Here is a 42,326-nt window from a genome sequence, read left to right as displayed (position 1 = left end):
GTCCGCAAAGCTTCATCGAGCTTGCGATACTGGCTATCTGTTCCTTCCAACTTGGTTTCGTATACTATCATCAGACAATCTTACCACGACTTATATATGGTAAGACAGCGAGAAGAACTCGCTTGTTCCGCATTTGTCCCCTAAAAAATTGGCAGCCTTCAAACAACGAGTACCCGTGTGCACCGACAGATCAACAATAATAAGGCTGCCAATTTTTTTCGTGTAAGACCCCGTGACCACGAAGACAGAGATTGTCAAAACCTCGACTGCACCCCGCCCTGTTTCTGTCACACAGAAAATTGGTTAAGGTGCGTCTCGGTTTTCACCGTCGTCCGCAACTACCGCCAACTGGGTACAGTATGGCGGGAGCCTTCTCTCCGAACTAGGTAAAGAGAGTCCAAAGTTGTAGACAAATCTAGCAAATCCTGCACATCCATGAAGCTTAGTCTTTTCTTTGTTATTGAGTTTTAACTCTAGCTTTAGGGAGTACATTTGCTTTGCTTTTTTGCTACACTATCTAGTATACTAGAAATCAAAATCAAAATACAAAACATGACTATAAAGTTTAGACCACAGGGAAATGAAGCTTTAGACAAGATTCCTTTTCAGGTGAAAGTAAGACCTGGACTGAGGGAAAGGATAAAAGCAATACCAGGGTGGCAACCTTTATTAAGAGAAAAATTAGAACAATGGGTAGAAGAGTGGGAGCGAAATATACAAAAATGAGCGAATTGTTAAATGATTTGACTACTTAGTAACACGTCTCGGTTAGGGACAAGCCGCATCTGCTCGTGGATGGAGTTGTTGAGCTATCATTTGATGGAGTTGAAATCCTATCTTACAGGAAACTACTACAAAAGCGAGCGTCAAGCGTACACGAGTGTAACTATAATTGTCAGCATGAAGTTCCAACTGTTCCTAGCATCTTTATTTTCCCATATCAAAGGACGCCATTGGTGGCTTGGTATCGTTATCTGGATAGCTCTGGTTGCCCCAGCTCAAGCATCTGTCATCCTCCGCGTGGCAATTGAAAGAGACGTTAAACAGGTAAAAGTCGGTAGTTCTACAACTGCAGTTGTCAAGGATAGCAGCGGTCGTACTCTGGGACAGTTGCCAGGAATGAGTGCTTATTATGCCCAAGCGGTTCCTGGTGGAGTTGCTTTGGATAAGTGGCAATCTAATCTATTTTGGGTTGAGCCATCAGGAAAGGGATTCGTTTATATAGGCGATCGCTGGTATCGGGGCAGAACTCTTGTTGTTCCGTCAGAAAAAGGCTTATCTGTCGTTAACTGGGTTGATTTGGAAGAATATCTCTACAGTGTAATCGGTGGCGAAATGGACTCCAGGTGGCCCTTAGAAGCCTTAAAAGCTCAAGCGATCGCTGCCCGTACATATGCTCTTTACGAGCGCGAAAAACAACGCAATAATCCCATTTACGATTTGGGTGATACACCGGATCGTTGGCAAATTTACAAAGGCGTCAGCAGTGAATCTCGTACCACCTTAGCCGCAGTGGATGCTACAGCCGGGAAAGTACTGACTTATAGAAATAGGGTTATTCTTTCTGTGTTCCACGCGTGTTCTGGCGGACACACCGAAAACTCAGAAGATGTTTGGGGAAGTCGCGAACCATACCTGCGTGCTGTTCCAGACTTTGACCAAAATATCAGCGAATGCAACTGGATCAGAACTTTTTCTCCTACGGAAATCAGCGCCCAAATTCCGGAAATCGGCAATGTGAAGCAAATGATTCCTGAGAGTACATCACCTTTCGGAAGCGTCACATCTCTGAAAATTGTCGGCGATAAAGGCGAGAAAGTCCTCAGGGGCGAGGATGTGCGTACAGCTCTAAAGCTAAAAAGTACCCGTTTTAACGTCAGCAACGGGAATGGAGGCTTTACACTCAGAGGACTTGGCTATGGTCACGCTTTGGGCATGAGCCAGTGGGGAGCCTACAATCTAGCAAAGCGGGGATACAATCACCTACAAATTTTGAATTACTACTACAAAGGCGTTGCTTTAGCGCCTATTCAGGTTAAGAAATAGCCGAAGATGAGGGGATGAGGAGGATGAGGAGGATGAGGAGGATAAGGGGGATGAGGAGGAAGTTATTTCTTTGCTCTTCCTTGTCTCACTCCCTCACTCCCTCACTCCCTCACTCCCTCATTCCCTCCGTCCCTCACTCCCTCGCTGCAGGCGTTTTTGCCATTCAGCGTCAATTTGTTCAGAACGTTCTACTTCCTGTTCTAATAAGTCAGTTTCGGTAGAGTAGACCAAATCTTCATCACCAAGGACTTTTTCTTTTGCAAACTGCTGAGCATAAGCTATTTTTTGCTGCAAAACAGAGTCTGCGCTTGCAAGTTGTCTTGCACGGGATAGGCGATCGCGGTTGCGTTCAGCAATTTTGCTATTGCGCCACTGGATCCAAAAATACCGTATTAACGGGACAACTAAGAAACCTGTTCCGTAAGCTAATAATACCCAATAAATGCCGTGGACAAAAGCGACAAGTCCACCTACTTGGGCGGCGATCGTACCATCTCTCAACAAACTTAAGAGCACTAATGCGCCGACAAAATTTGCTACACCCAACCCTGCACTTAGCAGAATTTGTCCTGAAGTTGCCGCACTAAATCGCCAAGGAAATTCCTCCAAATAAGCTGAAAGAGGCTGACGGTACTTTTTGGTAGCACTCACCTGCAACTCTGGGAAGTAATAAACAATCTGCCCATCAGGACTCACCTTGGGTTGCCCGTTAAACCGAGTCAGAACGGGCAGCATATAATCTTCGTACTCTTTTGCTGAACCTTCTCCAATATTATCTAGATATGGTGCAATTTGTTCCGCGACTACGGCACCTCGGTTGTTACGAATTACCGTAGCAATTTCTTGCCAACGGCGTTCTTCTAACTTGGTATTGGGATTGCCATCGCCAAACAAAAACGAAAATACAGCTTCAAAGAAATTCAGATTGCTTTTCTCCCGCCGTCTTTCTCTCTGACGGGTGTCATAATCTGGGCTAAGATACCAAAATAAATCTGGGAAAAAGAAAAAACCACCAGTAAAATTGTCACCCCTATCGTTGCTATCGCGGTCTGAGTTGGCAGCAGTGATGATTAAGATAATGGTGATAGTTATCAGGGCGATGGAAACAATTAAGAAAATTCCAAAGGAAATCCTAATTAGGTAAAACAGAATGCCCCAAAGCTTTTTCCACCATTCCTGCAACCGTAATTGCAAATACTTGTTACGTAAAATTGCTCGAAAGTTTTTTGGAAATAAGTAAACAATATCACCTGTATCAGAGACTTGTAAATGTCCGCCAGCTTCAGTTGCAAGGGCTAATAACCCTTGATTTGCCAGCGCAACATTTAATCCAGCCTGAGTTGCCACGTCTCCAACAGTGACGCGGTAACCTAATTGTTCCACAGCTTGCATGATGGTGGGATTGGGAGCCATCGCTCTTCCCTCGCAGCGAAAAATAATCCTACTTCTTCCAGTATAAAGTTTGATTTTTCAGAACAAAGATAGTTAATTCTGCACTCCTGATCAGAGTGGAGCGCTCTAGTTAATTTCCTCAAAAAAGAAAAACTCTCCCGCTCCTGTTTAACAAACGGTTATTCTTGCATTGTTCATCATTTGCTGGTTTTACAGCTTGATTTCGCGTTAAGATTATTACCCTGGCTTGGTTTACTAGCAAATTTTCTGCTTAATTATGGTTCAGTACACTCTTGCTCAAAGCCCAGAAATCATCCTCTCTGTTCCTGGTAAAGATTCAGCCAAAGCCCGTGAAAAAGCAATGGATCAGTTGATGAAACTGATGGATGAAGGTCAGTTACCTACGGAACTGGAAGATGGATTTGGTCCTCAACAACTTATTGAAGTCAAAGAAACGTCAAGCGAGACCGCTAGCGATGAGGACGCCATTACACAGGCTGTCCAGATTTTGAGCAACCTAGCCACCCTCAAGTTGAAAGTGCAGGAGTCACGCACTGAAGCGATGGAAGTTCGCAAGGCGGTTGACGTTTTATTTTCAGATAAATCTGTGACTGAGGAGGAAATTACTCGCCTGAAGGAAGGTTTTAAAGTTCTCAAAAATTATGCCCAAGCTAATCTGCGTTATCAAGAAGCAAGAGCAAAAGCAGAACAGGCTCGACAGGTGCTAGATCAGGCTTTGAAATCTCCTGAGAAATAGCTTGATCATTTGACCGAGGTTAATCGCGGATCGCTTCCCGGTGCATACATCTGTGTGCTTAAGGTGTGGTCAAAACCTGTTGATGGAATGGACAAGGGAGACAAGGAAGACAGGGTGTATTTTTGTGCTAGCCAACTACTTACAACGCTTTTCACATGATTAGACCACAAATCGTAGGGGAGCCAGTGCTCGACTAGGGTTTCCCGGCAGCCACGCATCTGGCGTTGGGCATTGCCCCTAAAAGCCCATGTGATGCACATTTAAGGTATTGGTGAGCAATGCCACCTTAGCTGAAAACCGGTGTATGACCACACCTGTGTGCTTATCTACAGACGATGATTATCACCAAGCCTGTCGCTAAGTTGTGCTTGGTTAAACATTGAGCCTGGCACAAGATAAAGAACAAAGTTTGCTGCTACGAACCCTCAGCTAAGATACATTAGCTGGTAAAATTTAAAACACGTTTTGTCAACTTTTTCAATAGGTAAGTTCTACAATATTATTTACTTAACAAGACACCTGCGGAATGTAGAATCTACTTAAGTGATTTTTTATTACCGCAGGAAGTCATGGTCATCAAGTTTTCGCAGTTCAAATCTTTATTTTTCTTTGGGATAACCTTTTGCATAGTGCTGGTTTGCGGACTCGCATTCGGGCAAGTCAGCTTGGCTCAAAGTTCGCTTGGAGCAAGAGCCGATTTTGTAGGTACAGACATTACCGGCACCTTAACTCTGACGCAGCAAGAGAATGGGTTAGTGAGGATTCGAGGTAGGATTCAAGGCAACCCGGCAACACTGACTCCCGGTTTGCACGGACTGCATATTCATAGTGTGGGTGTGTGCGAACCCGATGCCCAACCTGCTTTTAGCACCAGTGGTGGACACTTTGACCCTGGTCCTTTTGGTTCGGAAGTTCCTGTGGAGGCAAACCATCCGTACCATCTCGGTGACTTGCCAAATTTGGTGGTGGATGAACACGGATACGCAACGTACAATGCATTGACCAGTCGAGTCACCCTAAGTGAAAGTCCCACTACCTTGTTTGACAACAATGGTAGTGCAATCATCATTCACCAGTTAACTGATCAACAGAAAGCTGGCGGGACGGCAGCAGAAGCTGGCGGGGGACGAATAGCCTGTGGAGTTGTGACTCGCGACGATAGCGCTAGATCATCAGAGAATAGGTCATCTTGATGTTGCAAAAAGTTGGGTTATTTGACTGTTTACGCCTAGGTGCATAGTTACGTTTTTGACTGAATTTTCACGCAACGCAGCGCTCAATTGTTGCTAACACTGATTTGGCAAGTGCGTCAAAATCGTAACCCCCTTCCAAGCCAAACAAAATTTTACGAGTTATTTCCAGACAATAATCTGTGAATAAACCATAATCTTGCGGTTGCAAATTTATACTAGCTAAGGGGTCATCGGCGTTGGCGTCGTAACCTGCACTCACAATCAGTAAATCCGGCTGAAAGTTCGATAGAAAAGGCACAACCTTGGTTTCAAACACTGGTTGGTATATTCCGATATCGCTGCCAGGAGGAAAAGGCAAATTTAGGACATTGTTATGAAACCCTCGCTCTGTATAATGTCCAGTACCTGGATAGCAGGGGTACTGATGCAAAGAACAGTAGGCGATTTGTGGGTGATTTTCTACGATCGCCTGCGTACCATTTCCGTGATGCACGTCCCAGTCAAGAATGGCGACACGGTGAATTCCTGGTTGTTGCAAAGCATAAAGAGCAGCGATCGCCGCATTAGAAAATAAGCAAAACCCCATTCCTGCATCACTTTCGGCGTGATGTCCTGGTGGACGCGCCAGCACAAATGCTGGTTTGCCAGTTCCTAGCACAGTATCAACTCCATCCAACCAAGCACTCACCGCCAACAAAGCAACATCATAACTGCGCCGGGAAACAGGCGTATCTCCATCCAAAGAACCGCCGCCAGCAAGAGCAATTTCTTGGAGTTTTTTGATGTAGCGTTGCGTATGTGCTTGTGACAACACAGACATGAGAGGGCGCTTGTCGGGTGGAGTGGGTAAGCGCCATTCAATGTGTTGTGCAAACTTAGCACCTTTTAGGGCGGTGGCGATCGCCGTTAGCCGTTCTGGTTTCTCTGGATGAAAAGACCCAGTTTTATGATCCAGAAACTCTTCGGAATAAATGACGCTTAACATAGGGCGAGTAAATTGGGCAGCTAGATACTGAATGAAATTGTATCCTTACTACTCTTTGCTGAATCCAATCATTTCATCAGTTGGTTCATCAAGCATGTCCGGTACTACTGCTTGGTTTCCCCTAATTTCATCTGGTGATAAACCAAGCAATACATCATCCATTTTTGGCGGATGCTTAATTTTGTCAAGCATCTCCGGGCTTAATTGCGATTCATCGCTTGGTGGATTTGTCTTTTCGGCTTGATTAGGAGTTGTTTCGCTAGACATGATTATTTACCCAACCTTACACGCCTCAGCTTAAACTCTCCTGTTGCGTTGCCCACACTATCTTGGGGCTTAAATTGAGGATGCTCCCATCAGGGAGCAGTTCTTGAGATGAGGAAGATGAAAGTAAGCATAAAAATTGTAAAATTTTTGTAACTTTCGTTTCATTTAGACAGGAAAATCAGCAGTGCTACCAAACAAGCGCCCCTCCACAGAGCAAACTCAACGTTGGACATTCTCTCAGCTTTTTGGACGAGCAAGGCGTAATCCTTTCATGATTTCGCGCTGGGTTTTACGCTGGGTTGTTGTCGGAACTTTTTGTGGTTTATTTGCTGGGCTGTACTGGAATGTCCTAGAACTCATGATTCATGGACTCCAAAAATTTCAGGGTCCTACTCTCCTGTTCCTGATGCCACTGGCTGGTTTAATTATCGGTGTGGTGATTCATTACCTTGGGAATCCTGGTGAAATTGGCGTCATCGTAGATAACATCCATTTTCAGGGCGGACGCTTGGATGCTCGCAAAAATCCCTCAATGATTCTTGCTTCCCTAGTCAGCATATCAGCAGGCGGCAGTGCTGGACCAGAAGCTCCACTGGTACAGGTTACAGGTTCGTTTGGCACTTGGGTTGCTAACCGTTTAAGACTCGAAGGTGAAGACGTTAGATCTATGAGTTTGGCGGCGATGGCTGCGGGCTTTACTGCTTTGTTTGGCGCACCTCTTGGCGGTGCTATGTTCGCCTTGGAGATTTTGCACCACCAGCATATTGTGGAGTATTACGAAGCCCTGATGCCTGCTATTGTTTCGAGTTGCGCTAGTTATCTCGTCTTTGCAGCAATTACACATTTGGGGATTGCACCCACTTGGCATTTCCCTCAGTATCACCTAGATAGCATTGATGATTTTGCCGTAGCTATCATGTTTGGGATTGTCGGGGTCGTGGCAGGATGGATTTTTATGGGTATTTTTCGCGGATCTGACCGAGTTTTTGCCTTGATTGGTGGACCAATTTATTTACGCACAACCATAGCAGGACTGGGACTGGGCATTTTAGCAACTGTTTTACCTCTCACCCGTTATTTTGGACATGAGGAGTTAGATGAGGTTGTCAATCAAAGCTTTCCTGCTCTTTTCTTGTTTGCGCTTGCCTTGGCTAAAATGGCTGCCATCAGCATGACTGTCACAGGTGGATGGCGCGGTGGATTTATTATTCCCCTATTTTTCACTGGTGCTTGTATCGGCAAAGCAGTTGCAGCGCTGATTCCTGGACTTAATCCTACCCTGGCAATGATTTGTACGATGGCAGCTATCAATGCAGCGGTGACGCGCACACCCATAAGTACGACCTTGCTGCTGTCAAAATTGACCAACTTTAGTCCCTTGACTCCAATCCTGTTTGCCAGTTTGATTGGATTTTTTCTGGCTCCTAAAGCCCCTTTTATTGCATCTCAACTTAAGTCTGGGCAAGAAGCACTCATCGGTCATGAGTAATTAGTTATTAACTAGCAGTTAACAGCTTAAAAACTGTTTATTTTCACTGTTAACTGTTCATGGACAAGCCAAAAAACAGCAGTATATGTTAAAATTGTATCAAATAACGGTAATTATTCAGCAATAATTGGGAACATTTTTGCTCTTTTCTCAGTATAACGGCTAAAATTTGCAATTTTTGGAGTTTTTTAGGTTATGACAACCTCTCAGGAGAGGATTATCCCAACAGATCTGCGGATTGAGATGTCCCGGTCATATCTGGAATACGCGATGAGCGTAATTGTAGGTCGGGCACTACCAGACGCCAGGGATGGTCTGAAACCTGTGCATCGTCGCATTCTCTACGCAATGCATGAACTAGGGTTGAGCGCTGATCGCCCCTTTCGTAAATGCGCTCGTGTGGTAGGGGAAGTGTTGGGTAAATATCACCCGCATGGCGACACAGCAGTCTATGACGCTTTGGTACGGATGGCGCAGGATTTTTCCATGAGATCTCCCCTGATCGCAGGACATGGAAACTTCGGTTCGGTAGACAACGATCCACCAGCGGCAATGCGATACACAGAATGCCGTTTGGAAGCTTTAACCAGCGATGCTCTTCTGCAAGATATCGAATCGGAAACAGTCGATTTCATCGATAACTTTGATGCTTCACAGCAAGAACCTACAGTCTTGCCAGCACGTATCCCGCAGTTGCTGCTCAATGGTTCCTCTGGGATTGCGGTGGGTATGGCAACCAACATCCCCCCGCATAACTTGGGTGAATTGATTGATGGGTTGGTAGCACTGATTGAAAATCCAGAAATAACCGACATTCAGTTAATGCAGTATATCCCCGGACCTGACTTTCCTACTGGAAGTCAGATTCTAGGGACGACAGCAATTAAAGAAGCTTATACCACCGGGCGCGGTTCAATCACCATGCGCGGCGTGGCTACAATTGAAACTATTGAACAACGGGGACGCCCTGACAGAGACGCAATTATCATCACCGAATTGCCTTACCAAACCAATAAGGCGGCGTTGATTGAAAAAATTGCCGAGATGGTGAACGAAAAAAGGCTAGAGGGAATTGCCGATATTCGGGATGAAAGCGATCGCGATGGGATGCGAATTGTTATCGAACTTAAGCGCGATGCTTATCCCCGTGTCGTCCTCAATAACCTCTACAAGCAAACACCCTTGCAAGCCAACTTTGGGGCGAATATGCTGGCGCTGGTGAATGGCGAACCGCAGATACTCACCCTCAAGGAGTTTTTGCAAGTCTTTTTGGATTTCCGCATTGAAGCCATTACCAGACGCACCCGTTACGAACTGCGGAAAGCCGAAGAACGCGACCACATACTGCAAGGCTTATTGATTGCCTTAGCACACTTAGATGAAATTATTAACTTAATTCGCCATGCTTCTGATGCGCCGACGGCAAAAGGGGAGTTAATCACAACCTACGGGCTTTCGGAAGCGCAAGCAGATGCGATATTGCAAATGCAACTGCGGCGTTTAACCGCTCTAGAAGCAGACAAAATCCGCTCCGAACACGAAGAATTACAAGCAATCATTGCTAACTTGCAGGATATCTTGGCACGGCGAGAGCGGATTTTAGAAATCATTCAAAACGAAGTCACGCAACTCAAACAGAAACACGCCACACCGCGCCGCACGGTGATTTCACCTCTTGAAGGAGAAATTGATGAGCGTGATCTGATAGCCAATGAAAAAGCTCTAATTCTGCTGACTGAGCAAGGTTACATCAAACGAATGCCAGTCAGTACCTTTGAAGCGCAAAGCCGTGCAACCAGAGGTAAAGCAGCAGCCAAAATCAAAGAAGATGATAACGTTGAGCATTTCTTGACTTGCTGCGACCATGACAGCATTCTATTTTTTAGTCAACGAGGTGTTGTTTACTGCCTGAAAGCGTATCAAATCCCCGTTGGTTCTCGTACCAGTCGCGGCACACCAATTGTGCAAATGCTACCCATTCCCAAAGAGGAGAAAATCACCTCGATTGTCCCTGTTGACGAGTTTAGCAGCGATGAATATTTGGTCATGCTTACCAAGGGCGGCAATATCAAGAAAACCGAGTTAGCAGCGTTTAGCAATATTCGTGCCAACGGCTTGATTGCCATATCCTTAGAAGAAGGCGACCAACTCCGGTGGGTACGACGCGCCAGAGTAGAAGACAGCGTGATTATTGGTTCGCGTCAGGGTATGGCAATTCACTTTAGATGCACCCACGAACAACTGCGTCCCCTGGGACGGGCAACTCGTGGCGTAAAATCGATGAAATTGCGTAAGGGTGATGAACTGGTGGGAATGGATATTCTGCCCGCTGCGATTCTTGCCACTTTAGATACAGACACAGAAGCGGAAATCGAGGAAATCGAAACAGAAGAAATTGAAAATGAAGAATCCACAGAAGTCCCAGGCAACGGCAGTACTGGTCCTTGGGCGTTGGTGATTACAATGGGAGGATACGGCAAACGCGTCCCAGTTGCCCAGTTCCGCCTGCAAAATCGCGCCGGTCAAGGTCTAACGGCAACCAAATTCAAAAATCGCAAAATCAAAGACCAACTGGCAACTCTGCACATTGTCAACAGCGACGATGAAATTATGATGGTGACCAGTCGCGGTATCATCATTCGTCAGGCAGTGAATGCGATATCAGTACAATCGCGATCAGCAACTGGGGTGCGAGTGCAACGCCTTGATGAAGATGACGTAATCACGGGAGTGGCGATCGTTCCCCCCGATACTGGTGATGCAGCAGAGGCAGAGTAAGAAGCTGAGTCCTGCGGACAGGCTGCGCCAACGGGAGCAACAGAAGCAGGGGGAGAGGTTTACAATCTTAATCCCCTACTTGATTGCTCTATTTAGTGGTGTTTTGATGGGGTTGACCGTCGCACCTTTCGGCGCGTGGTTATTAGCGTGGATTGCCCTTGCTCCCCTGTGGGTATTAGTTGTGAGTTCTTCTGCACAACGGAAACACTCATTCCCCCCTATCCCCCTATCACTCGCTTGGGGTATTGGTTATCACGGCGTTGCCTTATCCTGGATTACGGGGATTCACCCGATGACTTGGATGGGGGTTCCTTGGTTGGCGAGTTTAGCGATCGCTCTCTTTTGCTGGGTATTCATCAGCCTTTGGGGAGCTGCGTTAGTTGCGAGTTGGGCGATCGCGATGCGAGTGTTTTGCCGTTCCATCCACAACGGATTTGTTCGCGTCCTCATTGGTACAGCTCTATGGTGCGCTTTAGAAGCTCTTTGGAGTGCCGGACCTTTGTACTGGAGTTCACTTTCTTACACTCAAAGCCCGCATAATCTCGCAATTTTACACCTAGGTCAACTTTCTGGACCTAGTGCGGTGACAGCGGCTATTGTTGCCGTGAATGGCTTGATTGCTGAAGCTTTTATAAACCGCAGAGACGCAGAGAGCGCAGAGAAAAACTTTATTTTCTCCTCTGTGTCCTCTGTGCCTCTGCGGTTCTTTTATTTCGGAAGCGCTGTAGCGTTATTTATCACTCTCCATCTCATTGGTTTTGGTTTATACAGCCGTCCTCTAGCCCAATTACCACAAGCAGCCCTGAAAGTGGGGATTGTTCAGGGAAATGTCCCCAACGAAATCAAGCTTTATCCTGAAGGTTTTCGTCGTGCTATTGAAGGCTACACCAGTGGATATCTAGCCCTAGCTGATCAAGGTGTAGATGCAGTGCTAACTCCAGAAGGCGCTTTGCCTTTTTTCCAGGATGCCATTATGGGAAGTTCTTTGGTAACAGCAGTGCGAGAAAAAGGCGTGGTTGCTTGGATTGGCGGTTTTTATAAACAAGGAAGCAGCTATACAAATAGTTTATTTGCGATCGCTGGCGATGGTGAGATAAAAAGCCGCTACGGCAAAGCAAAGATGGTTCCAATTGGGGAATACATTCCGTTTGAATCAATTTTAGGCGGTATCATTAGCCGTTTATCGCCTTTGGACGAACATCAAGTTCCAGGCTCGCCAAATCAGGTATTTGACACGCCTTTTGGTCGCGCTATTGTTGGTATTTGTTACGAATCTGCTTTTTCTGGGCAATTTCGCCGTCAAGCTGCTGCGGGTGGGCAATTTATACTAAGTGCTTCCAATGATGCCCATTACAGTGCAGCTATGCCCGCTCAGCACCACGCACAGGATATCATGCGGGCGATAGAAACTGATAGATGGGCAGTGCGGGCAACAAATACAGGATATTCAGCTTTTGTGAATCCGCACGGCAAAACAGTGTGGATATCTGGACATAATACGTACGAAGTGCATACAGAAACAATTTATCGACGGCAAACTCAGACTTTATACGTACGTTGGGGTGATTGGTTGACACCGTCATTGTTGGCAGCGGGAACGTTAGCATGGTGTCTCATATCATGTCCGGTTAATTAGTTATGATTGCCACGTTAACTGCACCCCACCCCTTAATCCCCTCCCCGCAAGCGGGGAGGGGACGTGAAGCGTAGCTTTACGGGGGTGGGGTTCTTAGGGTAATGATAAGTATTCAACCGGACTTGATATCATGATTCGTCATGCCATCTGAAGTGTAGGTATTGCTAATATTACGATCGCCTCTGTTTTGGAACGCATCGAAGAAATTGGCATTCGCCGCGCACTTGGGGCTACTCAATTTGAGGTTATGGTGCAATTCATCCTGGAAGCACTCCTTTTGAGCATTTTTGGTGGTACCTTGGCGATTATCAGCGTGCATGGCTTAACCCAGACAGCAACCACAGTCATCATCCAAGCCCCCTATCAGTTTTCTCTGCGTAATGTTGCCTTGTCAATGGGAGCTGCTGTTGCGGTAGGGGTGGGTTCTAGTTTCTTGCCGGCACTCAAAGCCACCAAGATTGATATCATTGCTGCATTGCGGAGTGATTAAAGCCACCTGTTTATTGCTTTATACATCTCTCATCTTTTTTTCAAAACTGGTATTGACCCTTGTGAGAGATTTTCCATCTCAATGGCAACCATGCCTTCATCAAAGGCTCGTTGAAACAAATCTTGATTATTGACAATTTTATAACCCAGTCCATCATAAAATCCTTTAGCAAACTCAATCGCCGCACTGTCTTGGATTGGATTATTCATCCCAATCGCATAATCAATGTATTGGCTAATTGCTACAGCAGGTTTTTCTGAATAACAAGCGTTAAGCAGTACACATTTAACATAATCAGCGTGTAACTTAAACAGAGATGCTAAACTACATGGTGCAACTGGCTTATTGTTTCCTCCATCATCCTCTAAGACTAAACTGCCATCTTCCATTCCATGTCCACAAAAATGAACAATTTGAGGTTGTTCTTCTGCAATTGCATGACGAATATCTTGAGGACGTACAGCGGTTTTAACTTTAATTTCAAACAAATCCCGTTTTACTGCCCGTTTAATAGCTTCTTCTATTTCCCGAATTTCTTTATCCAAACGTAATCTATCAGGAATTGCTGCCAAAATCAATATTTTTTGCTGTTGAGTACTTTGCTCTGGGTGAATGTTAAGTGAGGGAACTTTATGTGATTCCGGAGATTTCATTGGGAACAGTTCTTCAGCAATAACAATTAAGAGCGGGTTCCCAGAATTAAACCTACGTGCTGCATAAACTAAATCTTCAACCCATCCCTGAGCTTCTGCTATTTTTATTAAATTAAATACAATATCTTGTAAACTATTACCACCAGCTATAGTGTCTAAATTTTTATCTAACTCAAACGCTAACATTTGCTCCAGAGATGCTTTGTCAGGAAAAGCATCATTTAAAGCTTCTAATAGTTTTTTACGTTGCAAACCAGATAATTTCATATTTTTTATTACTTATACTAAATATCATCTATATTTTTAATCCCGCTCAAACTCCATGTAGGCGAAGTGGTCTTGCACCATTTTGTGAATGAAACGATAGCGCCCACCCACACGTTGAAGGAATAAACGCTCTGTACCGTAATCAAGGAAACGGGCATAGTTCCAGGGAATGTAACCGTTGAAGTAAAGGATTAGCCGGAGTGAGAAATGTTGAATACAACTACTTCCACCATATCTCATCCCAGAAGTCAGCCCAAAAATCATCCCAGAAGCCAGTCCAAAAATCAGCCCAGAATTCAGCCCAGAAATCCGCCCTCCCATCAGCCCAAAAATCAGCCCTACAATCAGCCCAGAAATCAGCCCTACAATCAGCCCAGAAATCAATGCCATCAAAACAGCATTAGTGGCAGTTTTCCAAATACCTTGATTAGGTTTTTTTTTAGTTTCTACAACTGGCTCAGGCTCCCCAGAAATCAGCCCTTCAATCAGCCCTCCTCCCATTAGCCCAAAAATCAGCCCATTAATCGACCCAGAAAGCACAGAAATCAGCCCAAAAATCAGCCCATTAATCGGCCCATTAATCAGCCCAAAAATCAGCCCAAAAATCAGCCCAAAAATCAGCCCATTGTCTAGCCCTCCCATCAGCCCTCCCATCAGCCCTCCCATCAGCCCAGTAATCAGATGATAAATGAATTCTTTTTTTGTATTTTTGAAAAAAATAACATTTTCAATAAGTTTTATTTGTTGTATTTGGAGTGGAGATATCCAAGAATTCAGCCCTACAATCAGCCCTACAATCAGCCCTACAATCAGCCCTACAATCAGCCCAAAAATCAGCCCATTAATCAGCCCATTAATCAGCCCATTAATCAGCCCATTAATCAGCCCATTAATCTTTCTATAGTTTCTTATTTGAGACGGATCCCTTAACAAGTAAGGCTGTATTTCTTCAATTAAAAATTCAGTTTTAGATTCTCTTTCTAACTGCTGAGCTAACCAAACAAGCCACATTCGAGTTTGTCTATTACGAGGAGGATTTTTCTTAGCGTATGCTTTATTGCGAATTTCACGGTTCAACATTCGGATTACATAGACATCTAATAAATGCTGAATCCTGTCAGTGGTAGATGATAACTGCTGCCATCTGTCAATGGATATTCCTGGAAAAGCTAAAATACTAACACTAAGGAAAAAAGGTGTTCTGATTAACTCTAGTAAATTTAAGTCATTATGGATTGTTCGCTGTAAGTCTGTACAGTTAACTTTATTGAGATAATCATCAATTTGATTATTAGTTAGAGGCTGTAAATAGATTGCTCCGTTGAGAAGAAGCTTCGTAGAATGGTTGCCGTATTCTTCGCTACGGCTACAAACAACTAGATGGGGATATCTATATTCTTGCAAGAATTGGTTAATAGCGTTAATGCAAGGTTCCTGAAGTGTTGAATTTACTTCATCTAAACCGTCTAGTAGAGGTAGAAGTTGCTGATTTTGTAACCATTCTTGTCCAAGTGGTTTTGGGACACTATATTTAAACTGGAGTTCAGCAATCAACCAATCAATAATTGATTGGTCTTGATCTTGCCAAGAAGAAAGGTTTAACAATACTGCAATAGGATAATCTGGTTGTTCTTCAGCTCGTGTAATTAAATCTTGTGCTAATTCTAATTGTGTAGTTGTCTTACCTGATCCAGGCTCACCCAAAATTAACAACTTACCTACAATTTTAGAGTCGGTAAAAACATCAATGATTTTGGTAGTATCAGGAATAGATTCAGGAGGCTTTACTCCGATTTTGACTTCAGCATCCCAAGGTCGCTTTACCCGTTCTGGTTGTAACTCCTTTCCAAGTTCAATAAGTACTGCTTTATGTAGAGACTGTTCTAGCCGTGAGTTAACTTCAAGCTTAACAGCTTTCAATAAATCTCTTCGTTTCTTTTGCTGTTGTGTAGAAGGTATAGCCGCAGAACCCGTTAACAGTTCTTGGGCAACAGTTCGCAACTTTGGGTTCCCTGGATTCCTGTCATGGGCAGCACGAACTAGGTCTTTAACCCATCCCTGAGCTTTTGCTGTTTCTATTAAATTAAATACAATATCTGTTAAAGTATTACCACCTGCTATTGCGTCTAAATTTTTCTCTAACTCAAGCAATAACATTTGCTCTAGAGATGCTTTGTCAGGAAAAGCATCAATTAAAGCTTCTTGTAATTTTCTACGCTGCTCACCAGATAACCTCATATTTTTTATCCAAGCTGCTTTACCCCGTCACTACTTAGCTGCTTTGTTTCCACCAACACTGTTAGATCCAGATTTAGATGAATAAGTCTCATTTACAACCAATTATTGCTCAACTAATTCAGAAATGACTTTACTCATCTTGAAACCACGGATAGCGCAAGCTGCGTGAAATCTCTTTTTTATGTCATCTGCGATACTAATGGGCTAGTACAAATATGAGGTTGTATATAAATCTGACTTTTCACGCCATGTGGAAAAATCAACGAAAAACCTAACCCCCTAGCCCCCTTCCCTACTAGGGAAGGGGCTAAGGTAAAAGCCTCTCTCCTTGTAGGAGAGAGGTTTGGAGAGAGGTTCTCCACATCCCATGAAAAGTAAGGTATATAAATAGTATTTACACAACAAAGCTACAAATGTATAAGATGTAATTCCGGATAAATATTAGTCATTGGTTATGGGAATTTGAAAATAATGCCCATTGGTGCATTCGTATTTAATGCAAACGGCTGTAAAGGCTTAGTTACTGGCAACCTTACAAATCACCATGATATGTGAGAAATATTTATTAGTACTATAGTGGACGAGTTGTAGTCCAGCTCGTTCTATTTCTTGCAGAAGTTTAGGTATTTCGTACTTGTGATGTCTCCAAATAGTTATCTCTTCACCTTCAGAGATTTCAATATTCTTATCTATTTCCATAAAATTGAAATTTATAGTATAGCCCTGACGGAGTTTCATATTCGCAACTACACTATCTGTTTCTAAATCATACTTTCTCACAAGTTCACAATCTTGCGATCTAATCCCAATCTTGTTTTTAATCCATGCATAGACTTGTTCTGCATGATACTTGCAGCCACCTCTCACTGTTCCATCCCATTGAGAGTTAGAACCAATTTCGTTAGTGAACACCAGAAAATCATTCTTCTCCATGCTGTCTCTAAAGTTTTTGAGTACTCCATTTCTATTTTGATGATTGCCAATTGTCACACCTAAGTGTAAGAATATTTTTGCTGTATCGTCAGTTTCAAGGCTAGTCTGATTTTTTAACCAATTTTTTGGTATACAACGATTTTCTATGTCAAGTGTGTAACTTTTATACTCTATTAGTGGAAACCACTTACTAAAATTTTTACTGGATAAATTCAGTAATTCTTCGCTAATATCTAAGGCAATATATTTATTAATTTTACCTAATTTATTAAGTCTACCAATGAATCTTTTGACAGGATATGAATTTCCTGCTCCTACATCTATAACACTGACTTTCTCACAATTTTGATGATTGCCATTAATGTATTCAAAATTCTTTTTTAAAAGGTCAATTTCTACATTTGATGTCCGATACCATGTAGGAATAATATATTTTTGATAAAAATCATCCCAAATTTTTGCGCCTCTACCTTTGTAAGAATACTTTAGAGGTATTTCTCGTCTGACTTCTAATGCATGAATTATCCCTAAAACTTCTTCTTCAGAAAAAATAGAGTAGAACTCAGAACTTGGCTTTGCTGTGCGACTGATAGGAGATTGGCTCTTTGAGGGAAGTTGTGAATTGCTATTAAAATTTTTAGCCATTGTTCTTGTTATAACGGTGAAATACAGAAGTTACGCATAAAAATGACTGCTTTCTAAGACATTGGCAATGTGCTTTTAGAGTGAAACACATTGAGAAATCTTAAGTAATTTGCAGTTGCCTCCTCTGAATTTTCTATTAGCAGCAGATGTCCTGCCTTTGGTAATCGGATCACTTGGCTTCCAGGAATACAGCGTTGCAGCCGATCAGCTCCACGAATGTCGTAGATCTTGTCTTCTGTGCCCCAAATAGCAAGAGTCGGTAGCTGAGTTGATCGCCCCTGACAGAGAACGTCATCGTACAGGTTCACGATGTCCCAAACCTGTTGATAGTGACGGTTACGAGTGATGTAGTCGTTCACTTTCTCTGTTTTGACAGAATCAGGGATGGTGGGAGCCGTGACAAACAGCAGGCTAATTTCCAGGTCAAACTGTTCTTTGGTGGTTGGAATAAAGGGGTTTATGCCGTCAAAGATGGCATTTCTGACGCTTGAAGCCCAATCAGTCACACCTAAAGGTGAACCGATAAAGGCAAGGCTACGCAACTGTTCCGGGTAACGCTGGCTGTAAAGGGTGGCGATCGCTCCTCCCATCGAACTCCCTGCCATATCAAACGAGCGAATTCCTAATTGATTCGTTAACTGGTGCAGCAGTGCAACCTGATTCTCCAGGGTATAGTCCCTCGTTGCGAACCCGGTGCTGTTACCATAGCCCGGTAAGTCGGGAGCGATCGCCCGATAGCCCGCAAGAGACAACTGACACATCATACTGTTCCACTGCTCTTTGTCTGCAAATAGTCCATGCAGCAGTAAGATCGGTTGTCCAGTGCCAACCTCGTTGTAGGACAACGTTCCATTGCTAATAGGGGCGGAACGGGTGGCGATCGCGCAGCCTGAAGCAGACGCTGGGCTATTCACAGCAGCATCACCCACCAATCTACATAGCACCAGAATGACCAAGATCAGCTGGAGGACGAGTTTTTTCATGCTTATTTTTTAGGGTTATGTTGCAAAAACTATTAAACGACAGAGCTTTCGTATCAATCAGCTCTTAATTATGCAACAACTCCCGATCCGAATTTCATCCCTGAATTCACCCGTTTAATAAAGCGGTGGTCTTGTTCAATTCAATAATGTTATAAACAAGCTGTGACAAAGCTGCTGACTAAAACTTTTGCCGTCCACAGTAGTTGAGATATGAGCTTTTCTACAATAGCAATGCTCATCTGCATATCCTCAGTATCGCCACCTGATCGGATTTTATGGCGGGGATGCTCTACGTATGCACTCAAATCCATGTAAACTATCATCTTCCTAGCATACAAAGAAGGCTGCAGTGTAAGCATCGCAACCGCCAATAGCAGCATAATCAGTGTAGTATTGAGTAGTATAAGAGTGTACTACTGTTCTACATTTGAATAAAACTGATTCAACAACGGACGAGCTAGGAAAAAGCTAGAAATTGATTTAGCATCTACAGGCTCTCCTTCCAGAATAGATTTTTCCAGTTCTTCTGGAGTGAAAAACACTATTTCTAAATCCTCGTCTTCGTCTTGTACTGGTGGTTTCTCCAGCTTTTCCAAATCTTGTGCTAAATAAGCATAGATGATTTCGTCAGAATACCCCGGTGCAAGGAAAAACTCTCCTAGTTTTTGCCACTTCTGGGCGCGGTAGCCAGTTTCTTCCTCTATTTCACGCTGAATCGTCTCTAGGGGGTCTTCGTTTGGTTCTAATGTACCAGCAGGAAACTCTAACACCCTTCCCTGAACCGCGAAACGATACTGGCGCACGAGTATTAGTTTACCTTCTGGAGTGACGGGTATAGCCAGAGCGCCACCTGGATGACGAACGCATTCCCATTCTCCCTCTACGTTGTTAGGTAAACGTAAGCGATTGACCTCAAAATTAAATTTGCGCCCTTTGTAGTACAAGCGCTCTTTCAGCAGCTGGGGTAATTCTCTACCTAATGGCATAATCGAATTCCATTGTTTAAAAAGACACAGACTAACACTTTCGGAGGATGTAAAAATCAGCGTTGTCTGTGTTTATGGTTGGTCAAATTAGTTGCTCACCAATCGGTGTACTTCAGAACAGTCTACCGCTTTAACCAACTGTTTAATAGCATACCCGGAAATTGGTTCTATCCAATCTGGAGCAATTTCCGCAAGTGGTACCAACACAAACGCTCGCTCCCGCATTCTGGGATGAGGAAGCTGTAAGTTTGGTGTATTCAAAATTAAGTCATCATATAACAACAAATCTAAATCTAGGGTGCGTGCTTCCCAACGTTGTTGTCGTACGCGTCCAAATTTATTTTCAATTTGTAACAAAGTTTTTAACAGCAACTGTGGTAACATATCGACCCGCAGTATTGCAGCGCCATTTATGTAATCTGGTTGTGGTGGTCCGACGGCTTTAGTTTTGTACCAACTCGATTTAGCTTCTAAGAGAATTCCCGGAGTTTGGGCTAAAGTTTCAATAGCGGCTTCCAAGATAGCACGAGAATCACCAAGATTACTCCCAAGAGCAATTGCACTACGAACATTCATTAAGCAACGTCTTTTGCTTTTTTGTTTCAAATTCTTTCTACAGTAGTATTGCTTGAAGCAATAATCAAATATAATTTTGTATAAAGAATAACGCAAAATTACAATAAAATTTTGCCAAAATGCCAAAATAAATATATTAAATTAATCATGAAGTGATAAAATATCACGAATGTGGCGCACTAATCTAAAAACTTTTTATGGCGGTTAGATTGCAACTGCTTGAAGTCAACGACTTCTAGTTGAGTACAATTCCCATCCGTAAAAGGCAGGGGCTTGTAGTTAACTCTAGTTGACCAGTTTCAGTCCATTGACGGGCTACGTTCAGAGCAAGTGTTTAAGTTCCTACTCCGGGATGCTTGCCAGTCCCGCGACCCTAGAACCAGATTGTTAAACGTCCGACAGAAGTTTAGGCAGTGCAACCTGGACAGTTACCGACTCTGAACATTAACGAGGCAAACGTTACCCGAAAGGGGTTTCCCGGAAACGGGAGCTAGGGATAAGTCTTACGGGCTACCTTTCCCGTCGGACTTCGTCCCCAGTCTTAAAAAGACGGGGCTTCCGCCCTTTGATTTTGGTGAGGAATTGACGTGGTTAAGTTTAGCTCGTGGTTCAAGGAACGACCAGCAAAGTCGAGTGACGCTGATAAGCAGAAACCAGAATCGCCGCCTGGTCATCAAAATAACAACGAAGAATCCACTTCGGAGACGACATCACCAATCAAGCGCTTAAAGCGAAACCAATTACTCAACCAGATACTCTCCAAACTTCCTGGCAGTAATAAACCGCTTTATCGTCGCTATTGGTTTTGGGCAGGGTTGGGTATAAGTGGTGGAATGATTGCTATAGGCTCTGGTATTGCGGCAATAGACCAAAGTCTACCCGATAAAGCTGAACTCAACGCGATTGTTCGAGAGCGTACACTGACTATTAAAGCTGGTGATGGAACGATCATACAACAGCAAGGCGAAGCAACTAGAGAACAGTTAAAGATAGAGGAAATACCAGATAAATTTAAGAAAGCTTTTATTGCTTCGGAAGACAGAAGATTTAACAAACATAATGGAGTTGATACCCAAGGAATTGTCAGAGCAGTTTTGAATAACGTGCGATCGCAAGACGTGGTAGAAGGTGGTAGTACAATCACGCAACAACTCGCAAGAATTCTCTTCCTGAAACAAGAAAAAACTGTCTGGCGAAAAGTCAAGGAAGCTCGTCTGGCACAGAAAATAGAAGAACAATTGTCCAAGGACGAGATTCTGGAACGCTACTTGAATTTGGTGTACTTAGGTTCTGGGGCTTACGGTGTCGCAGATGCAGCATGGGTTTACTATAGTAAATCTGTGGATGATCTGACATTAAGCGAAATGGCAACGATCGCGGCATTACCTCCCGCCCCAAATCGCTTTTCACCACAAGTGAATGCAGAAGCGGCAAAACAGCGGCGAAATCTGGTGTTGCAACGGATGCAGGAAGATGGATTTATTACAGCAGCCGAAAAACAAGCAGCGATCGCAGAACCAATCAACATCAAACCCAGTTCGCCTAAGCGATGGGAAGTAGAAGCTCCCTACTTTATCAGCTACATTCAAAAAGAATTGCCAAAGTATGTTTCCCCCGAAGCACTAAAAGCAGGCGTCACAGTGGAAACTAGCCTGAACTTGAATTGGCAGAAGGCGGCGGAAGCAACTGTTGCCAAAACGTTGCGAAATCAAGGTCGCTGGGAAAACTTTAAGCAAGCGGCTTTAGTTGCCGTTGATCCCCGCAGTGGTGAAATTAAGGCAATGGTTGGGGGGAAAGATTTTGGCAAGAACCAATTTAATCGCGTCACCCAAGCACAGCGTCAGCCAGGGTCAACATTCAAAGGGTTTGTTTATGCTGCTGCTATAGCAAGCGGGATCAGCCCCTATAACAGCTACCTCGATTCACCCCTAGTGATAGATGGCTATGAACCGAAAAACTTCGATGAGGGTTTCCGAGGTTGGCTGACGATGAGGGACGCCCTCACCAAATCAGTCAATATTGTTGCGGTGAGGGTGCTGATGAAAGTGGGTTTTGAACCAACCATCCAACTTGCCCACAAAATGGGGATTAAATCAGACCTCAAACCGATGTATTCCTTGGCGCTTGGTTCCGCAGAAGTTAATTTGCTGGAGTTGACCAGCGCTTATGGTTCGTTTGCAACTCAAGGTTTACACGTAGAACCTCATGGTATTACCCGCATTATTGACCGTGGAGGTAAGGTGATTTGGTCTGCTGACTTCAAACCGAAGCGGGCGATCGACGCTGAAAGTGCAGCTATCATGACTTGGATGCTCCGCAACGTGGTGCAAAATGGTACTGGTCGTCCTGCTCAATTAGATAGACCCGTTGCTGGCAAGACTGGTACCACTGATGAAGCCCGCGATTTATGGTTTATTGGGTATATTCCCCAAATTGTGACAGGGGTTTGGTTGGGTAATGACGACAACAAACCGACTTGGGGTAGCAGTGGTAGTGCTGCTGACACCTGGCATGAATTCATGGAAAAAGTGGTCAAGGAAATACCGGTTGAAAAGTTTCCTGAAAGACCCAAGCTAGAAGGTCGAAAAGGTACTATAAAGGCGAAACCTGTCAAGGCTAAGCGAATTATAAATCGCCCCGTTACCTCGAATGACCAGCAAGTTGATGAAGAAAATTCTAGCAGGTCATATAGACGACGAAGAAGTCAACAAGTAACTTCTGATGATAATAGTAGCGAGGAGACTTCATCTAGAAGACGCAGAAATAGGAGACGCTATTATCAACAGGAGCAGCAACAACAAGAGGAAACGTCAAGACCAAGAAGGCGCTACAGTCGTCGTTATCGTAGCGAAGAATCAAGTTCCAGTAGTGAGTCATCCTCACAATCCTCACAATCGTATCGTCCACGGCGACGGCGATATAGAACAGAAGAATCCAATTCTTCAACTCCAAGAAGAAGTAGGCGACAGTATACACCTCCTGCAACCAACTCCTCGCCCTCCTCAGGTTCTTCAACTCCAACACGTTCTTGGCGGGAAAGACTCAGACCGACGCCATCCTCAGAAACAAGTCCTGAGGGCTAAAGCCGGGACGGGGTGATGGGAAGAGTACAAGAATTTCTCTTGTACTCTTCCTACTACCCATCATCCCCAATGCGGTTTGGATAAGATAATTTACTTACTGACAACTGGCAACCTGTAGAGACTGTACTGTACGGTCTCTACAGGTTGTGAAATTCAAGAGCAACAATCCTTAACTGAAGCGTATTGGTTCAACAGTGTGCCGTAACTGGGTAAGAGATGATTCGCTTTCTTCAACAACAATGGTTGGCTATGGACGGCAAGATTATCAAAAGCACTATCTGAGCGTCTCTACCAAGTGCTTTGTAATTAATTAGATTTATTATTATAAATGAACTTTGCCCAAATTACAATTTTTGACCCTTTAATGACTCTTTAATATGGATATTTCACTTACCAAACTACTGCAATGGTTAATTTTGACACTACTGTTTCCACTAGTCTTTCTTAATGGCTGGCTAGCGGTTCAAGTTTTTCAATATTTTCAACCTCTATTGACAACTTTTCTTTTAGCCGCTCTACTTGCCTTCATTTTGAATTATCCTGTTTCGATTCTCCAAAAACGGGGAGTGAAAAGAAATTATGCAGTTACATTAGTTTTTATATCAACTTTGATCATTATATTTGCTTTAGGAATGACTGTGTTTCCTATTATTTTAGATCAGTTTAATGAAATGGGGAAAGTACTTCCTCAATGGATTGATTCTAGTGAGCAAAAATTCCAGATTCTTAATCATTGGTCAGTTAGCCACGGCTTAAAGGTTAATTTCGATCAGATATTTACTCAAATAACCAATCACTTACCTAATGAATTGGAATATGTGGTGGATAAACTTTTTAGTATTGTGATAGACACCATTGATAGTATTTCCGAAGCTTTAATTACAGTCGTGCTAACTTTTTATTTGTTAATCGATGGTGAGAGAATTTGGGACAGTTTATTTAAAAAGTTGCCCTTAAGTTTTGGTCAGCAGTTGAGGCAATCAGTTCAGCAGAATTTTCAAAATTACTTAATTGGTCAGGTAGCTTTGGCTTTCCTAATGGGGATTTCACTAACTATAGTGTTTCTAGTTTTTCAGGTTCAGTTTGCTTTAGTCTTTGGTTTGGGAGTAGGGATTTTGAGCTTAATTCCCTTCGGTGATGTTGTTAGTCTTGCGGTAGTTACCCTCATCATAGCGTCACATGACTTTTGGCTAGCCGCAAGGGTTTTAGCTGTAGCTGTTGTCATTGACCAATTAATTGACCAGGCTATTGCTCCGAGACTGTTGGGCAGTTTTACAGGACTTAGACCAATATGGGTTTTAATTTCTTTGCTAGTCGGAACCTACATTGGTGGAGTCTTGGGGTTGCTGATTGCTGTACCTGTAGCTGGTGTCATTAAAGACGCGCTAGACGGTTGGCAAGTTCCTCCTGTATCCGGTTATTCCGACAATGCTGTTAAAGGTAAAGAATTACCAGAAATGCTAACAAATAAGTAGTTAGCGTCGCTGCATAGAGTGTGTTACGGCGCTAAGCAATGTTAATTGTAATTTTGATTGTTTTTTGCCCCACCCCCTCTCCTGCAACCAGAGGGGAGGAAGACTCTACTTAGCATTTTGTTTATAAAAATCTTTGTATGTCTTCGTAAACAGAGCAAGCACAGCTTTTGTATTAGTGTAATACAGGCATCCTGAAAAAGGAATCATAATAGTAATTGCTCTACAACCAGGGATTTCCTGATTGGTGTCAATCCGATGGATCTCAATCACATACTGATTTGGCTAGTGTGTCTATCATGCATCTCGACCATGATGAGTGCATCTCGTATTTCTGCTAAGAATAATCGTGGCTGGATTATAGTGTCAGGATTAATCTTGGTTGCAGTTGCAGTTTTGTTGTATCTGACTCCATCCCTGGGTGGCTTGATTGGTGCATGCTTGTGGGCGATTCTAGTCATCGTGCCCAACATTGGTAACAGGAAAGTTGACCAACTTATTGCTGAACAACGTTTTGGTCAAGCAAGCAGAGTAGCTAGCTTTATTTCCTGGCTTCATCCGTTAGATGGTTGGCGCGAGCAACCGAAATTGTTACACGCTATGGAATTAAGTCAGCGTGGAGCAATGGCTGAAGCTATTGCAATTCTAGACCGTTATCAAACTGCTACAACACCGACTGGTCGCTGTGCAACCGTCACCCTTTACCAAATGGATGCTCGTTGGGAAGAACTGCTGGTGTGGATACAGGATAACGTACCAGAAGCAGTATTGCGGAAGGATTTCGATATGCTGAGCGGCTACATAAGAGCGCTCGGTGAGACTGGCGACTTGAATGGTATGCTCGAAGCTTGGGAGCGCTATGAGGGTAGCCTGGAGAAAATACCTAACTTGAGAACGCGCGATTTTGCACGTATGTTGGTGCTAGCCTTTTGCGGTCAAACAGAACAGGTAGCAAGATTACTCAGTGGTTCACTGGCAAACTATTCAAACACCATCAAATTATTTTGGCTAGCAACAGTTGACCAAGCGGCGGGAGATGACCTCATAGCTCGTGAGCAATTTTTGAGTATAGCTGATAGCAGTGATGTTCGCATCCGCAACGCAGTAGCAAGGCGTTTGTCCAGTCCTGTGGTTGTAGCTGAATCAGTACTTACTGAGAAATCCCAACAGATTTTATCCAGAATTATTAGAGAAATGGAGTATGAGGCAACATATAGCGGTATCAGCTTGAAGCCACGTCATCCAATTGCCACATATTTAATTATCAGTTTGAATGTACTTGCCTTTGCTGTTGAGGTGAAACTTGGAGGTAGCACCAACGTTAATAACTTATACCGTTTAGGTGCGTTAGTGCCAGAAGAAGTTCTGACTGGAAGTTGGTGGCGCTTGTTAAGCGCCGCTTTTCTTCACTTCGGTTTCTTGCACCTATTACTAAATATGCTTGGTCTTTATTTATTTGGTCGCTTGGTGGAATTTGCCCTAGGAATACCGCGCTTTTTACTATTGTACTTCACTTGTGCAATTGGCTCAATGCTGGCTGTTACTTATATGTCAGTTATGGGCTATTCTCAAGCTGATTTTGTCGTGGGTGCATCTGGATGTGTAATGGGTCTTGTTGGTGCTTTTGCCGCTGTCTTATTACACGATTGGCTAAGGAAAAAAACGCGCCTAGCTGCTAGAAGTTTGCGAGGAATTTTGACACTTATTGTGCTGCAAGCCATCTTTGACAACACAACCCCACAAATTAGTTTTGTTGGTCATACTTCTGGGGTAATTATTGGCTTTTTGGTCGGGATGATTTTGAAGCAAACAAAATATCTAACTCGTTAGTACAATTTGAAAAATTGCGCTTGGGCGATGGGGTATGAGCGATCGCCCGTATAAGCTTCTTTGATAGCACAAAGCGTACTCAAGGCGATCGCCCGTGAGGGCACTCTCGCTCTGCGAAATCGCCCTTTGACATCAGACAAACATTACATTGGCACTGTACAAAGCTATGCACCTACAAAGTTACCTAAAGTCTGTCCAGAAGTCAGTTGGAAATTCCCTTCAGGTAGAGTATCCAAAATAGAGACAGCAGTAGTATCAGAACCAGCCAAGAATGCCGCCGTATTTGTATTCGTTGCCGTTCCCGTTCCTGTTATGACCGTGACATCCGCGATTAAATCTCTCACGCCGTTTGTTACCACAAATACGTCAAATCCAGCATCATTTCGTTGGACATTGTAAACATCTCCTGTTCCCAATTGAATCTGATCGCCAGAGGAGAAGTCTGTGATTTGAGCAAAGTCATTGTCACCAGCAAATTTGTAGAAGGAACCAGAAGCATTGCCGAGAATGAATCTGTCTGAACCAGATCCGCCTGTGAGGACATCTTGCTCGTTTGAACTTACGGTTGGTGCGTTTGTGGTACCTTGTAAGATATCATTCCCATCTCCACCCAGGAGTGTGTCGTTACCTAGACCACCAGTTAAAGTATCATTGCCACCCAACCCATCAAGAGTATTGTTGCCACCACTGCCGATAATACTGTCATCAAAAGGCGTTCCCTTGACATTAACAAAGTTTTCCACCGTAAAGCTAATCGAACCGATATTGGGGATATTGTTTACAGTGAGTTGATTTGCTCCCAAGTTGACATCCAAGGATGCTCCTCCTGTACTATTGGAAGCATCAATCGCATTTGGTTGACCAGCAGCCGCAACAATTCTCTCAATGCTTTGGAGTTGACCTCCACTTGAGTTTCCTTCGCCGATTGCGCGGAGCGCAGTGCCCAAAGGGCAATCGCACCTCTGGGAAACAGCGTAATAGCTTGTCCTAAGTTGCTGTAATCTACAGTATCAAACCCAGCGCCACCATCGAGTAAATCATCGCCTGTGGTACCTAACAGGATATCGTCGCCTCCTTTAGCCCTGATTTCATCATTTCCTTGTGTGCCAAAAATGATATCTGGGTTGTCAGTCCCTTCAATGAGGTTTCTCTCTGCGATCGCCAAAGTTTGGATGTTATTAGCGCCTTGAATCACAATCGCTGCATCTGCAGTAAAAGTGGTGTTACTTTGAGCTATTACCATTTAGGGTTCTCCTGAGGTTTTTCTGTGATTTCGCAATCTTTGTGTTGTATTTGAGGTTGGGAGAAGCTTTCGCCCATACATATCTCGGGTTGATGAAGTAAATTTTACGCAAAACTTTCTTATTTTTACAAATCATTACAATCAAGAATTTCAATGTTTTAGAAGACCAGATCTCAAAAACTCACACTATTTTGAAAAAAGAATGTGACAAATAGATTTTGTAGAGACGCTTCAAACAGCGCGTCTCTACGTATGGATGTGTTGCAAACATTTTTTGAATTGGTATCAGCTGCTGTGTTGTCTTTACTACACAAAAAAATCCCTGGTAAAGATACCAGGGAAAAAAATTACTATCACTATTTCATCAGATGTGTACTGGGAAGCCTCTATGGCTCCCTTAGGTCAGCCAGGGGTTCAAATGTTAGAGCTAAAAGTGACGTGGTACGAATTTTAGCCAACATTTGCGAGTAACAACTCTGGTTTCTCCGACTTACCAACTCTGACTTGACCGTCATCGTCAACATCCACAACGGCTGTGTCGCCTTCTCCGATTTGACCAGAGAGCATCGCCTCAGCTAAAGAATCTTCCAGGAGGCGCACAATTGCTCGACGTAACGGTCTAGCACCGTAGCTGGGGTTGTAGCCTTCTTGCAACACACGGTCTTTGAAGCGATCGCTCACTTCTAAACTAATTCCCTTCTCAGTCAAGCGGCTTGTGACTTCGCGTAGCATGATGTCAGCAATTTGCTTGACTTCATCTTTCTTAAGCTGAGTAAAGACGATAATCTCGTCGAGACGGTTGAGGAATTCTGGACGGAAGAAACCTTTGAGTTCCTCGTTCACCAGCGTTTTGATGCGGTTGTAACTAGCTTCAGCTTCATCTTCGGCGAACTGGAAGCCCAAACCACCGCCACCTTTCTCAATCACCTTAGAACCGATGTTGGAAGTCATGATAATCAGCGTGTTCTTGAAGTCCACGGTTCGACCTTTAGCATCGGTGAGGCGACCGTCTTCCAAGATTTGCAGCAGCATATTGAACACATCGGGGTGTGCTTTTTCGATTTCGTCGAACAGCACTACTGTGTAGGGTTTGCGCCGCACGGCTTCGGTTAACTGTCCGCCTTCGTCGTATCCGACGTAACCAGGAGGTGAACCAATGAGTTTGGAGACGGTGTGGCGTTCCATGAATTCGGACATATCTAGGCGAATCATCGCTTCTTCGGAACCGAAGAAGTAGGAAGCCAATGCTTTCGTCAATTCTGTCTTACCGACTCCTGTAGGACCAGAGAAGATAAAGCTCGCAATTGGTCGATTGGGATTCTTTAACCCAACTCTAGCGCGACGGATAGCTTTGGAAACTGCGGTAACTGCTTGCTCTTGACCGATAAGACGCTGGTGGAGAGTGTCTTCTAAGTGCAGCAGCAACTCTGATTCGGATTCAGTGATCTTGTTCACTGGGACGCCAGTCCATGAAGCCACAATCTGAGCAATGTCTTCCTCATCAACGATGGGGCTATTGACAGATTTATCAGTTTGTGTCTCACGCAATTGAGTTTCGAGTTCCAACTCCTTGTCACGCAGTTGTCCAGCTTTGTCAAAGTCCTGAGTTCTGACAGCTTGGTCTTTTTCCTTTGTCACTAGCGCCAATTCGCGCTTGAGTTCGCGATCAGCTGACTTCATAGAATTCCGCAGACGAACGCGGCTTCCTGCTTCATCAATCAAGTCGATCGCTTTATCAGGTAAGAAGCGATCGCTGATGTAGCGGTCTGACAACTTAGCTGCGGCAACTAGGGCTGCATCAGAGATTTGAACTTTATGATGCTGCTCGTAAGCAGAGCGCAAACCGTATAATATCTCGATAGTTTCCTCAACCGATGGTTCGCCTACCATAATCGGTTGGAAACGACGCTCTAGAGCGGCATCGCGTTCGATATGCTTACGGTACTCATCAAGAGTCGTTGCACCAATACATTGCAGTTCACCTCTTGCAAGTGCTGGCTTGAGGATGTTAGCAGCATCCATGCCGCCTTCTGTGCCGCCTGCGCCAATTAAAGTGTGAATTTCATCTATCACCAGGATGATATTGCCCGCTGTGCGGATTTCATCCATGACTTTCTTAATGCGTTCTTCAAAATCGCCACGGAAGCGAGTCCCTGCCACCAGTGATCCCATGTCAAGGCTGATGACTTCCTTGTCTTGTAGAATGTCGGGGACATTTTGGTTAATAATCCGTTGAGCTAGACCTTCGGCGATCGCTGTTTTACCAACTCCTGGTTCCCCAATCAACACGGGGTTATTCTTGGTACGGCGACCAAGAATTTGAACAGCACGCTCAATTTCCTTCTCACGACCGACAACTGGGTCGATCTTGCCTTCTTTTGCTAGCTTAGTAAGATTTCTACCAAATTCCTCTAAACTGAGAGTTTGGGTGCGTCTTTGACTACCACCGCGACCTGTGGAAACAGATGTGGCTTCACCTAACTGACGAATTACTGCGGTGCGGACTTGCGACAAATCAAGTCCCAAATTTTGTAGTACTTTAGCGGCGACACCTTCACCAGCCTCAGTCAATCCCAAGAGTAAGTGTTCAGTACCTATATGGTTATGTCCCAGGCTCCGAGCTTCTTTAAACGCTTGCTCGAAAAGGCTTTTCACCTTGGGGGTAAAAGGAATTTCCGGGGGTACAAAGCCAGAACCCCGACCAATAATTCTTTCTACTTCGCGACGTGCGTCTTTGAGAGTAACGCCCAAGTCGGTCAGCACTTTGGCAGCAATCCCTGTTCCTTCTCCAATCAGCCCCAGGAGAATTTGCTCCGTTCCGACGAAGTTGTGCCCCAGGCGACGCGCTTCTTCCTGGGCGAGCATAATGACTTTAATAGCTTCGGATGTGAAGTGTTCAAACATATCGGGTTCTTGCTCCCTTGCTGCTTGGGCTTTGGGTGATTTCAGTTGTGCTAAGATCTGAGTTTGTGAATTGGCGAGTCATTTCCGATTTGGGTGAAATTTTACTGCTCACTCAACACTCATTGCTCAGCACTCTTTGGTGATTCACCCTCACCTTAACATTTGTGTACTTTCTTAATGACAATGTATCTTTATTCAAAATCGAGTGACAGTGGTGAGAGCCGTAAGAGTTGAGGTGTGTTTGCCGTCAGTCGAGACACAGAGCTATAAAGACGGGTGTTTGATGAGTAGTAAGTTCTTGGTGGTTAGTGATACTTTTTTGACAACTAACAGATGTACAGACGCTTCAACAGCGCGTCTCTAACAATTCCCCATCTAAAATCCAAATCACAAAAATAAAATATATGAGCAAAGCAAATAAAGACCAACAGCATCCACTGTACAATCGCGATCGCCCTATCGTTGAGAATTTACTAATTGGTGAGGCGACTGATCATAATTTAGCAGAACTAGCGAGATTGCGAATCCGCTACCAAGGCTTTCCTGGTGCAAGAGACATCCAAAGCGACTTGGATAAAGTCTTACAGCAGTGGGGTCTTAGCGAACAAGAACTTTTTGAGAAAACACGCTCCTTACACAGCCTTGGGGGCATTTACAAAAGTCGGGGCAAAAAAGAAGAAGAAGATTGGAATTAGTCAACCACCAAAAGTGACAAATTATCTTTCTCATCTCCCTCATCTCCCTCATCTCCTCCTACTCGCTATTCTCCCAACTTCCCCTGCTCCCGATGCTCCCTCAATTGCCTCAAGAGGTTTTCTTGAGATGCAAAAGGAGCCATTGGACTAGTGGTAGGTCGAGGAGGCTGTTTGCCAGCACTGTTAACAGCAGTGTTTGAAATATTAAATCTTAACGAATCTTGATTGCTGCTTTGTGTGGGAGTAAAGATAATAGCGCTAGGTTGAAATGTTTTGTCATCACTGTTAACAGCAGTGTTTGAGGTCTTAAATCTTAACAAATCTGGATTGCTGGTTTGGGTAGGATTCGTCAAGGTAATAGTGGTAGGTTGAAACGTTTTGCCAGCACTTTTAGCAGCAGTCGGTGAGAGATTAAACTTTATCTGCTGTTGATTTGTATTCGGTGCGGAAATTGCAGCATTGTGGTTGGAAATGACAGCTTTGACTGAATCTAGAGAATCTGCAACTTGCACTTGCTGCTGCATCTGCTGTGTAGAGGACACTAAGCTACTCAAACCATTTACCAATTGCCGTAGATTTTGCCGAAAAGCTGGATCTCCGGTCAATTCATCCAAATCAGATGTAATTTTTTGGGTGTTTTCAAATGTCACGCGAGCAGAATCTAAAGTTTGTTGCAGTACCAACACGTTATTAGGATTGTTCAGGCTATTAGTCACCTCGCGCAAATTCGTAGAAGCCTGTGCAGCATTAGCAGACAGAGTTTCTAAATTTTTGATTAATTCTCCTTGGGTAACACGATTGACAGCAGGTGATAGGCTGCTAACTGTCTGGCGCAGTTCTTTGCTAGTTTCAGTGATATTGTTTAATGTCGCAACCAGCGAAGAACGGTTGCTTGTCACCAGAGTATCGAGGTTGTTAACCAGCTTATTAACTTGACTGGTGGTTGAACGAAGTTCTCTAGCGGTTGCACCGAATTGCTCTGCGGTATTACCAAATCGATTTGCTGTGGTACCGATTTGATTTAAGGTTCTTGTGGAGGATGTACTGAGTTGAGTTGTCGCTCGTTGCACTGTATTGGTAGTCGCGGCAAAGTTGTTGAGCTGTTGTTGCAAGCTTTTGCTTGCAACATTGAGGTTGCGAGTTAATTCAGCGACACTTGCTGCAGCTACAGCAGTATTTTCCACAGCTCTGTTAACGTTTTTATAAAACTCTGGCTTAGAGTATACAGTAGCTAGCTCGGTGCTGCTGCGAATAAGTTCATCGGTACTAATACCAATCTGACCTTTTAAGCGAGAGCCATTACACACAATCATGTCGCGGTTGCAATTTTTGTCCAAGGGTTTAGCAACAACAACCCCAGGGGGAAGCTCTGTTTTTGGTGTAATGTCAACAAAGATTTCACCAATCAGTCCGGACTGATTAGCCTCAACTATGACATTGCTGGGAATGATCAGGTCGGATTTGGTAATATCAATTTCCACCTCAACGTTGTTTGGTCGCGGTCGAATAGCAGAAATAGTGCCTACTTTGACGCCACGATACCGAACCACTGCCCCTTTTTGCATCCCGCCAGCGTTGGCAAATTCAACAATAGCTTTGTATGAATTGCTAGCAGCAGTGAATCTATTCAACCACAAAATAATTAACCCAAACACTCCCAGTCCTAGCAGGAGCAACAACCCGACAGAACCTTCTCGAAATGTTCGCGATCGCATTTTATTTCTCCTATCAACAATTAGTCCTGAGTTGTGAGTGCTAAGTATACCTATTCTCACTCAGCATTCAGCATTCAATAACGTTAGTTGCACACCCCTCGGGGGCTTTGGAGTCCCCACGGAGGAGCCAGCCTTTGTGGTGAGCATAAGCTCTAGGAGGGGAACCACTGCCTTGGGCGGTGAGCCGGTGTTTGTTGTCAGTGGCGTTTTCCCTCGTGTCGGCACAAAGAGCGAAAGGGTTCCCGCTCCTTGTAGAGGCAAAGCGGCTTAAGGCAGGGTGCGGGCTAGGGTTGGGGGGAAACCCGAACGTTCCTCAACGACGGGAAAACGGCAGTTCCTCTTGAGGGAAACTCCTTTTGAGCGTACTGGCGGGAGCAACGCAGTGGCTGCTTAGCACCCATTAACCTACAACATGAATCGGTCCAGATACACTTCCACTAATAAATTGTCTAATCAAAGGATGGTCTGTAGTATCTATTTCACTGACAGTTCCCTGCCATTGCACTTTACCTTGGTAGAGAAACACCACCTGGTCAGCCGTGCGACGAATGGTACTGTGTTGGTGAGTCACAATGGCGTAGGTACTACAAACTCCTTGTGTACATTGCAATTGCCGGATTAAATCTTCTATCACCGTCGAAGCAATTGGATCAAGCCCGGCTGTTGGTTCATCGTACAGTAAAACTTCTGGTCTGTCTTTGGGGTTATCGGGGTTAGACACAATCGCACGGGCAAAGCTAACCCGTTTTCGCATCCCCCCGGAAAGTTCAGCTGGGTAGCGATCGCCTATTCCCGATAACCCTACCATCTCCAATTTTTCATTAACCAGTTCTCGAATACGAGAGCGCCGCAGTTTTGAGTGTTGATAAAGTGAAAACCCCACATTCTCCTCCACCGTCAAAGAATCAAATAACGCCGCCTGCTGGAACACCATGCCAATCCCAACCAAATTTGTAGCATCTTCAATCAACCCCTCTCGCCGCACTCCTTGGACATAAATTTCTCCAGAATCAGGAGCAATTAACCCAGCGATTACCCGTAAAATTGTTGATTTACCAGTACCACTAGGACCGATGATTCCTAATGCTTCTCCTCGGTAAATCGTCAAATCCACGTTATCTAAAACCTTATTGGTACCAAAGGATATAGAAACGCCTTTCAGTTCAATCAACGGTTCAGTCATTGGTCATTAGTCATGAGTCACGCTTTCATTAGTCATGAGTTATGAGTCATTATTCAAAAGGCATTTGACAAAGGACGAAGAACAAAGGACAAATAACAAATAATAAAGGACAAATGACAAAAATGCGCTCTTGTGATGTCATTGTTATCGGTAGTGGTATCGGCGGGTTAACTGCTGCTGCATTACTTGCTCGTTACGGTAAGCGGGTGATTGTTTGTGAAAGCCATACAATACCTGGAGGAGCTGCTCATAGCTTCAGACGACGGGGATTTGAATTTGATTCTGGTCCCTCATTCTATTGTGGTCTGACAAGTGCCGAAAGTTTGAATCCTGTCAAACAAGTTTTTGATGTTTTGGGCGAATCCTTAGAAGCCGTACCTTACGACCCCTTTGGACATTACCATTTTCCCGAAGCCACCTTCAGTGTTTATGGCAATGTTGAGCGTTACCGTCAGGAAATAGCGACAATTACGCCTCAAGGTGCCAAGGAATTCAAACGGTTTGAAGAGCGTTTGTTACCACTGTACGACGCCATGAAAGGAATTCCTACCTTGGCTTTGCGGGCAGATTGGCAGGTGATTCCTGTATTAGTTAAACGTTATTTGCCATCTTTGTTAAAGATGCTACCTCATTTGCCCGTGGTTCAAGCATCTGTGGGTAATGTGATGGATGCAACAGTACAAGACCCTTGGGTCAGACGGCTAATCGACCTGGAATGCTTTTTATTGTCTGGTTTAAAGGCGCATGGCACTATTGCCCCAGAGGTAGCATTTATGTTAGGTGAACGCTCTCGTGCCTGTGTTGAGTATCCTGTAGGCGGCAGTGGGGCTATTGTGAAGGCTTTGGTGGGTGGGTTGGAACGTTGGGGTGGTCAGTTGCTCCTAGGATGCCATGTCGAGCAAATTCTGGTAAATTCTGGCAAAGTCTTTGGTGTTCAGTTAACAAACGGTGAAATCCTCAACGCACCCATTGTCATTTCTAATGCCAGTATCTGGGACACTTACACCAAATTATTACATCCCGATGATTTACCCTCATCCTACCGCAAAGCTGCTTTGGATACAGCAGTTGTTGATAGCTTTATGCATTTACATTTAGGTATCCGTGCCGAGGGCTTGGAAAATCTCACAGGACATCACGTCGTAGTTCACGACGCTAGCAAGGATATTACAGTAGCAGGAAATACTTGCATGATATCGATTCCTAGTGTGTGGGATGCAACACTTGCCCCAGAGGGACATCATGTGGTTCACGCCTACACCTTAGAACCATACGCGGGATGGGAACGGAACGCTGAGTATGAACAGAAGAAGCGTGAGAAAGCTCAAACTTTATATCGTGCTCTAGAGCGGATTATCCCAGATATCAGAGAGCGTGTTGTGTTGGAACTGATCGGCACACCCTTAACTCATGCCTATTATCTACGAAGGTATCGGGGAAGTTACGGTCCGGCTATTGAGGCGGGTAAGGGGATGTTTCCGGGATGTCACACGCCAATACGGGGTTTGTATCGCGTGGGTGATAGCACTACACCAGGAATAGGTGTACCTGCGGTAGCAGCGTCTGGCATTTTGTGCGCGAATACACTTTTATAGCTGACAAACTCCGCAAAGGCTTTCTTTGCGTGAGATGGCTTAGATATAGCGCTACTCACCCAAAAACACTGTTTGGGTTAAAAGTCCTATGAAATAAGCATTTTAGGCAATTCTACAGAAAAATTTTGAATTTTCATCGTTTTCCTTGCGGAATCGGTTAATTAAACAGTGATTCTACAGATACAAACACATTGAGAAATAACTATGACCTTTACAAATCAAGAAAGCGCCTCTGCTCAACTTAACAAACCTGTCCTTAAAGAAGGTTCTAAAGGTGAAGCTGTTAAAGAACTGCAAAAGCTGTTATTAAAATATGGTGCTTTCGTATCTCTTGATCACAACGGTGCTTGTGTATTTCCTGGTGAAGAAGTTGTTGACGGCATATTTGGTTCCCAGACAAAAAATGCAGTCATATTCTTCCAAGGTAAGGTGTTTCTTTTACAAGATGGAATTGTTGCAGATAAAACTTGGCGGGCGCTTTTTAAGGGTGCGCCAGTTGATATGCCTATCCTAAAGAAAGATAGTAAGGGAGAACTTGTTAAGAACGTTCAAGAAAGACTGGCGATCGCTGAATACTTCAACGGTAATATTGACGGTGAGTTTGGTAGGCGTACAGAAGCCGCAGTCAAACGTTTGCAAAAGGATACAGGTTTGCCACAAGATGGAGTTGTCGGCGATCGCACTTGGTTTGAGTTAAGCAAGATTAATACAGTTTTCTGCTAACTTATTCGTTTAAAAGAAACTACGTTTTTGATGAGACTTGCTGTTAAAGTCATAAAAAGATATTTAGAACCACAGATGCACACAGATTAACACAGATAAATAACTAGTGTGCACCTGTGGTTTTATTTTGATTACTCTTAATTGCAAGAGCCTTTTTGTTGAAATCAACTAACACCAAGTCTGCACAACACGACCTGTTAATTGCTGTCCCAACCAAAATGTATTACTAGAAAGTGTATACAGATTTTGCTTTTCGACTTTCCAGGTTTGCTGGGGATCAAATAAAGCCAGTTCCGCTTTTTGATCGGGTGCAAGCGTACTCGTTTTCTGTTGTAAACATTTGGCTGGATTCATACTCAGAGCTTTCCACAATTCCAAAGCTGTGAATTCTCCGGTTTCTACCAAATGCTGCCACAAAAGGGGTAATGCTAGCTCGTAACCAATTGCTCCTGGTGGAGCTTCGGCAAAGGCAACGGTTTTTTCTTCGTAGGTGTAAGGTGTGTGGTCTATGGCTATAGCATCTATCACACCCGTCCGTACTGCCTGCCGTAACGCTATCAAGTCACTGGGATTGCCTAAAGGCGGGTTCAATTTTAGGCTGCTATTATAACTTTTTATTGCTTGCGTGTCAAGTAAAAGATGCATCCAAGAGGTACTAGCGGTGATGGGGACACCTCTGGCTTTGGCTGCTGCAATTAATTCGACACTACGAGCAGTCGAGACACGCATGATGTGTACTGGCGTACTGGTGGCGGTGACTAATTCCAACAAAGCGGCGATCGCAGAAGTTTCCGCGCTGGCAGGTATAAAAGGCAACCCTAAACGAATCGCATTTGGACCTTCGCGCATTACCCCATTTCCGATCAATTCGCGATCGCAACACCAAAATGCGACTGGTTTCCTCAAAGGCTGGAGATATTCCAACACCCGACGCACCAGCCCAAAATTTTCCCAGGGCTGACCGTCAGTAAAGCCAACCACCCCAACTGCTGCCAAGTCTACCAATTCTGTCATTTGCTTGCCAGCAACATCTAAGCTAATTGCACCCCAGATGTACAAAGAAGGAAGAGGTAAGAAAGAAGATCGAAGAATATCTTCTTTATTATTTCTTGTTTCTTCATTTTTTAAGCTTACGACCACAGCAGGGTTATCAATGGCTGGGGATGTATCGGGTAAGATACTAATTCGTGTAAAGCCGCCAGCAGCTGCTGCTTGCAAAAGGGACAAAAGGGTTTCGCGTTCTTCAAACCCTGGTTCCCCGGAGTGGCTATACAAATCTACCAACCCTGGTCCAAGAACTAAGCCATGACAATCTTTAACATCAGTGTCATTGGGTACATCAGAAATATTATGAGTAACAGATCTGATATAGCCATTGTCAATGAGTACATCAGCGATTTGGTCAGTTCCAGAAACAGGGTCGATAACCCTTACTTGTTGCAGCAGTTCTCTTGTCATTTTAGCTACCGACTATTAGCTATCAGCTATCAGCTTTTTAACTTTTATATGTTCTTAACTGTACATTTGTGTACTTTCAGCTTAGAATCAACTATCGGCTAAAAGCTGACAGCTAATTGCTAAATGCTACAACGCCCCTGCCGCTGTTTTATCCAATACGCCTCCACCGAGGTGAGTGGTGATATTCATTGCTTGGAGTACTGGTAAACCACTTGCTCCCAAGGGGTAATCGATAACACTGACTGCGCCATTCCCCTGACGGAAATTCCAAAACTGTTCTGATGATAAACCCAGAACGTGACAAAGCAGGGTTTTGTTAGTAGCGTCATGAGCAACAATCAATCCGGTTTTGAGTTGCTTTCCAGATGCAGCCTGGACAATTGATTGCCATGTTGCAACACTACGTTCCCACACTTGCTGCAAATTTTCTCCTTCTGGCATTTGGACTTGGGCTGGTTGTGTTCGCCAGCGATGCAACTCTCCTGGAAATTCCTGCTCTATTTCTTCTTCTAATTTTCCTTCCCAAAGTCCGTGACTAATTTCCCTTAAACCATCTTGCAATTCCAAATTTACACCAGTATGGTACTGCAAGATAACTTCTGCTGTTTCTTTGGGACGTAGCATCGTGCTACTAACGGCAAAATCAATTTCCACATCTTTAAGAAATTGAGCGGCTTTTTGCGCTTGCTGTTTGCCATTGTCGTTCAGGGGAACATCAATTTGCCCTTGAAATCTGGTTTGGCGGTTCCACTCAGTTTCTCCGTGACGCACCAGCAACAATCTTACACCGTTGTGATTTGGGCGCAAGGAAGGCAGAATTTCTCCCAGATGTTGCGTCTGATTGAGAGATTCTAGTTGGACTGGTTCTTCTAATCCCCCAGAAAAATTGAGTACGCTAACGCTACAGTTAGATTGTTGGATGGAATGGTAGCGTTCTGGAGGAATTCCCAGCGCCGTGCTCAAAAGAGCCCGATTGATACCGTTATGCCCCACGATAAGTATAGTTTCGCCTTTATGGCGAGATAAAACTTCTTGCCAAAATTGCCGCGCTTGTGCGTACAACGAAAGAACAGGAAAATGTTCTGTTGTTTGCTCACTATCTTTGACAGACATCCGCAGCAGCTGGGGGCTTTCCTGCCAAGTGCGGTAGTCTTCAGGAAACTTCTCCTTCACTTGTGCACTAAGGATTCCCTGCCATAAAGGCAGGTCAATTTCCAGCAACTTATCAGAAGTTTGGGGAACAGCAGATTGCTCAGTATGAGTTGCCAGTTCATGATAGATGGTATCTGCTGTATCTTTAGCGCGTTGCAGAGGGCTGGTGTATATTGCTTTAAATAGGATATTACTGAGGGCTTTGCCTACTTTACTAGAATCACTACGACCTTTTTCAGTTAACGTGGACGCATCGGAACGTCCTTGTATGCGCTTTTCGGTGTTATAGCTGCTTTGACCGTGGCGCACGATAATTACACGAGTCACGTTTTGCCCTCCTGTATCTAAAGGTCTAATTCTACTGCAAAGCGTAGGCAGATTTATCTGTTGAGAAAAGTACCTAAGTAAAAGGGCGTATTAAATACGGTGGTAAGTAGATAGGTGGAAATAAACAGAACTTCGTTAAGAAATGTAAAAACGCCGCTAACCCTTACTAATGACTAATGACCAATGACTAATGACTGCCGAAACTCGTTAACTTTATTTGTACCGACCTACTTATCAGTCTAAACAAGCCACTAGTCGGTGTATTAATCCCAAAACGAATAACCCTCCAGGTTTATGGGCGTTGCAGCCCTAGAATCTGGAGGGGATTTTAATTTTTGGCATTTTTGGGCAAATTTTAGGAAAACTTTTGGTTAAAACTGAGTGAGAGTGAATTGTTGCTACCTTCTTGTATTTCTATCTAAGTTATCTAAGTCAATCTGCACCTGCACGCCGTCATTACTGTAAAATGAATCTTCTCCTTGTGGGAAAATCAGATTATTTGGAGTTGTGATTGGTTCTCTGCGACGTAATTCGATTTGATCGCCAAGTTGCCAAGCATCAGCTGGAGAAATGTTTTCTCCAACATTTTGCTGTGAAACATTGTTTGGAGAATTTCTTTCTGCAAAAAATCTTGCAAAATCATCCTCAGCTGTTCTATTATTTATCCCAGTTAAAGAATTTCCTCGAATTGTGTAATCCTTACTATTTGAGTTTGGTGCAACTGAGGACTGTGCGTTAACCTTGCTTCCTATTCCAACGACAGCTGCCACTATCGCCAAAGCAGCAAATACTTTATATTTCATTGTTTTTCCCCAAACCCTGCGTTATTTTTTTGGTCGGTATTGTACAATAAAGCTTTTTGATTTCTAGTCTAGAATGTGCTAGACAAAAAAACCGTATTGAAGTATACGCTTTCTCAAGTTGAAAGCAGTATTAGCTCAATTTGTTGTCTCCTATGGAGAAAACTTTACTAGCCACTCTTAATTTAGTAAATATTTCTAAATTTTTCCTCTAATTTGAGAATTATGCCTTTAAGCATACTTGTTTTCAAAGTAGGTTAGTTTGAGGCTTGCCTTCGGCAGTCTTGTTTGCCCAATTTCCCGAAGGGACGCTAAGAGCACGCTGGCACGAAGTGCCCACGCCCGGAGTGATTGCGCAAAGCGCAGCCCCGAAGGAACATCGCCTCGTACCTATTGCTCAAATATAGAAAGGAACCTTTTGACACCGATATACAATGCCCTTTGATACTCAATTGCTACCCCGCATCAATGGCAAATCTGTGCGGGAAAATGGTAAACAATACTACGTAGACGCTCAAGGAAACCGCTTTCCCAGTGTGACGACAATACTGAATGCCACCAAACCACAAGAGGAACGTGATAGGTTATTAAACTGGAAAGCGCGTGTTGGAACAGAAGAAGCTACGAGAATTTCAACAGGTGCGAGTCGTCGAGGAACGCAAACCCACAAACAAATTGAACGTTTTCTACTTGGCGAAAACCCTGTTTGTCCTCAAGGTAGTGTTGCTTATTGGGAAAGTATCAAACCTATTTTAGAAGAAATTGATACAGTGAAACTTGTAGAAGGCTCAGTTTTTCACTACAACATGAGCTACTCTGGCAAAGTAGATTGTATCGCTAGTTATAAAGGTATTCCCTGCATTTGCGAGTGGAAAACCGCAGACAAACCTAAAGGTTCAATTGAGCGTTTGTACGAACATCCACTACAATTAACAGCGTATTTGGGAGCAGTTAACGAGTGTTATCGAGAATATGATATTCAAGTGAATCATGCTTTGTTAGTTGTAGCAATACCAGATACAGAAGCAGAGGTATTTTGGTTTGAGCCAGAAGCGATGGCAGAGTATTGGAAACAGTGGGAAGAACGACTTGCCGAGTATTGGCGAAGCAGAAAAGGTTGGGGCTGGTAACGCAGGGAATTCGACCTGAAGATGCTCTTAAAAAATGAGGCGGAGCCTCCCTAACTCGTTTAACTCGTTCCCAGGCTGAGCCTGGGAACAAGAAGTTGGATGCTCTGCATCCTTAAAATCTAGAGGTCTTCTAGACTGAGGGAAGATAAAGTGCTTTGTTTACAAAGAATTGGTATGACTACTGTGTTCTATGTTCTTTGTTCATATTAATTTTGGCTCTACACATTGACTACACAACGAAATCCAATATGACACGTTGATGTATCTATTGTTTCTGGATGACGCGCTGCTGGTCGATAACGCTGGCAGTAATTAGGCGCACAGAGGAAGGAACCACCCTTAAGTACCTTTCTAGGTATTTGTGTCTGCGCCATATTTGGGTCAAAGCTCTCTTCTTGTGTTCCGCCTCTGGGGTTGACTGGAATACAGCAAGATTTCGTCTTCTTTTCCGGGTGAGAGTCTCGATACCAGTCAGTTGTCCACTCCCAAACGTTGCCTACCATATCGTATAAACCATACCCATTCGGAGGATAGGAGCCAACAGGTTCTGCTCCAGGAGAGTGCTGCTTTAAGTTTTGCCACGGGAACTCGCCTTCCCAAGTATTAGCCATCCGCTTGCCTTTGGGAGCAAATTCATTCCCCCAAGTGATTAAACTCAACGAATTTGTCACCAAATCCGTTGGTCTTCAGAACCGTGCATGA

The 42,326-nt window shown here is 44.0% G+C and carries 37 protein-coding genes; 15 read left to right on the top strand and 22 right to left on the bottom strand.

Features of this window, described 5'->3' with window-relative positions:
- Positions 1-303: 303 nt before the first annotated feature.
- Positions 304-492 (bottom strand): helix-turn-helix domain-containing protein, encoded by a 189-nt coding sequence (locus tag ACM0OZ_RS35890; protein WP_414587606.1) that lies wholly within the window; start codon positions 490-492, stop codon positions 304-306.
- A gap of 60 nt (positions 493-552) precedes the next feature.
- On the opposite strand from ACM0OZ_RS35890, the gene ACM0OZ_RS35885 reads away from it, so the two are divergent.
- Positions 553-726: a hypothetical protein gene (locus tag ACM0OZ_RS35885; protein WP_414587605.1), complete on the top strand. Its 174-nt coding sequence runs from the start codon at positions 553-555 to the stop codon at positions 724-726.
- 174 nt (positions 727-900) lie between these two features.
- Positions 901-2,046, top strand: coding sequence for a SpoIID/LytB domain-containing protein (locus tag ACM0OZ_RS35880; RefSeq protein ID WP_414587610.1), 1,146 nt, complete (start codon positions 901-903; stop codon positions 2,044-2,046).
- Between the two features lie 117 nt (positions 2,047-2,163).
- Here ACM0OZ_RS35880 and ACM0OZ_RS35875 read toward each other — a convergent pair whose 3' ends face one another.
- The gene (locus ACM0OZ_RS35875) at positions 2,164-3,459 is read right to left on the bottom strand and encodes a hypothetical protein (RefSeq protein ID WP_414587604.1); all 1,296 of its coding nucleotides are present in this window, start codon (positions 3,457-3,459) and stop codon (positions 2,164-2,166) included.
- A 256-nt stretch (positions 3,460-3,715) separates the two neighbouring features.
- On the opposite strand from ACM0OZ_RS35875, the gene ACM0OZ_RS35870 reads away from it, so the two are divergent.
- Positions 3,716-4,195, top strand: a complete 480-nt coding sequence (locus ACM0OZ_RS35870; RefSeq protein WP_332996469.1) for a hypothetical protein — start codon at positions 3,716-3,718, stop codon at positions 4,193-4,195.
- A gap of 5 nt (positions 4,196-4,200) precedes the next feature.
- On the opposite strand, the gene ACM0OZ_RS35865 is transcribed toward ACM0OZ_RS35870, so the two are convergent.
- On the bottom strand, positions 4,201-4,455 hold the full coding sequence (locus tag ACM0OZ_RS35865; protein ID WP_414587603.1) for a hypothetical protein: 255 nt from the start codon (positions 4,453-4,455) through the stop codon (positions 4,201-4,203).
- A 309-nt stretch (positions 4,456-4,764) separates the two neighbouring features.
- On the opposite strand from ACM0OZ_RS35865, the gene ACM0OZ_RS35860 reads away from it, so the two are divergent.
- The gene (locus tag ACM0OZ_RS35860) at positions 4,765-5,388 is read left to right on the top strand and encodes a superoxide dismutase family protein (protein WP_414587602.1); all 624 of its coding nucleotides are present in this window, start codon (positions 4,765-4,767) and stop codon (positions 5,386-5,388) included.
- A 67-nt stretch (positions 5,389-5,455) separates the two neighbouring features.
- On the opposite strand, the gene ACM0OZ_RS35855 is transcribed toward ACM0OZ_RS35860, so the two are convergent.
- A complete protein-coding gene (locus tag ACM0OZ_RS35855) occupies positions 5,456-6,373 on the bottom strand; it encodes a histone deacetylase (protein ID WP_414587601.1) in 918 nt (305 codons plus the stop codon).
- Positions 6,374-6,421: 48 nt separating this feature from the next.
- A complete protein-coding gene (locus ACM0OZ_RS35850) occupies positions 6,422-6,640 on the bottom strand; it encodes a hypothetical protein (protein ID WP_414587600.1) in 219 nt (72 codons plus the stop codon).
- A 184-nt stretch (positions 6,641-6,824) separates the two neighbouring features.
- On the opposite strand from ACM0OZ_RS35850, the gene ACM0OZ_RS35845 reads away from it, so the two are divergent.
- The 4 genes from ACM0OZ_RS35845 (at position 6,825) to ACM0OZ_RS35830 (ending at position 13,033) form a co-directional block, all read left to right on the top strand.
- Positions 6,825-8,129, top strand: coding sequence for a chloride channel protein (locus ACM0OZ_RS35845; protein ID WP_414587599.1), 1,305 nt, complete (start codon positions 6,825-6,827; stop codon positions 8,127-8,129).
- A gap of 195 nt (positions 8,130-8,324) precedes the next feature.
- Positions 8,325-10,907, top strand: coding sequence for a DNA topoisomerase (ATP-hydrolyzing) subunit A (gene gyrA, locus ACM0OZ_RS35840; RefSeq protein ID WP_414587598.1), 2,583 nt, complete (start codon positions 8,325-8,327; stop codon positions 10,905-10,907).
- Positions 10,888-12,543: an apolipoprotein N-acyltransferase gene (gene lnt / locus ACM0OZ_RS35835; RefSeq protein ID WP_414587597.1), complete on the top strand. Its 1,656-nt coding sequence runs from the start codon at positions 10,888-10,890 to the stop codon at positions 12,541-12,543. Before gyrA ends, lnt begins: the two co-directional genes overlap by 20 nt.
- Positions 12,544-12,703: 160 nt before the next feature.
- Complete coding sequence (locus ACM0OZ_RS35830; RefSeq protein ID WP_414587609.1) at positions 12,704-13,033, top strand: ABC transporter permease; 330 nt, start codon at positions 12,704-12,706, stop codon at positions 13,031-13,033.
- A 29-nt stretch (positions 13,034-13,062) separates the two neighbouring features.
- On the opposite strand, the gene ACM0OZ_RS35825 is transcribed toward ACM0OZ_RS35830, so the two are convergent.
- From ACM0OZ_RS35825 to folK, 7 genes are all read right to left on the bottom strand, one after another.
- Entirely contained in the window at positions 13,063-13,953 is an 891-nt protein-coding gene (locus ACM0OZ_RS35825) for an effector-associated domain EAD1-containing protein (protein ID WP_414587596.1), read from the bottom strand.
- 36 nt (positions 13,954-13,989) lie between these two features.
- Positions 13,990-16,191: an effector-associated domain EAD1-containing protein gene (locus ACM0OZ_RS35820; protein ID WP_414587595.1), complete on the bottom strand. Its 2,202-nt coding sequence runs from the start codon at positions 16,189-16,191 to the stop codon at positions 13,990-13,992.
- A gap of 516 nt (positions 16,192-16,707) precedes the next feature.
- On the bottom strand, positions 16,708-17,769 hold the full coding sequence (locus tag ACM0OZ_RS35815; protein WP_414587594.1) for an L-histidine N(alpha)-methyltransferase: 1,062 nt from the start codon (positions 17,767-17,769) through the stop codon (positions 16,708-16,710).
- Positions 17,770-17,822: 53 nt separating this feature from the next.
- Positions 17,823-18,752, bottom strand: coding sequence for an alpha/beta fold hydrolase (locus tag ACM0OZ_RS35810; protein ID WP_414587593.1), 930 nt, complete (start codon positions 18,750-18,752; stop codon positions 17,823-17,825).
- A 149-nt stretch (positions 18,753-18,901) separates the two neighbouring features.
- The gene (locus tag ACM0OZ_RS35805) at positions 18,902-19,111 is read right to left on the bottom strand and encodes a hypothetical protein (protein WP_414587592.1); all 210 of its coding nucleotides are present in this window, start codon (positions 19,109-19,111) and stop codon (positions 18,902-18,904) included.
- Positions 19,112-19,165: 54 nt separating this feature from the next.
- Positions 19,166-19,738 (bottom strand): NUDIX hydrolase, encoded by a 573-nt coding sequence (locus ACM0OZ_RS35800; RefSeq protein WP_414587591.1) that lies wholly within the window; start codon positions 19,736-19,738, stop codon positions 19,166-19,168.
- Between the two features lie 87 nt (positions 19,739-19,825).
- A complete protein-coding gene (gene folK, locus ACM0OZ_RS35795) occupies positions 19,826-20,314 on the bottom strand; it encodes a 2-amino-4-hydroxy-6-hydroxymethyldihydropteridine diphosphokinase (protein WP_414587590.1) in 489 nt (162 codons plus the stop codon).
- A gap of 587 nt (positions 20,315-20,901) precedes the next feature.
- On the opposite strand from folK, the gene ACM0OZ_RS35790 reads away from it, so the two are divergent.
- The 3 genes from ACM0OZ_RS35790 to ACM0OZ_RS35780 all read left to right on the top strand — a co-directional run bounded on the left by ACM0OZ_RS35790 (position 20,902) and on the right by ACM0OZ_RS35780 (position 26,699).
- On the top strand, positions 20,902-23,397 hold the full coding sequence (locus ACM0OZ_RS35790) for a transglycosylase domain-containing protein (RefSeq protein ID WP_414587589.1): 2,496 nt from the start codon (positions 20,902-20,904) through the stop codon (positions 23,395-23,397).
- 377 nt (positions 23,398-23,774) lie between these two features.
- A complete protein-coding gene (locus ACM0OZ_RS35785) occupies positions 23,775-24,872 on the top strand; it encodes an AI-2E family transporter (RefSeq protein ID WP_414587588.1) in 1,098 nt (365 codons plus the stop codon).
- Positions 24,873-25,181: 309 nt separating this feature from the next.
- A complete protein-coding gene (locus tag ACM0OZ_RS35780) occupies positions 25,182-26,699 on the top strand; it encodes a rhomboid family intramembrane serine protease (RefSeq protein ID WP_414587587.1) in 1,518 nt (505 codons plus the stop codon).
- Here ACM0OZ_RS35780 and ACM0OZ_RS35775 read toward each other — a convergent pair.
- The 4 genes from ACM0OZ_RS35775 to ACM0OZ_RS35760 form a co-directional block, all read right to left on the bottom strand.
- Positions 26,696-26,839: a hypothetical protein gene (locus ACM0OZ_RS35775; RefSeq protein ID WP_414587586.1), complete on the bottom strand. Its 144-nt coding sequence runs from the start codon at positions 26,837-26,839 to the stop codon at positions 26,696-26,698. The genes ACM0OZ_RS35780 and ACM0OZ_RS35775 overlap by 4 nt on opposite strands.
- 24 nt (positions 26,840-26,863) lie before the next feature.
- Positions 26,864-27,514 carry a calcium-binding protein gene (locus tag ACM0OZ_RS35770; RefSeq protein WP_414587585.1) on the bottom strand — a complete coding sequence of 217 codons (651 nt, stop codon included), beginning with the start codon at positions 27,512-27,514 and terminating at the stop codon, positions 26,864-26,866.
- Positions 27,478-27,942 carry a hypothetical protein gene (locus ACM0OZ_RS35765; protein WP_414587584.1) on the bottom strand — a complete coding sequence of 155 codons (465 nt, stop codon included), beginning with the start codon at positions 27,940-27,942 and terminating at the stop codon, positions 27,478-27,480. Before ACM0OZ_RS35765 ends, ACM0OZ_RS35770 begins: the two co-directional genes overlap by 37 nt.
- A gap of 450 nt (positions 27,943-28,392) precedes the next feature.
- On the bottom strand, positions 28,393-30,846 hold the full coding sequence (locus ACM0OZ_RS35760) for an ATP-dependent Clp protease ATP-binding subunit (RefSeq protein ID WP_414587583.1): 2,454 nt from the start codon (positions 30,844-30,846) through the stop codon (positions 28,393-28,395).
- A gap of 404 nt (positions 30,847-31,250) precedes the next feature.
- Here ACM0OZ_RS35760 and ACM0OZ_RS35755 point away from each other — a divergent pair, with 404 nt between their 5' ends.
- The gene (locus tag ACM0OZ_RS35755; RefSeq protein WP_414587582.1) at positions 31,251-31,541 is read left to right on the top strand and encodes a DUF3288 family protein; all 291 of its coding nucleotides are present in this window, start codon (positions 31,251-31,253) and stop codon (positions 31,539-31,541) included.
- A 65-nt stretch (positions 31,542-31,606) separates the two neighbouring features.
- Here the strand turns inward: ACM0OZ_RS35755 and ACM0OZ_RS35750 are convergent, their stop codons facing one another.
- Both ACM0OZ_RS35750 and ACM0OZ_RS35745 read right to left on the bottom strand, forming a co-directional pair.
- A complete protein-coding gene (locus tag ACM0OZ_RS35750) occupies positions 31,607-33,256 on the bottom strand; it encodes an MlaD family protein (protein WP_414587581.1) in 1,650 nt (549 codons plus the stop codon).
- Between the two features lie 400 nt (positions 33,257-33,656).
- The gene (locus ACM0OZ_RS35745) at positions 33,657-34,439 is read right to left on the bottom strand and encodes an ABC transporter ATP-binding protein (RefSeq protein ID WP_414587580.1); all 783 of its coding nucleotides are present in this window, start codon (positions 34,437-34,439) and stop codon (positions 33,657-33,659) included.
- A gap of 122 nt (positions 34,440-34,561) precedes the next feature.
- Here ACM0OZ_RS35745 and ACM0OZ_RS35740 point away from each other — a divergent pair, with 122 nt between their 5' ends.
- Both ACM0OZ_RS35740 and ACM0OZ_RS35735 read left to right on the top strand, forming a co-directional pair.
- The gene (locus tag ACM0OZ_RS35740) at positions 34,562-36,034 is read left to right on the top strand and encodes a phytoene desaturase family protein (protein WP_414587608.1); all 1,473 of its coding nucleotides are present in this window, start codon (positions 34,562-34,564) and stop codon (positions 36,032-36,034) included.
- Positions 36,035-36,238: 204 nt separating this feature from the next.
- Positions 36,239-36,757, top strand: coding sequence for a peptidoglycan-binding domain-containing protein (locus ACM0OZ_RS35735; RefSeq protein ID WP_414587579.1), 519 nt, complete (start codon positions 36,239-36,241; stop codon positions 36,755-36,757).
- 168 nt (positions 36,758-36,925) lie between these two features.
- Here the strand turns inward: ACM0OZ_RS35735 and ACM0OZ_RS35730 are convergent, their stop codons facing one another.
- From ACM0OZ_RS35730 to ACM0OZ_RS35720, 3 genes are all read right to left on the bottom strand, one after another.
- Positions 36,926-38,215 carry a dihydroorotase gene (locus tag ACM0OZ_RS35730; protein WP_414587578.1) on the bottom strand — a complete coding sequence of 430 codons (1,290 nt, stop codon included), beginning with the start codon at positions 38,213-38,215 and terminating at the stop codon, positions 36,926-36,928.
- A 126-nt stretch (positions 38,216-38,341) separates the two neighbouring features.
- A complete protein-coding gene (locus ACM0OZ_RS35725; RefSeq protein ID WP_414587577.1) occupies positions 38,342-39,694 on the bottom strand; it encodes a histidine phosphatase family protein in 1,353 nt (450 codons plus the stop codon).
- A 398-nt stretch (positions 39,695-40,092) separates the two neighbouring features.
- Entirely contained in the window at positions 40,093-40,497 is a 405-nt protein-coding gene (locus tag ACM0OZ_RS35720; RefSeq protein ID WP_414587576.1) for a hypothetical protein, read from the bottom strand.
- A gap of 431 nt (positions 40,498-40,928) precedes the next feature.
- Between ACM0OZ_RS35720 and ACM0OZ_RS35715 the strand changes: the two genes are divergently transcribed.
- Positions 40,929-41,624 carry a PD-(D/E)XK nuclease family protein gene (locus ACM0OZ_RS35715; protein WP_414587575.1) on the top strand — a complete coding sequence of 232 codons (696 nt, stop codon included), beginning with the start codon at positions 40,929-40,931 and terminating at the stop codon, positions 41,622-41,624.
- Between the two features lie 218 nt (positions 41,625-41,842).
- Here ACM0OZ_RS35715 and ACM0OZ_RS35710 read toward each other — a convergent pair whose 3' ends face one another.
- On the bottom strand, positions 41,843-42,295 hold the full coding sequence (locus ACM0OZ_RS35710; protein ID WP_414587607.1) for a formylglycine-generating enzyme family protein: 453 nt from the start codon (positions 42,293-42,295) through the stop codon (positions 41,843-41,845).
- Positions 42,296-42,326: the final 31 nt, after the last annotated feature.

This window comes from Scytonema sp. PCC 10023 (assembly GCF_963920835.1).
Taxonomy (GTDB): domain Bacteria; phylum Cyanobacteriota; class Cyanobacteriia; order Cyanobacteriales; family Nostocaceae; genus Kalymmatonema.
The sequence above is the reverse complement of the archived record's forward strand: the minus strand, read 5'-3'. Positions and strand labels throughout refer to the sequence as shown.

What these genes read in the sequence shown, in the direction of transcription:
- ACM0OZ_RS35890 (WP_414587606.1), bottom strand. Translation starts at nt 492, where the DNA reads ATGTACTCCCTAAAGCTAGAGTTAAAACTCAATAACAAAGAAAAGACT.
- ACM0OZ_RS35885 (WP_414587605.1), top strand. Translation starts at nt 553, where the DNA reads ATGACTATAAAGTTTAGACCACAGGGAAATGAAGCTTTAGACAAGATT.
- ACM0OZ_RS35880 (WP_414587610.1), top strand. Translation starts at nt 901, where the DNA reads ATGAAGTTCCAACTGTTCCTAGCATCTTTATTTTCCCATATCAAAGGA.
- ACM0OZ_RS35875 (WP_414587604.1), bottom strand. Translation starts at nt 3,459, where the DNA reads ATGGCTCCCAATCCCACCATCATGCAAGCTGTGGAACAATTAGGTTAC.
- ACM0OZ_RS35870 (WP_332996469.1), top strand. Translation starts at nt 3,716, where the DNA reads ATGGTTCAGTACACTCTTGCTCAAAGCCCAGAAATCATCCTCTCTGTT.
- ACM0OZ_RS35865 (WP_414587603.1), bottom strand. Translation starts at nt 4,455, where the DNA reads ATGTGCATCACATGGGCTTTTAGGGGCAATGCCCAACGCCAGATGCGT.
- ACM0OZ_RS35860 (WP_414587602.1), top strand. Translation starts at nt 4,765, where the DNA reads ATGGTCATCAAGTTTTCGCAGTTCAAATCTTTATTTTTCTTTGGGATA.
- ACM0OZ_RS35855 (WP_414587601.1), bottom strand. Translation starts at nt 6,373, where the DNA reads ATGTTAAGCGTCATTTATTCCGAAGAGTTTCTGGATCATAAAACTGGG.
- ACM0OZ_RS35850 (WP_414587600.1), bottom strand. Translation starts at nt 6,640, where the DNA reads ATGTCTAGCGAAACAACTCCTAATCAAGCCGAAAAGACAAATCCACCA.
- gyrA (WP_414587598.1), top strand. Translation starts at nt 8,325, where the DNA reads ATGACAACCTCTCAGGAGAGGATTATCCCAACAGATCTGCGGATTGAG.
- lnt (WP_414587597.1), top strand. Translation starts at nt 10,888, where the DNA reads ATGCAGCAGAGGCAGAGTAAGAAGCTGAGTCCTGCGGACAGGCTGCGC.
- ACM0OZ_RS35825 (WP_414587596.1), bottom strand. Translation starts at nt 13,953, where the DNA reads ATGAAATTATCTGGTTTGCAACGTAAAAAACTATTAGAAGCTTTAAAT.
- ACM0OZ_RS35820 (WP_414587595.1), bottom strand. Translation starts at nt 16,191, where the DNA reads ATGAGGTTATCTGGTGAGCAGCGTAGAAAATTACAAGAAGCTTTAATT.
- ACM0OZ_RS35815 (WP_414587594.1), bottom strand. Translation starts at nt 17,769, where the DNA reads ATGGCTAAAAATTTTAATAGCAATTCACAACTTCCCTCAAAGAGCCAA.
- ACM0OZ_RS35810 (WP_414587593.1), bottom strand. Translation starts at nt 18,752, where the DNA reads ATGAAAAAACTCGTCCTCCAGCTGATCTTGGTCATTCTGGTGCTATGT.
- ACM0OZ_RS35805 (WP_414587592.1), bottom strand. Translation starts at nt 19,111, where the DNA reads ATGCTTACACTGCAGCCTTCTTTGTATGCTAGGAAGATGATAGTTTAC.
- ACM0OZ_RS35800 (WP_414587591.1), bottom strand. Translation starts at nt 19,738, where the DNA reads ATGCCATTAGGTAGAGAATTACCCCAGCTGCTGAAAGAGCGCTTGTAC.
- folK (WP_414587590.1), bottom strand. Translation starts at nt 20,314, where the DNA reads ATGAATGTTCGTAGTGCAATTGCTCTTGGGAGTAATCTTGGTGATTCT.
- ACM0OZ_RS35785 (WP_414587588.1), top strand. Translation starts at nt 23,775, where the DNA reads ATGGATATTTCACTTACCAAACTACTGCAATGGTTAATTTTGACACTA.
- ACM0OZ_RS35780 (WP_414587587.1), top strand. Translation starts at nt 25,182, where the DNA reads ATGATGAGTGCATCTCGTATTTCTGCTAAGAATAATCGTGGCTGGATT.
- ACM0OZ_RS35765 (WP_414587584.1), bottom strand. Translation starts at nt 27,942, where the DNA reads ATGGTAATAGCTCAAAGTAACACCACTTTTACTGCAGATGCAGCGATT.
- ACM0OZ_RS35760 (WP_414587583.1), bottom strand. Translation starts at nt 30,846, where the DNA reads ATGTTTGAACACTTCACATCCGAAGCTATTAAAGTCATTATGCTCGCC.
- ACM0OZ_RS35755 (WP_414587582.1), top strand. Translation starts at nt 31,251, where the DNA reads ATGAGCAAAGCAAATAAAGACCAACAGCATCCACTGTACAATCGCGAT.
- ACM0OZ_RS35750 (WP_414587581.1), bottom strand. Translation starts at nt 33,256, where the DNA reads ATGCGATCGCGAACATTTCGAGAAGGTTCTGTCGGGTTGTTGCTCCTG.
- ACM0OZ_RS35745 (WP_414587580.1), bottom strand. Translation starts at nt 34,439, where the DNA reads ATGACTGAACCGTTGATTGAACTGAAAGGCGTTTCTATATCCTTTGGT.
- ACM0OZ_RS35740 (WP_414587608.1), top strand. Translation starts at nt 34,562, where the DNA reads ATGCGCTCTTGTGATGTCATTGTTATCGGTAGTGGTATCGGCGGGTTA.
- ACM0OZ_RS35735 (WP_414587579.1), top strand. Translation starts at nt 36,239, where the DNA reads ATGACCTTTACAAATCAAGAAAGCGCCTCTGCTCAACTTAACAAACCT.
- ACM0OZ_RS35730 (WP_414587578.1), bottom strand. Translation starts at nt 38,215, where the DNA reads ATGACAAGAGAACTGCTGCAACAAGTAAGGGTTATCGACCCTGTTTCT.
- ACM0OZ_RS35720 (WP_414587576.1), bottom strand. Translation starts at nt 40,497, where the DNA reads ATGAAATATAAAGTATTTGCTGCTTTGGCGATAGTGGCAGCTGTCGTT.
- ACM0OZ_RS35715 (WP_414587575.1), top strand. Translation starts at nt 40,929, where the DNA reads ATGCCCTTTGATACTCAATTGCTACCCCGCATCAATGGCAAATCTGTG.